At 30.6% G+C, this 57,671-nt stretch carries 52 protein-coding genes and 1 pseudogene (2 of these 53 only partly in view); 23 read left to right on the top strand and 30 right to left on the bottom strand.

Translation table 11 applies throughout. The features are described from left to right. The 10 genes from IM744_RS01300 to IM744_RS01345 all read right to left on the bottom strand — a co-directional run. A protein-coding gene (locus tag IM744_RS01300) for an AAA family ATPase (protein WP_194506274.1) crosses the window boundary here: on the bottom strand, nt 1-3,064 show its 5' portion. 122 nt of this gene lie to the left of the window's left edge; only the first 3,064 of its 3,186 coding nucleotides appear in the window; the start codon lies at nt 3,062-3,064; its stop codon lies beyond the left edge, outside the window. Beyond that, entirely contained in the window at nt 3,054-3,605 is a 552-nt protein-coding gene (locus IM744_RS01305; protein WP_194506275.1) for an ABC-three component system middle component 1, read from the bottom strand. Before IM744_RS01305 ends, IM744_RS01300 begins: the two co-directional genes overlap by 11 nt. Further along, complete coding sequence (locus IM744_RS01310) at nt 3,595-4,929, bottom strand: ABC-three component system protein (RefSeq protein WP_194506276.1); 1,335 nt, start codon at nt 4,927-4,929, stop codon at nt 3,595-3,597. Before IM744_RS01310 ends, IM744_RS01305 begins: the two co-directional genes overlap by 11 nt. 1 nt (nt 4,930) lies before the next feature. After that, entirely contained in the window at nt 4,931-5,992 is a 1,062-nt protein-coding gene (locus tag IM744_RS01315; protein WP_194506277.1) for a ComEC/Rec2 family competence protein, read from the bottom strand. Between the two features lie 259 nt (nt 5,993-6,251). Further along, on the bottom strand, nt 6,252-6,605 hold the full coding sequence (locus tag IM744_RS01320) for a hypothetical protein (protein WP_194506278.1): 354 nt from the start codon (nt 6,603-6,605) through the stop codon (nt 6,252-6,254). A 19-nt stretch (nt 6,606-6,624) separates the two neighbouring features. Next, complete coding sequence (locus tag IM744_RS01325) at nt 6,625-7,224, bottom strand: hypothetical protein (RefSeq protein ID WP_194506279.1); 600 nt, start codon at nt 7,222-7,224, stop codon at nt 6,625-6,627. Further along, nucleotides 7,221-7,436 (bottom strand): hypothetical protein, encoded by a 216-nt coding sequence (locus tag IM744_RS01330; protein ID WP_194506280.1) that lies wholly within the window; start codon nt 7,434-7,436, stop codon nt 7,221-7,223. Before IM744_RS01330 ends, IM744_RS01325 begins: the two co-directional genes overlap by 4 nt. Before the next feature lie 44 nt (nt 7,437-7,480). Further along, complete coding sequence (locus IM744_RS01335; RefSeq protein WP_194506281.1) at nt 7,481-8,284, bottom strand: DNA adenine methylase; 804 nt, start codon at nt 8,282-8,284, stop codon at nt 7,481-7,483. A 43-nt stretch (nt 8,285-8,327) separates the two neighbouring features. After that, the gene (locus IM744_RS01340; RefSeq protein WP_194506282.1) at nt 8,328-8,795 is read right to left on the bottom strand and encodes a JAB domain-containing protein; all 468 of its coding nucleotides are present in this window, start codon (nt 8,793-8,795) and stop codon (nt 8,328-8,330) included. A 51-nt stretch (nt 8,796-8,846) separates the two neighbouring features. Then, a complete protein-coding gene (locus IM744_RS01345) occupies nt 8,847-10,010 on the bottom strand; it encodes a type IV secretory system conjugative DNA transfer family protein (protein WP_317175376.1) in 1,164 nt (387 codons plus the stop codon). Between the two features lie 616 nt (nt 10,011-10,626). Here IM744_RS01345 and IM744_RS01350 point away from each other — a divergent pair. The 4 genes from IM744_RS01350 to IM744_RS01365 all read left to right on the top strand — a co-directional run bounded on the left by IM744_RS01350 (nt 10,627) and on the right by IM744_RS01365 (nt 12,707). Continuing rightward, complete coding sequence (locus IM744_RS01350) at nt 10,627-11,340, top strand: tyrosine-type recombinase/integrase (protein ID WP_394354971.1); 714 nt, start codon at nt 10,627-10,629, stop codon at nt 11,338-11,340. Between the two features lie 319 nt (nt 11,341-11,659). Next, a complete protein-coding gene (locus IM744_RS01355) occupies nt 11,660-11,869 on the top strand; it encodes a hypothetical protein (protein ID WP_194506285.1) in 210 nt (69 codons plus the stop codon). Continuing rightward, nucleotides 11,859-12,371 (top strand): hypothetical protein, encoded by a 513-nt coding sequence (locus tag IM744_RS01360; RefSeq protein WP_194506286.1) that lies wholly within the window; start codon nt 11,859-11,861, stop codon nt 12,369-12,371. The genes IM744_RS01355 and IM744_RS01360 overlap by 11 nt, the downstream gene beginning before the upstream one ends. Before the next feature lie 60 nt (nt 12,372-12,431). Further along, nucleotides 12,432-12,707, top strand: coding sequence for a hypothetical protein (locus tag IM744_RS01365; protein ID WP_194506287.1), 276 nt, complete (start codon nt 12,432-12,434; stop codon nt 12,705-12,707). A 91-nt stretch (nt 12,708-12,798) separates the two neighbouring features. Here IM744_RS01365 and IM744_RS01370 read toward each other — a convergent pair whose 3' ends face one another. The 5 genes from IM744_RS01370 to IM744_RS01390 all read right to left on the bottom strand — a co-directional run bounded on the left by IM744_RS01370 (nt 12,799) and on the right by IM744_RS01390 (nt 19,050). Beyond that, nucleotides 12,799-13,311 (bottom strand): hypothetical protein, encoded by a 513-nt coding sequence (locus IM744_RS01370; RefSeq protein ID WP_241738269.1) that lies wholly within the window; start codon nt 13,309-13,311, stop codon nt 12,799-12,801. Further along, nucleotides 13,304-14,503 carry a hypothetical protein gene (locus tag IM744_RS01375; protein WP_194506288.1) on the bottom strand — a complete coding sequence of 400 codons (1,200 nt, stop codon included), beginning with the start codon at nt 14,501-14,503 and terminating at the stop codon, nt 13,304-13,306. Before IM744_RS01375 ends, IM744_RS01370 begins: the two co-directional genes overlap by 8 nt. Then, nucleotides 14,503-16,752 (bottom strand): type II secretion system protein GspD, encoded by a 2,250-nt coding sequence (locus IM744_RS01380; RefSeq protein WP_241738270.1) that lies wholly within the window; start codon nt 16,750-16,752, stop codon nt 14,503-14,505. Before IM744_RS01380 ends, IM744_RS01375 begins: the two co-directional genes overlap by 1 nt. 18 nt (nt 16,753-16,770) lie before the next feature. Beyond that, on the bottom strand, nt 16,771-18,177 hold the full coding sequence (locus IM744_RS01385; RefSeq protein WP_206694453.1) for a GspE/PulE family protein: 1,407 nt from the start codon (nt 18,175-18,177) through the stop codon (nt 16,771-16,773). Between the two features lie 477 nt (nt 18,178-18,654). Beyond that, nucleotides 18,655-19,050 (bottom strand): prepilin-type N-terminal cleavage/methylation domain-containing protein, encoded by a 396-nt coding sequence (locus IM744_RS01390; RefSeq protein WP_194506289.1) that lies wholly within the window; start codon nt 19,048-19,050, stop codon nt 18,655-18,657. Nucleotides 19,051-19,305: 255 nt separating this feature from the next. Between IM744_RS01390 and IM744_RS01395 the strand changes: the two genes are divergently transcribed. From IM744_RS01395 to IM744_RS01445, 11 genes are all read left to right on the top strand, one after another. Further along, a complete protein-coding gene (locus IM744_RS01395) occupies nt 19,306-20,034 on the top strand; it encodes a hypothetical protein (protein ID WP_194506290.1) in 729 nt (242 codons plus the stop codon). Nucleotide 20,035: 1 nt separating this feature from the next. After that, entirely contained in the window at nt 20,036-20,395 is a 360-nt protein-coding gene (locus IM744_RS01400) for a hypothetical protein (protein ID WP_194506291.1), read from the top strand. Beyond that, nucleotides 20,385-20,846 carry a protein kinase family protein gene (locus IM744_RS01405; protein WP_194506292.1) on the top strand — a complete coding sequence of 154 codons (462 nt, stop codon included), beginning with the start codon at nt 20,385-20,387 and terminating at the stop codon, nt 20,844-20,846. Before IM744_RS01400 ends, IM744_RS01405 begins: the two co-directional genes overlap by 11 nt. After that, nucleotides 20,846-22,114, top strand: a complete 1,269-nt coding sequence (locus IM744_RS01410; protein WP_194506293.1) for a hypothetical protein — start codon at nt 20,846-20,848, stop codon at nt 22,112-22,114. Before IM744_RS01405 ends, IM744_RS01410 begins: the two co-directional genes overlap by 1 nt. Further along, nucleotides 22,102-22,437 carry a PulJ/GspJ family protein gene (locus tag IM744_RS01415; RefSeq protein WP_194506294.1) on the top strand — a complete coding sequence of 112 codons (336 nt, stop codon included), beginning with the start codon at nt 22,102-22,104 and terminating at the stop codon, nt 22,435-22,437. The genes IM744_RS01410 and IM744_RS01415 overlap by 13 nt, the downstream gene beginning before the upstream one ends. Then, nucleotides 22,415-22,891 (top strand): PulJ/GspJ family protein, encoded by a 477-nt coding sequence (locus IM744_RS01420; protein ID WP_262892942.1) that lies wholly within the window; start codon nt 22,415-22,417, stop codon nt 22,889-22,891. The genes IM744_RS01415 and IM744_RS01420 overlap by 23 nt, the downstream gene beginning before the upstream one ends. Further along, complete coding sequence (locus tag IM744_RS01425) at nt 22,891-24,027, top strand: type II secretion system F family protein (RefSeq protein ID WP_194506296.1); 1,137 nt, start codon at nt 22,891-22,893, stop codon at nt 24,025-24,027. Before IM744_RS01420 ends, IM744_RS01425 begins: the two co-directional genes overlap by 1 nt. A gap of 202 nt (nt 24,028-24,229) precedes the next feature. Then, nucleotides 24,230-27,403 (top strand): hypothetical protein, encoded by a 3,174-nt coding sequence (locus IM744_RS01430; protein ID WP_194506297.1) that lies wholly within the window; start codon nt 24,230-24,232, stop codon nt 27,401-27,403. A 1-nt stretch (nt 27,404) separates the two neighbouring features. Further along, on the top strand, nt 27,405-31,844 hold the full coding sequence (locus IM744_RS01435; protein ID WP_194506298.1) for a DUF6443 domain-containing protein: 4,440 nt from the start codon (nt 27,405-27,407) through the stop codon (nt 31,842-31,844). A 7-nt stretch (nt 31,845-31,851) separates the two neighbouring features. Continuing rightward, entirely contained in the window at nt 31,852-32,274 is a 423-nt protein-coding gene (locus IM744_RS01440; protein WP_194506299.1) for a hypothetical protein, read from the top strand. An 80-nt stretch (nt 32,275-32,354) separates the two neighbouring features. Next, entirely contained in the window at nt 32,355-32,651 is a 297-nt protein-coding gene (locus IM744_RS01445) for a hypothetical protein (RefSeq protein ID WP_194506300.1), read from the top strand. Here the strand turns inward: IM744_RS01445 and IM744_RS01450 are convergent. The 6 genes from IM744_RS01450 to IM744_RS01475 all read right to left on the bottom strand — a co-directional run bounded on the left by IM744_RS01450 (nt 32,641) and on the right by IM744_RS01475 (nt 36,014). Beyond that, on the bottom strand, nt 32,641-32,889 hold the full coding sequence (locus IM744_RS01450; RefSeq protein ID WP_194506301.1) for a hypothetical protein: 249 nt from the start codon (nt 32,887-32,889) through the stop codon (nt 32,641-32,643). The two genes, IM744_RS01445 and IM744_RS01450, sit on opposite strands and share 11 nt — an antisense overlap. Nucleotides 32,890-33,245: 356 nt before the next feature. Further along, nucleotides 33,246-33,524: a winged helix-turn-helix transcriptional regulator gene (locus IM744_RS01455; protein ID WP_194506302.1), complete on the bottom strand. Its 279-nt coding sequence runs from the start codon at nt 33,522-33,524 to the stop codon at nt 33,246-33,248. Continuing rightward, nucleotides 33,511-33,750 carry a hypothetical protein gene (locus IM744_RS01460; protein ID WP_194506303.1) on the bottom strand — a complete coding sequence of 80 codons (240 nt, stop codon included), beginning with the start codon at nt 33,748-33,750 and terminating at the stop codon, nt 33,511-33,513. The genes IM744_RS01455 and IM744_RS01460 overlap by 14 nt, the downstream gene beginning before the upstream one ends. Nucleotides 33,751-33,761: 11 nt before the next feature. Next, a complete protein-coding gene (locus IM744_RS01465; protein WP_194506304.1) occupies nt 33,762-34,529 on the bottom strand; it encodes a hypothetical protein in 768 nt (255 codons plus the stop codon). A gap of 404 nt (nt 34,530-34,933) precedes the next feature. Beyond that, the gene (locus IM744_RS01470; protein ID WP_194506305.1) at nt 34,934-35,098 is read right to left on the bottom strand and encodes a hypothetical protein; all 165 of its coding nucleotides are present in this window, start codon (nt 35,096-35,098) and stop codon (nt 34,934-34,936) included. A gap of 13 nt (nt 35,099-35,111) precedes the next feature. Then, on the bottom strand, nt 35,112-36,014 hold the full coding sequence (locus IM744_RS01475) for a DNA cytosine methyltransferase (RefSeq protein WP_194506306.1): 903 nt from the start codon (nt 36,012-36,014) through the stop codon (nt 35,112-35,114). Between the two features lie 464 nt (nt 36,015-36,478). Here IM744_RS01475 and IM744_RS01480 point away from each other — a divergent pair, with 464 nt between their 5' ends. The 6 genes from IM744_RS01480 (at nt 36,479) to IM744_RS01505 (ending at nt 42,506) form a co-directional block, all read left to right on the top strand. Then, nucleotides 36,479-37,129 carry a recombinase family protein gene (locus tag IM744_RS01480; RefSeq protein ID WP_194506307.1) on the top strand — a complete coding sequence of 217 codons (651 nt, stop codon included), beginning with the start codon at nt 36,479-36,481 and terminating at the stop codon, nt 37,127-37,129. Between the two features lie 77 nt (nt 37,130-37,206). Then, nucleotides 37,207-38,811: a hypothetical protein gene (locus IM744_RS01485; protein ID WP_241738271.1), complete on the top strand. Its 1,605-nt coding sequence runs from the start codon at nt 37,207-37,209 to the stop codon at nt 38,809-38,811. Nucleotides 38,812-38,886: 75 nt separating this feature from the next. Next, on the top strand, nt 38,887-39,825 hold the full coding sequence (locus IM744_RS01490) for a tyrosine-type recombinase/integrase (protein ID WP_194506308.1): 939 nt from the start codon (nt 38,887-38,889) through the stop codon (nt 39,823-39,825). Next, nucleotides 39,815-40,720 (top strand): tyrosine-type recombinase/integrase, encoded by a 906-nt coding sequence (locus IM744_RS01495; protein ID WP_317175377.1) that lies wholly within the window; start codon nt 39,815-39,817, stop codon nt 40,718-40,720. The genes IM744_RS01490 and IM744_RS01495 overlap by 11 nt, the downstream gene beginning before the upstream one ends. Before the next feature lie 80 nt (nt 40,721-40,800). Then, nucleotides 40,801-41,685: a DUF488 family protein gene (locus IM744_RS01500; protein WP_194506310.1), complete on the top strand. Its 885-nt coding sequence runs from the start codon at nt 40,801-40,803 to the stop codon at nt 41,683-41,685. Between the two features lie 5 nt (nt 41,686-41,690). Further along, complete coding sequence (locus IM744_RS01505; protein WP_194506311.1) at nt 41,691-42,506, top strand: hypothetical protein; 816 nt, start codon at nt 41,691-41,693, stop codon at nt 42,504-42,506. A 40-nt stretch (nt 42,507-42,546) separates the two neighbouring features. Here IM744_RS01505 and darG read toward each other — a convergent pair whose 3' ends face one another. Further along, a complete protein-coding gene (gene darG, locus IM744_RS01510) occupies nt 42,547-43,599 on the bottom strand; it encodes a type II toxin-antitoxin system antitoxin DNA ADP-ribosyl glycohydrolase DarG (protein ID WP_194506312.1) in 1,053 nt (350 codons plus the stop codon). Nucleotides 43,600-43,603: 4 nt separating this feature from the next. Beyond that, the gene (gene darT, locus IM744_RS01515) at nt 43,604-44,239 is read right to left on the bottom strand and encodes a type II toxin-antitoxin system toxin DNA ADP-ribosyl transferase DarT (RefSeq protein WP_194506313.1); all 636 of its coding nucleotides are present in this window, start codon (nt 44,237-44,239) and stop codon (nt 43,604-43,606) included. A 255-nt stretch (nt 44,240-44,494) separates the two neighbouring features. On the opposite strand from darT, the pseudogene IM744_RS01520 reads away from it, so the two are divergent. Together IM744_RS01520 and IM744_RS01525 are read left to right on the top strand one after the other, a co-directional pair. Beyond that, nucleotides 44,495-45,421 (top strand): annotated as a pseudogene (locus IM744_RS01520) (RHS repeat-associated core domain-containing protein); the annotation flags it as partial. A 3-nt stretch (nt 45,422-45,424) separates the two neighbouring features. Next, complete coding sequence (locus tag IM744_RS01525; protein WP_194506314.1) at nt 45,425-45,784, top strand: hypothetical protein; 360 nt, start codon at nt 45,425-45,427, stop codon at nt 45,782-45,784. Between the two features lie 481 nt (nt 45,785-46,265). On the opposite strand, the gene IM744_RS01530 is transcribed toward IM744_RS01525, so the two are convergent. From IM744_RS01530 to IM744_RS01560, 7 genes are all read right to left on the bottom strand, one after another. Further along, nucleotides 46,266-50,768: a CARDB domain-containing protein gene (locus IM744_RS01530; RefSeq protein ID WP_194506315.1), complete on the bottom strand. Its 4,503-nt coding sequence runs from the start codon at nt 50,766-50,768 to the stop codon at nt 46,266-46,268. Between the two features lie 7 nt (nt 50,769-50,775). Next, the gene (locus IM744_RS01535) at nt 50,776-51,705 is read right to left on the bottom strand and encodes a hypothetical protein (protein WP_194506316.1); all 930 of its coding nucleotides are present in this window, start codon (nt 51,703-51,705) and stop codon (nt 50,776-50,778) included. A 108-nt stretch (nt 51,706-51,813) separates the two neighbouring features. After that, on the bottom strand, nt 51,814-52,680 hold the full coding sequence (locus IM744_RS01540) for a response regulator transcription factor (protein WP_194506317.1): 867 nt from the start codon (nt 52,678-52,680) through the stop codon (nt 51,814-51,816). Nucleotide 52,681: 1 nt separating this feature from the next. Continuing rightward, nucleotides 52,682-54,601, bottom strand: coding sequence for a tetratricopeptide repeat-containing sensor histidine kinase (locus IM744_RS01545; protein ID WP_194506318.1), 1,920 nt, complete (start codon nt 54,599-54,601; stop codon nt 52,682-52,684). A gap of 17 nt (nt 54,602-54,618) precedes the next feature. After that, on the bottom strand, nt 54,619-54,774 hold the full coding sequence (locus IM744_RS01550) for a hypothetical protein (RefSeq protein ID WP_194506319.1): 156 nt from the start codon (nt 54,772-54,774) through the stop codon (nt 54,619-54,621). 199 nt (nt 54,775-54,973) lie between these two features. After that, entirely contained in the window at nt 54,974-55,642 is a 669-nt protein-coding gene (locus tag IM744_RS01555; protein ID WP_194506320.1) for a response regulator, read from the bottom strand. A 36-nt stretch (nt 55,643-55,678) separates the two neighbouring features. Continuing rightward, nucleotides 55,679-57,671, bottom strand: the 3' portion of a protein-coding gene (locus IM744_RS01560) for a tetratricopeptide repeat-containing sensor histidine kinase (protein ID WP_194506321.1). It continues 5 nt past the right edge of the window; the window shows 1,993 of its 1,998 coding nt (coding positions 6-1,998); its start codon lies off the right edge, out of view; its stop codon occupies nt 55,679-55,681.

A 57,671-nucleotide genomic window follows, 5' to 3' on the forward strand; every position in this document is an offset into this window, starting at 1 on the left:
ACTTGGATTTAAAATAATTTTTAGGAATCTTCTTTTTAAGTAAGTTGAAAAAGTTTTCGTCATGAGTAGAAATAATAATTTGCTTTTTATGATTAGTAATTATATTTCTTAATAAGTCAATAACTGACAACACGTTAATACTGTCCATAGCCTGAACTGGGTCATCTATAAATATAGTGTCTATTGGGTTGTTATCCTGATCAACCGCATGTAAAGCTTTAGCTAAAAAAATACTTAAACTTAATATGTTCATTTGAGCAGAACTGAAATAAAGGTTAGGTACTTTATTACCACTCCCTTTACCATCATCTGTAAAAATATTTAACTTAGGGAATCCATAATCACTAAAATCAACTTTAAAATTAATTTTTCTGTATAGTGGATGTGGATCAATCTTGTTATAAATCTTATTAATTAAATCATCAAAAAAAAACTCTTTAATCATTGATTTAATTCTATTTGAAATATTATTAAGCTCATTTTTAAGATCGCTTTCAATTTTTTTATTTAATTTTATGCTTTTAATTAGACCCTTCTCATTCGACTTTAAATCTTTATAATTAATAAACTCTCCTAAAGGCTCTATCAGTTTTTCTATTTTTGAAAGTTCCCTTATAACTGCTTCGTTTTTAGCTATCATTACTTCATTCGAAATGATTTTTGAATTTAGATCCTTTTCTATATCTTTAGTTGAAATACCAAGATTTTGAATTAATTTATTGAATTCAGATTCAAATGAATTTAATTTTAACAAATCTTTTTGGAAACTAGACTCTTGCAGCTTCAATTCTTCTATCTTGAACTCTTTTAATTTGTCTTTTAATATGTTAATTTCCTTATCTAAATTTAAAATCTCTTTATCTAAATTTTCGAATTCTTTTTTTGAACTTTTCAGCTTAAGTTCAATTCTTTGTTTATTAGAGTCTAAATCATATAAGTTTAAAAGATCTTTATAGTTCTTATATAATGGATCGTTTAAAAGATTCTTTAAATCTCTATCTAAGTCAAATAAACCTAGTTTAGATTTTGACTTTTTTTCTTTGATTCTATTTGACCATAAATTATACTTTTCAATATTATTTTCATAAATATTAATTCTATCTTTAAATGTTTTGATTTCCTGCTGTATAACGACAAATCTCTTTTCTAAATCTATTTTTTGATATTCCCTATTATGATCCTCTATAATAGATTTATGTTTTTCTAAGTCTTTTTCTAATGAAGAAATATCTTTATCTAATGTTTCAATTTTATTAGTGGAGTTATTTATTTTTAACTGAAGCTCTTCTATTTTGGTTCGGATTAAAGAGACTAGAGAATCTGCATTTTTATCAAATTTCTCCTTTAATTCCTTCAATTCTGATTCTAAGTGGGTGATTTTAAAAGTGTTTTCTTTTGAAGATTCTACAAGTAGATTATTTATGTTTATTTTTTCTAGTAAATTCTTATATTTTCCATACTCGTTTTTACATAGTGGACAATTAGACTGTTTTGTATTATCAATAATTTTCGACCCGAGTTCTATTAAATAATTTAGATTTTCTTGTAACGATTTTGAATCATTGAGTTTTTTCTTAGCTATACTAATTTCCTTTTCTTTATTAACTATTAATACCTTTTTGTTTTTTAGTTCATCTATAGAATCTTTACTAATTAGCTTTGATTTATTATTTTCGTAAATTTTAGATTTAGAATTCTTCTCTATTAATAGAAGTTCTTCAATTTCTTTTTTCAATTCATTTAAGAGGTTATTTTCATCTTTAAAATTCTGTTTTTGCGGTTTTAATTTAATTTCTAAATTGGAAATCTCTTTTAATGAATTTTTATAATTTTTTAAGTTAGATTTCTGAACATTAGAATTTTGCTCTATTTTGATTATTTTTTCTTCAAATGAAAGTTGTCTATTCCTAAAAGTTGTCGAATTTAAATTAATTAGTGTTTCTAAATTATTTAATTTAATTAAATAGTGATCCTTTTGTTCTTTATTTTTCTTTATTTGCTCTAGTCGCTCAGAGATTTTTTTAAATTCTGGAAGTTTATCGCTAAGAGTTTTAAAATCATCTTTCTGTGTCTTAACCTGTTTCAAACTCTTAATTAACTTATCTTTTCGATTACTTTTCTTACTAAGATCTCCAAAATCTTTTATCAATTTTGACAGGTTATCTATCAACTTTAATAGCTTTCCTTTTTGCTCAACATCACTTATATATTTAGGTGTATTTTGTTGAACTTGTGTTAAAAGATTTCGTTCTTTTTTTAACTTTTCTATTATACTAGACTCACCTAGCTCAAACTCGTTTCTAACACCAGTAATATCAGATTTAAAGATTGCTAAATCCGATAAATCAAATTCTTGAGATATTTTATCAAGTTTAATCTCTAAACCATCTAAATCCGATATAAGTTGGTTTATTTTTTCAGAAACTTCAATGTCAATTTTCTTATTTAACTGCTTATTTATTTTTGCTCTATCACTTTGTAAAACCTTAGATCTCTTCTCATTTTCTTTTCTTAAAACTACCAAGTTTCTATACAATCTATCTAGGTCATGACTATCAAAATGCTGAACGAAATTCTTATATCTATCCTCTGGTTTTTCAGCAACTAAAAAACTATTTATACCTTCTTGAGATAAGATTACATCTCTAAAGTTTGGGTTTTTTAATTTAGTTGTTTGATCATAATCAGCAGTCCCTTTTCTATTTGATGGTTTAATTTTCCTATTGAAAGGTTTAGTTGTAGTTTCAATATTGACAAATTTTTCAGGGTTGTTATACCCAATTTTTGAGATAACCTGTAGAGCATCACTTAGTTTATTTCCTTCTCGATTTGCTTCTTTTTCAGTTTTTATTAAATCATAGTTACTCAGAGCGCTCTCAATGCGCTTAATTTTATGAGTAACACTCCATTCAATAGCATCATAGAAGGAAGTTTTACCAAAACCATTGGGTGCGTATATTGAAATAAAATCAACCACTTCATTATTTTCTGTAAAATCAAAAGTAGCATCTTCTTTGTCTCCATAAGCTCTAAACCCTTGTATTTCAACTTTTTTAAACTTCATCGCTATATATTTTTAAAAGTTTTTCATAAATAACTGTGATAGATTCATCTTTACTTCTTCCGTCCCTAGACAGCTCAATTTCAGGTTCTTTTATCAAATTAAATATTTTACTCCCTTGCTTAAATTCATCTAATTTAATTTGTTCTTTAATATTTAATTCAATATCTAAATCGAATATATGAGTACTTATAATGTCTTCATGTGAATCCTTTTTGTTATTATTTTCGATTACAATTTTTCTACTGGAAAATGGATTGTTTTCTATTTCGTATTTAATTGGTACTGAACAGTCTTCATTGATTATAAAGAACAAGTATAGATTCCACTTTTCGAAATTGCTCTCAAATTTATCCTGCATATAAAATGCAATTTTACTATTTAATTTTTTCCATATTTTCTCTAAAGTTTCTTCCTTATCTATTTCGATTAAGAAAACATGAAAAGTCATCAAAGAGAATACTCTGTAATAATTGATTTTCGATTGATTAATAAATTCATCATTTAATTGAAAATCACTAATATCTTGTTCTTTAATTTTCATTATATATTTTTTCTATTACACTTTTAATCTCTTGAATAATTTCTTGTTCATTTTTTCCGAATTCTGAAATATCTTCAGCTATTTTTATTGTGAATTGATAAAAATGCATTAATCTATAGTTGACAGAACCTCTTCCATCACTAATGTTATGAACTTCTTGAGGACTATCTAATACTGATGTAATTGAAACTCGATTAATTCGCTCAACAACAGATTGCTTTGAAATAGTAGCTTTTATAGGTGCAACATCAGGATAACTAGAAATAATAAGTGTGGATTGATTCCCCTCTAACTTTTCTCTCCAAAAATCAATTATTTCTTCCACTTTAGATGTCCAGTCATCCGTCTCTATAAATAAAAAGTGTTGATTTTTATTTATTTTTCGCATCCACTCCTCTTTTTCTTCTGGTGGATTATTGCTAATCATGAACCTATTGATAACTAGAAATTCTAACCAAACAGTCCAGAAATGTATGTGATCTAAATAACTTCTACAATCGTTATTAATTAACGCTTTTCCAACATCAATGATATTTAAAATATCTTCTGGGGTTATATAATCTACTATTGAATTATTAGCTAAGTTTTGTAAAATACTCTTTGAAATTTTTAATGCATTGGGGTATTTTCCGAAAGATTTATTAACAACATGTTTAAAATTAGATAAATATAGAGGTTTCAATTTAGCAATGTTATTACTCAAAGTAATTGAATTGAACTCTTTTAAAGGAATAAAAAGCATTCTTCCTTCTCCGTCTTCATAATCATCAGCCATACTAACCTCTATTCCTATTAATCTAGGAGTATTAGATTTCATTTCAAATACACCGCAACCCGAAAAACCAATTATTGAACCATGGTTTTGATAGGTTCTAGGTTCAATTTCTACTTTTTTTATTAAGTTTCTATATTGGATTACAGTATTATCAGGAAGGAACTTGTCTTCAATCCCATTATTTTGATTGTCCCTATATTTGGGGTATCCATACAATGCAACTTTATTTGGATATTCAGGTATTTCAAATGAATAAAGCAAATCATCTAAATCATCTATTGGTTCTACTTTAATAATCGTCAAATCTAATTCGTCATGATGATATAAATCTTGAGGATTTAAAATAGAAGCATCTTTTGATCTGGTAATTTCTATTTGAGCATTCACTTCTTCAGTAATTATTGTTTTTTCTTGGTTCTGAAAGAGATGTTTGGCGGTCAATACATAAGAATAATCTTCTATATTAGGTTGAAATAGGCAACCTGTACCATAACCGTGTTCTGTTATAATTTTTACAGTAAATGCTTTACAGTAATCTACTTTTGCCATATTAATCTAAAGTGATTGATTCTCGATTTAAATAGTTAGCTTCAAATTTACCAGAATTTAAATCCTCTTCTGAAAATACTTTGTTAACTATATCATAGTTAAACAAAAGTGTAGATTCAGGGTTGTTTTTGATTATTCTTGCAAAAGTTCTTTTGTCAGGAAGTCCATGTTTTAAGCTGTTTGTTAAGGTGACATATGTATCACAATCAATTAATTCTAACAACTCTAAATTAGTATTCTTTTTACTTGCATGATGAGAAATTTTAAGTAAATCAAGTTCTATTTTTTTATCAATTGAGTATCCAAGATTTATCAGAGACTCTTTTATTACATTAGGGTAAGCATCCCCTAATAATAATAGTTTCTTGTCTTCAAACTCTAATAAAAAAGCAATAGAACTCCCATTTGGAACTGATCCGTCCTCCTCAAACACATCCTCATTTTCTATTAATTCTTTTATTGATAAATGGTAATCTGTCTTACCTGCTGATGTATCCAAAGACTCAGGTCTTTCCCTTTCCCATTTAGCATGCAATTTTTTTAAGCCATTATCATCAGGCGATAAAACCGTTATTTTACAATTGTCTATTTTTTCAATTATACCTTTTTTAATAATACGATAATCCCAGCACCCTAACTTATTCAAAAACTCATCAAGTCTAACACCTTGCCTAACACTCGTGTTTGAATCTTTATAAATACTTAATTCTATATCTCTATCTTTAAATTCACCTTCAGAATCAAAATTCTCAGCAATTAATTTTCCTGAATTAAACCAAACTTTTTTTATTATCGATCTATCAAATTTCTTATCTTCGAACATTTTTAAAATCCCACCAATATGATCATCGTCTATATGAGTGATAACAAGAAGGTCAATAGTTTGATTTTTATCTGCTAAACTTAAGACTGCTTTTTTCAAGTCTCCAGCTTTACGTCTCTTAGAGTAAGTACTTCCTGTACCTCCATCTATCAAAATATTCTTTATAGAATTCGTACTATCTTTTAATGAAATAAGAACACAATCACCATTGTATCCTTGAAGAAATTTTACTGAAATCATAAGTCTCCCTTTTAAAAAATTAATTTTTGCAAAAAACTTTCAAATAAGCTCATGCATTACTAAGCCAATTTTAAAATTGACATGTTATCAACTATTAATTAATTTCTATAGGGAGAAATTTAGAATTTCTAAAATAGGCATATTATTTATATTATTAAGGTTATGTACTAAAAAACTCACAACAGATGTCATGAGTTTCAAAAAGTATTTAATTATTTAGATCAAATCTCTCCAGTTTTTTCGATACTAAATGGGTGTCCTAATCTTTTTTCTCATCAGATTTTTGTTTCTGAATTTTAGTAGAATTAGGATTAGCCTTTTCAGGTTTAGATTTCTCATCAGAAACCTCACGAGACCACTTTTCGGTCACATAAGAAATGATAAACATCTCATTTCCGATCAACTCTAAAAGTTCTTTATTTTCCAACTCCACAAGATTATGTTCTTTAGGAATGGTTCCGTCAAAACGTTTTTTAATAATCTCGATAAGTTCTTTTCTTGAAAAGTAGAACGCAAGGTTCTTACTCATCAGAGATTCAGTTTCTTTTCCCAATGCAAGGTTTCTTAAGACAGTTGCAAAGTGTTTCATTAATTGTTCTTTGTTTGTTTTCATAATATTTAATTTTAAAATGTTACTGTAATAAATAGAGTTTATGGATCGTCAGTTCATCAGTTTTGAACTGTCCCTCAAGCTCTATATTCTTGATTTTTGCTTCGGCTTCCTCATGGGTGTCAAAGAAGTAAGACGGTTTCGTAGTCACTGCATAGGCATCTTCAGAAAGTACATCAGCGGTAAATATGCCAAAGACTTTTTTGGTAGTTCCTGTTTTTAAAAGCATGGAACGATAGTTTGAAATATCATACTCGTCCCACTGATCTACTGGTTTGTGAGCTAAATAGTGAATTTCGTTCTGTGTTCTAAAGAAAAATTCATCAATATCCTTTTGCTCAAATTCCGGGTATGAAACCATAGAACTTTCTAGCTTTTCGATTATGAAAAGCAGAATCCCGATATCATTTCCAATAAGATTAAACAAGTCTTCATCTGACTTTATAGCCAAAGTTTTCGGTGTCCACGTCTTATGAAACAACCACATCACCATTTCAATAAGTTCTTCTCGAGTAATGTATTGTTTCAGATTCTTGTGAATACCTTTTATATTTTCACTTTGAAGTCGTTCTACAAGCAATTCTAAAAAGAGAAGTATGCGTCGTTTTTCTCTTAATTTCATAAGTTCTCTTCTTTAGCTTCACAGTGATTCATGATCGTTGCAAGCAAGTGGTCATAATCACCACTTTTTGCTTCGGCGAGTACCATTTCAATTTCAGAGGGACTCCAGCCTTCTTGTTTAGCTTTCTTTCGAAACACACCCATCACAGCGAATGCATTTCCGTTAACGCCAACCAAATCTAGGTTAACGATTTTGTCAATTACTTTTTTCATATTTAAAGAGTTTACGCGACGAATTGTCGCTGATTAATATTGAATTATTTGTTTTTTATATCTAGAGGAAAATTGGCAGTAAGGACTTCAATCTTTCGTCCACGAGTTTTTCCAGCAACTGCTTTGCGAGCAGAAAGGGGTTTGTCAAACTCGATAGTATACCAACCGTTTTTCTTTGCGTATTTGTTAAGTAGTTTAGAAGGGTAGGAACTCAATAGAAACTTTCCTTTCGTACCCTCGAGAGTGTCTAAAAGATTCTTATAATCAGTTTTGGTATAACCACCATAATGTCCTTGATTGGAATCGATGTATGGAGGATCGACATAGTGAAATGCGTCCTCCATATCTCGACTCTTAATCACTTTACAAGCATCAATATTTTCTATTTGAACATTTTCTAAACGTTTAAAAACACTTTCATCAAATAGGAGTTTTTTATTCCGAAATGCATTCACACGTTTAGAGTATTTGTCATAACCCCAAGACCCTATTTGACATGAGAATCCCATATTAGTACCTACATAAAATGCCCAAGCTTGTTGTAATTTATTAAACAGATGAGGCATTCGATAGATGGCATGAGCTACGGAGTATGTAGCACGAGAGAATAAGGTGACTTCTATTTTAGTCTTTAGCGAATCAAAATCGGTCTTGACCACTTCATAAAAGTTAACCACCATATTGTTGGTGTCATTAATGACTTCAGCTTCTGAAGGGGATTTTGCAAAGAAAATGGCACCACCACCAAAGAAAGCTTCTGTATAAATACGATGTTTAGGAATGAGTGGAAGTATCGCAGAGATCATATTGATCTTGCCTCCATAGTAGGTAATTGGAGTTTTAGGCATGGAAAAAAAGATTAAGGATGATTAAAGAAAAGGGGAGTGCTAGTTACAGGATATGATTATCAGAAAAAGAAAAGTAGCTTTCAGAAGTAATAATTAAATGATCTAGTAATGTTACATCGAACAACTCAGCGAGTTTCGTGAGTTTTTTAGTAATCTGTTTGTCTGTTTCTGAAGGTTTTAATTGTCCAGATGGGTGATTGTGAGCAATGATTAGACCCGAAGCATTTGTGAGTAACACTAATTGATAGATTTCATGAAGATTTGTTGAAACGCTTTTAATGGTTCCAGAACCAATTTCAGATATCCCAAGAACACAGTTCGCATTTGATAATGGAATTACCCAAAAGAATTCTTTTAAATCTACACGTTTTAAATTTATATAAGAACGTAAGATTCGATCAGCATCTTTAGAGCTTTTGATCAGCATTGTTTTATTGAATAAAGGACGTTTGTAACAAACCTCTATTTCGTGACAACCCATTAATTGGGTAACTGGTAATGTTGTTTTCATTTTTATTAAGTTTTATAGTACCAAATTGGTACGGATTAGAAATAAGCAGACCTACAAGACTGTGTCTGCACTAAAGGGTATTGAAGGTCTACCATTAATCATAAGTCTGAGATAGATGGAATGATTGGGAAGAGATGTGAAATCTGAAGCTTTAAACACGGGATAGAATTCCTTTTCCATGAGTCGTGCGTCTTGAATTCCAAGACGAAAGCAAATGATTGTTCCGACGTTTCCAAGAACACTAGCTCTAACATCAGGATCTAGTTGGTGCAAAAACTGATTACTCAGATTTAAACCAATAGCAAATTTTCGAATTTGAGCCAATAGTTCTGAGATTAATTCAGAACCACTGAGCGTTTGGAATTCATCGATGTAATAGAAATAAGGTGGACGTTCCTCTACAGGAGAATCTATTCTAGAGAAAGCAGCAGAAGAAAGGGAAGTGAGCAATAATCCACCAAGGATATTAGCCACATCAGTACCTACAGCTCCTTTAGCTAAATTGATGACTAAGACTGTTCCTGAGTCAATAATTTGTCTAAGTGACAATTGGTCTTTATTATCGACTAATATTCTTTTAACAATATCATGAGATAACAAAGCCCCAAGTTTGTTTAAAATAGGAAGCAGGTCATTGGATTTATACTTCGAAAATTCTTTTTCAAAGAATATTTTCACTGCTTCATTACGAATGAAAGGAATACAAGACCGTCTAAAGGACTTATCATGCATAAGCTTCAGAATGTCCGATAGATTTGAGTTGGGTCTGTCCAATAGACCAAGAAGACACATTCTAAGAATATGCTCCATCTTCATTCCCCAAGCAGATTTCCAGTTACGCTGGAAAATCTCCAGAATATTGGAAGCCACTAGAGAACGTTTCGAAGGACTTACATGACGAATTGGATTATATCCAAAAGGAATATTTGGATCAGTGACATCAAAGTAAATGTACTTTGTGTTTGGAAACCGCTCCCGAATATAATCGTCCATAAGTTTTGCAGAATCACCATGTGAATCTAAAAACATAAAACCTCTAGAAGCCAATAGATCTTCAGACATTAGAGTTTGCAACAATGTCGTTTTTCCACTGGATGTTTTTCCAAAACAGTAGAGGTGCATCATTCGATCTTTCTGAAGGATTCCGAAGAGTTGACGATCATTTCTGAAATTTGCTCTAGCAAAATAGCTCACCTTATATGGATTGAAGGTCATAGAGGGGAGACATGTGAAATGAGTAAAAGAGTTGGATGTATTAAGTTGTGTAACCAAAAAGGGTATTGACAATTAAAGAAATTGTTTAATCACCCTTAGGATGTGGGGAAAAGAACTTTCTGTATAGAGATGGAGTGATAAACTGAGAAAACTAACTGGTCGATAAAATCTGCTTTGCTTACCTCTATTATATCATGGCAACCTTTTAAGTGCCAGTAGTATTTACGAATTAGGGTTTACCTCAAGTGAATCTTGATTATATTTTTATTATGATATACACTATACGTGGTAACTTAAATATAAAGAAACCCGACATTGCTCGAAAGAGTCGTTCACTTTTTTAAAGTGTACTAAAGCAACAATGTGGAGTTATTCAACACTCTTGAATCTTTAGATTTGAGTTGATGAAAGACCCACTGGATTGCTTTCGGTGGGTCTTTTATGTTATATGACAATTCAAAAATCAATACAGGTTTATCTAGACTGGAAACAAACACATACAAGCGTTGCTTATTCGCGCTACATTACTAGATTAAAACATTTTATAAGCTTTATCTCTCCAAAGTCCTGTCTGCAAGATATTACAGGAGATGACATTGTGGCTTTCCATAAGAGTATGGAGACAACTTATAGTCCAACAACCATAGCTTACTCCGCTAGAATATTGAAAAATTTCTTTTGGTTTTGGCATGGAAGGGGACAGACAGAGATTAACCCAAAGGAAATTATTCCTATACGTTTTATTAATGCAGATAAAGAAATCGTCACAAAATCTGATTTCGAGGATATGAACTTAGCGCTGGATGCTCATACACTCTCAGGTATTCAAAAGAAATTAGTATTAAATTTACTATGGGATACAGGAATGCGAGTTAGTGAACTTCTCGATATTAAATTATCGGATATTAGTAGTCAGCAATTAAATGGTCTTCGTACTGCCAAAGTGAGAAGTAGAAAGACAATGCGATATGATCTTGTGGTCTGGTCAGCAGCAACCAATGAACTATTAAATCAATATCTAGGAGTTAGATTGTGTATGCCTATAACTTCAGACTATGTGCTACTTAATAGAAAAACAGGAAAGCCATTCACAAGTAAAAGTGTTCAAAGATGGATAAAAGATATTGCTGATATGGCAATGATTGATAAGAACATCACACCGCACAGCTTTAGACATGGAAAAGCCAATGAGATATTAGAATGTGGTGGTACCGTTAGAGATGTTGGAGCTTTACTTAGACACGTAAGTCCAAGTTCAAGTTTTAACTATTTACAATTATCAGAGAGTAGATACTTACAAACAGCAGAACGTTTTTTAAGAACAGCTTAAAATAAAACAAAAAGCAATCTAATTCAGATTGCTTTTTATTTATGATTGGAATATAATAGCTGTAGTACTTTCAACTATAAATAGTTATTTGAAGTCAGTGACATATTTATAAACTAACCTTTATATTTAAGTTACCACCGTTCTTCCAAGTAATACTGCTCTTAATAGGGCATTTCTATTGTTGCTATCAACGTCGCACAATATTGCTTGTGAGACATCAAGTCGAAGAACCCTAATGGTTTTAAGACAAATTGTTACAGATTACAAATAACCATGGTGATTAACACCTAAGGTTGAAGTACGTAAAGTAAAATTTAAAATGACAACATTTTATAATGTATGTACGCGAAAGGAAATTAAGAGTCCAGTAGGAGAGAAGATGATCTATCATAAGGTAGGTGTAGTAAAAGTGACTAATAATGGCGGTTGGTTTTTACAAATGTATCATCAGCCAGAAACAAGTTTCTTTATTTTTCCAAATCAAAATGAAGAACTACCAGTAATCAATTACGAAAGCCATGACGCTTAGAAACACAACTCCAGTTCCAAATGTGTTTTTTGATAGTTTGATGATAGAATTATCATCTTCAGCAGTAAGAGTGTATTTAAAAATAGTGCGTAATACTTATGGTTGGCGAGATCCACAAGGAAATGTAAAGCAGAGGGATTGGATTTCACACTCACAGTTTTCTAAAGTTGGACTCTCAAGTAGAAGTGTTACCACTGCCATTGATGAACTATTAGGTCATAATCTAATCACATTAACAGATGACTTTGGCAATCTACTTAATCATCCTAAACAGCGCAAGAATGCCAAACGCATATATTACGGACTACAATCAAATACCCAAGTAAATCTTGCCTTTAACAAAGCAAAAAACGACAAAAACAAAGCGCAATTCTTGCCGACGACAAAAGAAATTTCTTCACAAAAGTACAAAGCAAATGAGCGTTTAAGTGACCAGGAGAGAATGCAACAAATATTACAAAATGAAGAGGATAAGCAAATTAGAAGAAATAATTGGTTATGATAATTTAAGTATCATATTATTTCTTAAAAGAAATTATTTACCAAATCTATAAAACTATTTATGAAATTAAGAGAAAAAAAGCGTGTGATTATTTTATTAAAACAACTTTCAGAGTTCTTGGAAACTACTGATAGACCTAAACTTAGTATTGAACTTTTTATGCACTACACTGATGATGAGTTAAGACAGATTGTTTACTCTCGTTATTATGATGAGTGGAGTTTGAAAGAACTCAAAACTATGAAACGAATAGAGCTTATAAAAATAATTGATTGTGATTTTCTTATTGTTCTATGGACTCTAAATCAATTAGAAGAGGGTATAATTAAAGTATAAGTATAAATAAAAACACTCATTTTTTATGAGTGTTTTTGTTTGATTTAATCAAATGCTGAGGTTAGAAGATTTTCAATGAAAATTTCGTGAATTAACCATAACTCCTCAACAATACTTTAGCCTGCAAATAATATTTGCCAGACCTAAAGTTTTTCTTTTTTTCAAAATGCAGATTTACTATCTCTCCAAACTTTGTTTTCTGTTCTAGCTGGAAGATAAGTTGATTAATTTCATTAAAATAACCTTCAACAACAAACTCATATGTTTTTATAGTTAAATCATTTTTAATGATAATATGTGGTTCTAAAAAATTAATAACTTCGAGATTATTAATCTCAGCGAATATATTAATGGACTTAAGAAGATTGTTCTGTATTGAAGACCCGTCTAATTGATATTTGGTTAAAAGCGAGTCATAATATATTTGTTTCTGTTTTAAAAGTGATAATTTTTTTGGTGCATTTTCAAATAATAGTTCTTGTTTCTTCAAGTCATTATACTGTTCTTTTTGTTGAATGGTTTTTGAAATAGCTAATTGATAGCAAATCATAAGCGCTAAAACAAATCCAGCAATGAGTAATATGTTTTTATTCTTCTTACTCATCGCTCAATATTATTTTGATTTCAAAATCTGAAACAGAACTTGAAGAAGATCCATAATCTATAATATCAACGTGTTTTACCCAATCCATTTGCTCCAATTGACTAATCCATTTTGAAAATAGGCTACTGTCAGTCGAACTACCAGATAGTATAATTTTAAGATCATCAAGCTCTATTGGTTTATCTTCCTTAATACGTTTTTTGAGAGGTTGAAAATTAAATTCTGAAAGTAAAAGTGTTTCAGGTAAACTTTGCATGATACTATTGGCAAAATAGGACGTTTTAGAACCATTACTTTTTAGTAAGTCATCAACCATTTTCTGCTTTTTTGAAACTAAACTATTTAGCGTTACTATTTTCTGTTTTGTAGACTCATTAATTTCGGAGACCTGTTTTAAATTATTAACCTGATTGAAGTAATGATTAAAAACAAAGAAATTTATTAGTAGTATCCCAAGAATTAGTAAACCAGCAGATTTCAAAAATTGATTAAAAAATTGGATGTGTTTGAATTCTGTTAATAAGTGATTCTTTTTATCTTCATAGTTCGTGATTGTAATATTATTCCTTAGCACTGTTTGTAAAGCACCTGATAAGGATAATAGTTCTTGGTTTGATACATTAAGACCATTTATATCATAAATTTCATTTTCAACATTAACTTTATTAATTCCAGTTATCTCTTGATTTTCTATAGTGACAATTGAGTTTGATGTTTGAACCTCTTTCTTATCGATAAATGTTTTAATTCCTGATATTGAACTGTTGCCTAAAGAAAAACTAATAATGTGAATTTTATTTTCAGAATAATTAGAAATTAAAGCATCCACATAATTCTTTCTGCAAATTGAAATAAAGTATGATCTTGATTCAGAAATAATTTCAAAATAAAATTCTTCAATGTTTATATTTGGAAAAGCCTTGTATACTAATTTAAGCGGTTCTTTTTGATTACTTTCAATAGTTTTTGATAAAACATTTCCATTATTGACAACCAGAATAGCATGTTGGTTTTTCGATAACTTTTTTGGGATATTCTCTATAGAATCAATCTGAAAAGTTGATTCTAGATTTAATTCTTTTTTTGATTGTTTTAAAATTGAAACAGAAATAGGTGTATTGCTGTTTATTGTATGCTCAATGCCACAAAAACGATTTCCATATTGAAGATATGTCCAAATTTTATTGAGCATTAATATATTATCGTAGGTTTAATTAAAACAGTTAATTTTGATTTTCTAGCTTCTCGTTTACGTTTGCTAAACAACCATTTTATAATTGGAATTCGTGCTAAAAATGGCACACCAGAACCAGAGTTGTTTTTCATTTGTTCTTCCAGTCCGCCTAAAACAACAATATCTTGATCTTTAACTCTAATGATTGAACTAAATTCACGAGAACTAATATCTGGTGGAGCATCTTCTGCTATTCGAGCGCCAAATGTAGATTGTAATACAAATATATCTAGTGTGACTTGACCATCACCAGAAACCAAGGGCTTGATAGTGATGCCTAATTCAGCATCAATAGGAACATAATTTACTGCTGTTTGGGTTATAGGATTATCAGACCCTATAATGACTTGCTCTGTAACAGCATAATATGATGTTTGTCCATTAGAAAATGTAGCACGATGCCCATTTAATGTTGATAGTTTAGGTGTAGAGCGCACTTTCAAATTTCCATTGCTCTCCATGGCTTTTATAGTTGCAAAAAAATTAGGAACCACCTTTCCAAGATTGAATGATCCAAAACCATCAAATCCACCAATAACCTTATTTATTGTCTTAGCACCTAATGTTAAGTTGGTTTCTGGATATAAACCACCTTGTGTAATTGTAGGCTCTTCCCCAATGCCCCAACTCACTCCAGTTTCAACTACAGATGAATTATTGACTTCGATTAACATGACTTCTATCAGTATAACAGGAACAGGTTTATCAATTTTATAAATAAAGTTCTTGAAACGTTCCACATTTGCACTTGGTCCATTCACGTAAAAACTATTCAATTCATAATCTACTTTTATATCTAAGTCTTGTTTCACTTCATCAGGAAGTATGTTTATTAGTGCTTCGACTTTACTGCTAAAATTATTAAAACTTCCAGTATTATTTGTGTTTAGGGACTGTCTGTTATTGTTGTTAGAGTTATTATTTTGGTTATTGAAATTATTAACTGACGCCCCAAAGACATTAGAGTTAAATCCAGAATTCCTACCTGCACTTCTACTACTTCCTCCACCTCCAGAAGGGTCAGACAGTAATTCTACAGAACGATGCTGTAAGTGGATAATCTCTACTTTTCTTAGGCTAAGTTGATTATCTATTCCGAAGAAATAAATATTACCTTCTTTTTTATAGGTAAATCGTTTACTAGTATTAGAATTATTTTGGCTCTGTCCATTATTTGGATTTGAACTAGTGTTTAGATTTGAACTAGTTAAACCTTTTACAGATTGTATCTCAAATAGTTTTTTTAATAAGTCATCAAAAGGGATATTCTTAGCTTTAAATGTTGCGATTCCAGCTTCATCCAAAGGCGTAGCTGTAAATACATCTATATTAAGTTCAGTACCAATATCATTAATAATATCTGCAATAGGCGTATTAATAAAATCGACCTCTAAAAGCTGATCTTCTTGGTTTTTTACTTTAAAAAAGAAGTTAGAATTACGTTTTCTTTTAGGACGTTGAACCGTTTGGGCAGTACCTGAATTGTTTACGTTTGTACTAACAGTTACAGTGTCATCTTCAAAAACGAAAAAACCATCTTTAGATTTTTCAACATATAGATTATTTGCAAAAGCAAGTTTATCCATAGCTGCTTCAAAAGGTGTTTGCTGAATATATGCTGTTAGTTGCCTGTTTTCAAGACCTGGAGAAAACACTAAATTCTTTCCTGTCTCATCCATTATTCTTTTAAAAACATCATATAAGTTATCATTTTTAGAATCTAATGAGATCATATTTGTTGACGGATCATATGCCACAGGTATGATACGTTGCTCCATTAGTTCTTCTGGTTTTTGATAATGTTTAATAGACAGAATGTTACCCGTAAAATCAATAGTTAAGTTATATTCTTTGCATAAGAAGACAAGTAAATCTGTAACAGTAACATTAGTAAAATTATTTACTAAGGTTATTTGATTGAGTTCTGGAGCAACGTTGATGTTCACTTTGTGTATTTCAGAGATAGCCAATAAAAAATTAGATAGCGTAATATTATTAACGCTGATTTCTGTTTTTACATTTTCAGTTAAACCAACGGTTTCAGTTGATAAAAAGGTGAGTTGATTCTTTATATTTTCAATGCGTTGTTTCTCAGATGTGTTTTGAGATTGAGCAAATGAAACCAAACAGCTCATTAATAATAAACCAAATAATAATTTTCTCATATATACTGCCTGTAATTCAAATATCTTTTCTGTTATTTTCATAAACCTATATGGTTTGTTTTAATCTGATAATAATGCGTAAACCTCTTCGATAGAAGTTAGTCCTTCTTCAACAAGAGTTATAGCATTACTTTTTAATGTTGAAATATTGTGTTCGTTTAAATAGTCATCAATTTCTAAATCATTTTGCTTGATATGGTGAATTAATGTTTTTGTGATAGGTATAATTTCATATATAGCTTTTCTGCCTTGATATCCTGTATGATAACAACTATTGCAACCCATAGCTTTAAAATGTGCTTTTAAATGCTTCGGAATTTGAAAATTGGAAGGAAAAAGATCCTTTGAAATATTACTTTTTTCTTTACAATCGTTACAAAGTTGTCGCACCAAACGTTGAGCAACACTAACGTTTAAAGTGCTCGCAATCAAAAAAGAGGGAATACCCATGTCTATTAACCTAGAAATTGTCGCCCAAGCTGAGTTGGTGTGAATAGTTGATAATACTAAATGGCCAGTTAATGCAGCACGAATTGCCATGTTTGCTGTCTTCGCATCTCTAATTTCACCAACCATAATCACGTCTGGATCTTGACGTAGAAAAGTTCTAAGCGTACTTGCAAAATCAAGCCCAATATTTTCTTTAAGTTGAACTTGATTAACACCTTCTAAGGTATATTCAATTGGATCTTCTATGGTTAAAATATTAGTTTCATCATCATTTAATAACTTTAAAGTTGCATAAAGCGTTGTTGTTTTTCCTGATCCTGTTGGGCCAGATATAAGAATAATTCCATTAGGTTTTTTAATAGTTTCCTTATACGTTTTGAGTTCTTTTGTTGTGAATCCTAATTCGTCTAATTGAATGTGATTAGCATCTTTGCTCAATATACGCAATACCATTTTTTCACCATGTAGTGTTGGTAATGATGATACACGAATATCAAATTCTTCAGTAGTTGTTTTAACAGTTATACGACCATCTTGTGGAAGACGTTTTTCAGAAATATCAAGTCCAGCTTGTATTTTGAGTTTATTGATTATAACTGGGTATTCTTGAGGCGAAATAATGAATTGCTCTTTAAGTTTTCCGTCTAAGCGGAAACGTACACGACATTTATATTCATAAGGTTCAAAATGAATATCACTACTACCAATGTCTTTAGCTGTAAACAATAATTTTTCTAGAAAATCATTACTAAAATGGAGATCTTCAGAATGATTTTTATTACGCTGTCTAAAATTAATACTTAAATATTGCTGAATATTTTCTGTGGTTTCCTCTATAAGTTCCACATCTTTATTCAGGACTATCTGTAACTCTTGCTGTAAGTTCTCAGATATTTGATCAGATTTAAACATAAAAGTACGATTAGAAGACTCCATAGGTATGATTCTATAGTGATGTGCTTGTTCACTAGTGATCAATTGAAGTAAAGGTGTCGCTATGTTGTACTCTTGTTTCAAATTATATATATAGATTTTATAATTCCAGACCAATGTCCTAAATAAGTTATTGCAAAGAATAGACTTAAATATCCTGCCAAAGGTACTGTTGTGAATTTCGAATTCTTTTTAAGAACAATATGTATTAACAATGAAAATATAAGCCCGAAAACAAATAGCACTAAAAATGTTACACTGGAAAATGTGAATGCTAATGCAAAAAATAATAATCCATCACCAAGCCCAAAAGTATTAGATAGTGATCTTTTAAGTTTCAGTTTAGAATAGAAAAATATGACTGACAATAAAATAATTATAAAGACCATATTGATTATTATAGTTGTGTAAAATAATTCTGGAAACATATTGTTGTAAAGTAGTATTCCAGTGCATAAAGCAACAACAGGGAATAAAAACCAATATACTTGACGCTCTTTCATGTCTTGATAAAAAATCATAATTAAACTCACGATTAAGACAATTTTTAAAGCAACCAATTTAATCTTTTACTAGTTGTTTAGGAGCACCATTTTCATCAATCTCCCAAACATTAAAAACACCATCACCATCAAAGTCTGTAACAGCAGTAGCTCTTGCTTTAAAGGAACTGTTGCTTGCACTCAATAGTTCATAACTATAATTACTTCTACCATTTTCATTAACTGTTTTTGGTGCTTCAAAGTCTATTTCATATAAATCCATAGAATATTTAGAATACATATATCGATGAGTCGTTTGTGAATTGTAGATATGACTCAATTGCAATTGCGCTTCTGTGCTTTTAGCTTTACTAATTAAAGGCATTAGATTGGGAAGTGCTAGTAATAACAAAATGCCAATGATTACTAATACGACAAGTATTTCTTGAAGATTATATGCATTAATTTTTTTCATGAGTGATTAAAAAATAATTTTCATGAATATATGATTTTTATTTATTTTTTATGTGAAGAAAGAATGAAATTTCTTTAGAATGCAGTAAATATTAGTCAATACAATAATTCCCACCATTTTAATGATAAGTAGGTAATAAAAATTAAAATAAAGGAATGGTAGTTTCATTAGAAATTTAGTAATTTACAAATCTATATTATATTGTTCCGTTAATTTGGATCTAAAAATAGATTTTACCCTTTAAAATGATTTTTAATGACTAGAAAATTCTGTCTTGTATATTTTTTAATTTTAAGCTTTTTGTCTTGTAAAACTGTTTTAGTTAAAAATGAAGTTCAACAGAGAACTACTCAAAATGTAATTATTGGTACAATAGGTTTGGATAAAAACTTCATCATTGAGAGTGATTACAATAGTCTTGCTATCCCTATGTATCTCAACCCTGTTAAGCTTAGTGCTAGATTAATCGATTTTAATAAAGTATCATTTAAAGCCTTTGAAAAGGCTGTAAAATTGCAATCTGCAAATATAGCTTATGATGATACTACAGAGACTAAATCCAAATACTTGAAATTAGAAATATCTGATCGCATAGAGGTTTTAAAAAGTCTTAATGGTCAAGATAATAAAGATGTTTTTGAATTGTTAAAGAATAAAAAAGAGTCTCATGTTGTTACTAGTATAGCTATAGTTTTTAGTCAAATACAACAGCAAAAAATATCTAATGCTGAAGAGATCTTTTTAGAACCAATTGGAGTTAAAAGTTATAGTTTGAATATTTATAAAGATGGTTTGCTTCAGGAAAAAATTAAATTTAATGAAGGTGTAGTTTTTTCATATCAAACTTCATATTCTTGCTGGAAACAAAATGATAAATACCAGTTAGAAATTATAGATTTAGTTGAGGGTAATGATAAATGTCCAAATGGCTCATTTAGATCTTCAAATCGCGCAAAAAAGAAAATCAATTATTATAAATTTTAAGATGAAAAGAACCTTTTTAATAGTCCTACTCGTATTTTTATTATCCAGCTGTGATGACATTATTGAGGTTGAGAACATTTCTGAAAACGTAATAACTGTTTTAGCTCCAACAAATAACTCTGTTCTAACTCAGGGTGATATTATATTCTCATGGAACGATGTCCAAGATGCCACTCAATATCGCTTACAGTTAGCAACGCCTAGTTTTGAAAATGCCTCTCAAATCCTTTTAGATTCTATAGTAACAATAACCAATTTTTCAAAGTCACTAGAATTAGGGAATTACGAATGGCGTGTGAGAGCAGAAAATTCAGAATACCAAACCATATATACCACTCAAAATTTCGCTGTTGAAGAATAAATCAAAAACATACTTGTTATTAGCAGCTGTTTTAGGTGTTTGGGGAATCATAGGTTATAAGATTATTAGTGGTGTTAGTCCGACGATTTCCGAAGTAAAACAAGAGAACTTTGATAAGTCTTTTAACCCTAAAGTAAATACTGAAGTTGATACGTTTTCTATTCAAAGTTTAGAAAGAGATCCTTTTTTAGGTACGCTAAGTAGAAAACAAAAAACATCATCAAGTTCGATAACTCAGTCTAAAAATAGCTTAATAAATGCTAAGATTACATATAGAGGGTTGGTGAAAAAACAAAGCACATCAGATAAAATATATGTTGTTAATATAAATGATCATCAATATCTCCTAAAAATAGGTCAAATAGCTGATAGCGTTCAGTTGATAAAAGGAAATGAGAAAGAGATAATAATTCGTTATCAGAATAAAAATCAAACCATAAAACGTCAATAATGATATGGTTTAAAGTTAAAGCTGGAGCATTGCAAATGACATTGTTTATTGGAGTTATAATAGCTTTAATCTTAACAGCGTTTATTTTGTTAGTTCATATCCATAATCGTTTTAAAATTCAAGCTAATTTTATTATTGAAACGACTAAGAATGCTGATAATGGGATACATTATGCATTAAATAATAATATCTCGTTAAATGATACAACTTCCGTGTCTTTAATTGATGAGGATTATAAAAGCTTAAAATTGAATCGTGACTTTTGGGGTGTTTTTGAAAGAGTCACTTCTGTTTCAAAAATTAAGAATAACCGCATTGAAAAGTCGGCATTAATTGGAGGTTTGTCAATTTATAATCAAAGATTGGCGCTCTATGTTCAAGATAATAATAAGCCATTAGTCTTGGTTGGGAAAACAAGAATTGAAGGTCTAACGTATTTACCAAAACGAGGTGTGAAGTCTGGAACAATCTCTGGGGAATCTTATTATGGTACCCAGCTTATTTACGGAAGCCAAAGAACAGCTAGAGCATTGCCAAAGATTATTAGTGAAACAGTGACTCAAATACAGTCTATTGAGAAAACTATTTCTAATATAAAAGAAAATCAATATTTAAACATTAGAGAAGGAGGAGTTTATAAGAATTCCTTTTTTAAACCTACTCTAATACTGTTCTCTAATTCAGAGATTAATTTAAACGCAATTACATTGATTGGGAATATAATCATACAATCAAAAAGAAAGATAGTTGTTGAATCTTCTTCAGTTTTAAGAGATGTTATTTTAATTGCTCCTGAAGTTGAAATTCAAAATGATGTTAAAGGGAATCTGCAAGCTTTTGCCTCAGAAGAATTATTATTAGGAGAACGTATTATATTAGATTATCCTTCAGCAATTATACTAAATGAAAAAACTGACGCAACTAATTCTAAAATCAAAAATTCAAAACATTTGGTTATTGGTTCAAATTCTAAAATAAAAGGCTTGGTTCTTTTTCTAGGACAGACAAAACCAAATAATTATGATGTGCAATTAGAACTAAAAGAAAATGCATCAATTACTGGAGAAGTATATTGTAATCAAAATTTTGAATTAAAAGGGACTGTCTTAGGAAGTGTTTATACTAACAATTTTATAGCTAGACAATTTGGTTCGGTTTATCAAAATCACATCTATTACGGTAAGATTATAGCAAATGATTTACCAAAAGAATATGTAGGTCTTTCATTTGGTAATTCTAAAAAAGGAGTCATAAAATGGTTGTACTAAAAAAAGTAAAAGGATCAACACTTATGGAGACTTTAGTGGCGACAGTTTTAATTGTAGTTATATTTATGTTGGCAAGTATGATTTTGAATACTATTTTTTCAAATACCATAAAAAATAATACTCAAGCTGTAGATACTCATTTAACCGAATTGCAGTATTTGCAAAGAAATGAAAAGCTGGAATTACCTTATCACGAAGAGTTTGGAAAGTGGCAAATTAATATTTTAGAACACATAGAAAACGATAAAAGTATAATTGAATTTGAAGCTATTAATTCAGAAACAAATAAAACGATAACTATTGGGCAAAGTAGGACGGAATAGAAAATTAAATGCATTCACGTTAAGTGAAATGATAATAGTGTTAATCCTTACAAGTGTTGTTGTGGGGTTAGCTTTTTCAGTGCTAACTTTAGTGCAAAAGCAGATGCTAGCGATACAAAATAACTATAATAAGAGTTTGGAATTAAATAAACTGGAAACATCACTTTGGCTGGACTTCAATCGCTATTCTAAAATTAGTTACAACGAAATAGAAGATGAGTTGAAATTTTCTACGGAAATAGAATCTGTTGTTTATAAATTTCATCAAGGTAATATTATAAAAGATAGAGATACGTTTGCTATTCAATTGCTAAACAAACAGATTTATTTCGATGGGGAACTATCAGATGACAGTTCAATTGATGCTATTAAACTAGAAACTACGAAGGCATTTCAAAACCAGAAGTTGTTCGTGTATAAATCTAATGACGCAACATTATATATGAATCAATAATGGGATTTCAGTTAGACAACATATCAAAACCTAATAAAGTAAAGGAAGAAACCTCCTTTTTTGATACTTCATTTTTACAAAAGGAAATCACACTTTTTGGTAGCTCATTCTCCAATAAAATAAAGGAAGACTTATATACAGAATTAAGCGTGCTTTTAAAAGCAGGAATTACACTTAAAGATGCTTTAGAATTAATTCAAAGCGCAATTAAAAAGAAATTACACAAAGAAAAATTAACAGCAATTTCTAATGATATTATCTCTGGATCTACGTTGTCTGATGCGCTCAAAAAACAAAAAGAATTTACAGATTATGAATATTTTTCTATTAAAATAGGAGAAGAAACAGGTAGTCTAACAGAGGTTTGTGAACAATTAGGTGCTTTTTTTGAGAGAAAGAACGAGCAACGAAGAAACCTTATTAGCGCACTTACATATCCAATCATTATTTTAACTACTGCATTATTAGTAGTAATTTTCATGTTGCAATATGTGGTACCTATGTTTCAAGACATCTTTGAACAACAAAAAGTCGAACTTCCTGCTATCACAAAGTTTATAATTTATGCTTCTGAATTTATGAAAAGCTATGGATGGATAGCATTGATTTTGTTTTTTGGACTTCTATTTTCAAGAGTTTTTTTAAATAAAAAGAGATGGTTTAAAAAAGCTAAAGACAGCTTCATTTTGAAATTACCATTTATTGGAGATTTTATTAGAACAGTGTACTTATCTCAATTTACGCAAGCAGTGTCGTTATTAACAGCTTCAAAAGTCCCTGTGGTTAATAGTATTCAATTGGTTAAACAGATGATTGATTTCTATCCCTTACAAAGTGCTCTTGAAGATGTGGAGCAACAAATTTTAAGAGGGCAATCTTTAAGCGAAAGCATGAAACCACATAAGCTTTTTGATGATAAAATGATAGCGCTTGTGAAAGTTGCTGAAGAAACTAATCAAAATGAGTTTATATTTGAACGCTTAAATAGTCAGTATAATACCCAAGTACAACAGCGTTCAAAATTATTATCAACAGTAATGGAGCCTTTTATCATACTTATAGTAGGTGTATTAGTTGGCGTGATTTTGATAGCCATGTATTTGCCTATGTTTAAGTTGAGTAGTGTTTTAGGATAATTCATATGTATAAAAAAATAATTATGGTCTTTTAAAAGCAATAATTATATTGATTCAATGATATTTTATAATAGCCTTATTCATATTTATTTTAAACTAGAGGTTAAACTCAAGATAATTTTTAGTTTTGTTATAATTGTATATAACTTGTGTTCCCTTTCTTATAGGTAACTAAATTAATTTTAATCATTAAATTTTAGAAATGAATCGAACAGTATTAATTTTTATGATTCTTGGAATGCTTCAACATTTTCAACTACATTCTCAATCTGAACCAGAACGTTATGTAGATAAATCTCCAGGGGATGAGATATTTATGTCTCCAGATGTTCAAGCTTTTCAAACATATAATTTCCTGCCTATAGACCTATATACAGGTAAAGTTAATACTACAATTCCTCTTTTTGAAATTAAATCTGGTGGAATTACTGTGCCGATTTCAATTAATTATAATTCTGGAGGAATAAGAATTAGTGATGTTGCATCTAATGTAGGAACTAGCTGGAGTTTAAGTGCAGGTGGGAACATTTCAAGAGTTGTTAAAGATTTAAATGACAATGATGTAAAAGTGAATGCTTGGCAAGTAGTTGACGGAGATGGAGGTGGTTATACAGAATATGATCTTTCTACAGCCGGTTATCATAGAAGGCAGGCTCCTATTAAAAAGAGAGCTTTTTCAAGTGGAACAATTGTCTATTATAATCCTCCATTTACTGCTAGTGCAGCTTTAAATGAGCCTGGTAAAGTTGATGCGTATCCTGATATTTACAGAATCAATGCACCAGGTTTGAATGGAAAGTTTTTTCTAGAAGATACTGTAGGTGAAAATGATCAGATTCTTTATGAGAACAGGCAATACTCTCCTGTCTTTTTGGATAATGCTAGTTTGTCCATGTCAAATACATCTAGATCTAATATTACTTTATATCCTATTGGTTTTACTGGAGATGAAGATGGTAATCCATCTCAAAGTTTGACGTCAGTTTGGGGGGTTTCTCCAGCATATTTAGAAAAAGATGTCCTTGATTTTAATTCATTTCAAATTAAGAATGCAAACGGGATAAATTATTCTTTCAATAATAAGGATGTTTTTGAGAATTTCTTCATTCCTGTTTTAGACATTTGGAATCCTTTTGGGTCTCATTATAATATTGATATTTCAAGTTGGCATTTAAATACTATTAATGACCCTTCAACAAATAAAAATGTTGTATTCGACTATGAAGAGTATTCTAGAGACTTCCCTGAAGAAGTGGTTAACTTAATGAATAGTAATAATAATCCATATTATGGTACATCCGACTATATTCACCTTGATTATTCTAATACAAGTTCTTTACATGCTAATAGTGTTTTAACAAAATGGTCAAATTTAAACCGATTATCAAGTATAACTTGGGATCAAGGAGTTGTAGAATTTGAGTATAACCTAAATAGAATTGATTTGTCTGGTGAACAAGCACTTTCTAAAATTGTAATAAAAGATAATAACGGAACGATTATAAAATCAATTGATTTTCTGTTTGGTTATTTTTTGTCTGAACAAAGTTGCGATCATCAAGAATGTAAGAGGCTTAAACTTAAAGGAGTTAATATTAATGACAAATTGGGTAATTCAATTCAAGGCTATAACTTTGAATATTATGAGGAAAATATGCTGCCGAGTAGAAAATCCATACAAAAGGATTTTTTAGGATTCTACAATGGTAATGGAGCTAATTATGAATTAAATATGTCTTTTTCAGCTGGGCCAAGCCCTATCTTATACTATTATCCTAATCAAGGGCGCAATTCAGTTTTACCTTTTTTAAGACAAAATAGTTCTAGTCATAGAATAATTAATGGAGATTATAGTCTTGAACCTAATAGCCTTTCTCTAACAGGTTTATTAAAAAAAATAGATTATCCAACTGGTGGAAGTTCAGAATTTGAATATGAAAACCACACATTTAAATTTCTAGGTTCAGAATATACAGCTGGTGGTGCTAGAATATTAAAACAGAAATTAAGTGATGGAATAAATGAGAGAATTCTCGAATATTCTTATGTTGAAGATGATAATACGTCCTCTGGCTACATTAATAATATTCCAAATTTTGCTTACCCTAATGTATCATCGATTTCAACATCTGTTCCCGAATCAACTTGGGAAAAATACTTTACTATTTATGACAAAAGCAGTAGTGGTTTAGAATTAACTAGTGGAAGTTTTGTGGGCTATTCAAAAGTTGTTCAAAGAGAGATTGGAAATGGTCGAACTGAGTATAAATTTCATAGTCCAGATGATTTTCCAAATATAGAATCAACTATTACTTCCTTAGGCACTGGTACTTCTTTTTTAGCCTATAATAGTAAGTTTACAAGTGATTATTTTACAGATTATGAAATAAAAAGAAGTAAACCCTTGCTTGAGGAAATTTTTTCAGAGTCTGGAATAAAATTAATAAAAAAGGAATTTGATTATAGTTATGACCTCTTTTTAGAATATATTTTAAATCATAATAAAAGTATAAAAACCTCAATTGGCTCTGGACCACCAAGACTAGTTGAGTTTTCTTCTAAGTTAAATATTGAGAGAAATCTGAAATCCCAAATAACTACAACAGAATATTTAGGTAGTGGAACAATTGTTACGGAAGAGTTTTTTGAATATGATAACACATATCCATTTTTAAAAAGACGAAAAACTAATGATGGGGTTAATGAATTTAGTACAGAGATTTCTTATCCATTTGACAGTGATGTATCATCATTACCTTATATGAGTAATCTCATACAAGAAAACCGACTTGCTGAACCAGTAAAAAGGTCTTCAAAGAAAGATGGCTTAATTATAGGTGTCAATATTATAAACTATTCACAATTTAATAATAACTTAATATTACCTCAAAGTACTTCATATACAAAAACAGGATCTAGTACACCTGAAGAAGGGACAATCATAGATTTAGTAGATAATAATGGTAATGTAATTCAATACCATAATAAATCTAATGTATATACTTCTATTATCTGGGGATATAATGATGTGCTACCAATAGCAAAAATTGAAAATGCCTCTTATTCAGAATTGCAAACTTATGAATTCTATCTTAAATCGCTTTCAAATAATGATTATGATAATTGTAATCAAGCAAACTGTAATGAACAGCAGTTGAGACAGGTACTTCAAAATTTAAGAAATTCATTGCCAAATGCTTTGGTTACTACTTACACCTATGACCCACTTATCGGAGCAACTAGCATGACTGACTCTAAAGGATATACAATATATTATGAGTATGATGATTTTAATCGTCTAAAACAAATCAGAGACCAAGAAGGCAATATCTTAAGTAAAAACGACTATAACTACAGGATACAAAACGAAGATTAATATGAAAAATCTAATATATACAATCGCCTTATGTTTTGTGTCTAGCTTAGTCTTTGCACAAACAGGAACTGAGAATTACATTAATACCACAAGCTATCAAATCAAGACTACTGACGGTATTCATAAGGCTGGTACATCAATAGAGTTAACACCAAATGATAAAATAGAGAACGTTTCTTATTTTGATGGATTAGGTAGACTAATTCAGAGTATTGCAAAGCAAGCAGGAGGTAATAATAAAGATATTATTACTCCAACGATATATGACCAGTTTGGTAGACAATTAAGAAATTATTTACCATATTTAAGATCAAACACATCGTTAGATTATGAGACAAGTCTTACACTTGACATTGATGGAAATATGACACCATTAAACAATCAATATCTAATAAAATTTCCAGACGATTTAGGAGCAATTCCAAATCCATACAGTGAGACAGTATTTGAGTCATCACCTCTTAACAGAGTTTTAGAACAAGCTGCGCCAGGAGAAGATTGGGCTGTTGGTAATGATCACACTATTAAGTTCGATTATCAAACCAATAATATAGTTGATGAAGTTAAAGAGTTTAGCGTTTCTCACCCTGATAATAATACGGAGCGCACAGAACTTGTTTACAATGTAAATTACACTATTAATGAGCTTTATAAAACAGTTACTAAAGATGAGAATTGGGTATCAGGAACAAACCATACTGTAGAGGATTTTACTAACAAGAAAGGACAAGTTGTTTTAAAACGAACTTATAATGAAGGAGAACTATATGACACATATTATGTTTATGACGATTATGGAAATTTAACTTATGTACTTCCTCCTGAAGCATCTGATGAAATCTTAGTTATGGATAATCAAGGTTTTCGTATTAGTTCACAAACCAATTATCCTTGGACAGATTTAGTACTTGTTGATGAAGCTTTTGCTGATGATTATAATAGAAAACTAGCAGACTATGAAAACGAGGCTATTTTAAATGCAGATATTCAAAATAAATTTGGTGGACAAGGTGGTTTTACTGTCAATACACATGAAAATGAAGATTTAGTAACATTGAGTATCACTTTTTCTGCTAATACTCCTTTTGCCTTAAAACAAGGCCAATTAGTTTCCTTAAAAGATTATGGAACGTTTAAAGATACGGAACTTGGTAGAATAAGTGGTGCTGATTTTGACTACACTTTTATAATTAAAAAAAACGCTATTTATATAGAAAAATCTGGCAAAGGCGATGGGGAACTTGCTGGTGTAAATGAAATGTTTAATAGTACTATTAAGCTTGCATATACCCAAAATTACCCTTGGACAACATACACAGATGTAGATCCAAAATTTGCTGCAGATTATGAAAAGCAACTTTCAGCCTATCCTAATAGTGATATTTTAAGTGTTAATATTCCAAACCAATATGGAGGTCAAGGAGGATTAAATATTACTATAGATGAAAACGACAATGTGTTTTTCAACTTTAATAGTTCTACTACAACGCCATTAAAATTAAAGCAAGGACTTGTAATACCGTTAAACGCCAAACGCAAAATAGACAATAGAGATAATTTTGAAATTTTTCAAGGATACACTTTATCTATAAAAGATAATAGTCTCCATATTAATGGTAAAGTTGCACTAAACTCTTTTATTCGTACTTGTGGCACTATTATGCCAGTAATTCCTCCTGCTACTGTAGAGGGTTTATGCTATATCTACCATTACGATTATAGAAATAGACTTATAGAAAAGAAAATACCTGGTAAAGATTGGGAATATATTGTATATGATAAATTAGATAGACCTGTACTTTCTCAAGATGCTAATTTAAGATTAGAAAATAAATGGCTATTTACTAAATATGATGCTTTTTCAAGAGTGGTTTATACAGGAAAACACCTTTTTGAATCAACTGGTATAACTGATAATTCTGGTAGGCTAGAATTACAAGAAGTCATTAATCTACAGAGTACTTTTAATGAAACAAAAAGTAATTCTGGACCGTCTATTGATGGAGCCTCTCTTTTTTATACACAAAATATCATTCCAAATACAAATATTGAATTACATACCATAAACTATTATGATGATTATGATGCAATAAATTTGGATTCAGATTTAGAGTATCAAAACAGTTATAATCAAATCCTTTCAGAAAACAACAAAACTCATTCTACTGTAAGTAAAGTACGTGTTTTAGAAACAGTGGATTGGATTACTTCAGCAAATTACTATGATAACAAAGCACGATCAATTTTCTTGGTAAGCAAAAACGAATATCTTAACACTCTAGACTGGAGTAAAATTCAACTAGACTTTGTTGGTAAAGTTTTAGAAACCACATCGCATCATGAAAAAACAGGTCAAGCTACTATAGATGTTATAGATGCTTTCACCTATGACCATGCACAACGACTCCTTACTCAAACTCAAATCATAGGTAGTGAGACAGAACTAATTGTAAACAACCATTATGATGAGTTAGGGCAATTAGAAATAAAAAATGTTGGAGGAGCAGTAGGCAGTTCTGCAGAACAATCTATAGGTTTACAAACAGTAGATTTTAAATACAATATTCGTGGTTGGTTAAAAACCATTAATGAAGATACAAATACAGTAGATTATGATTTGTTTAACTTTCAATTAAAGTATAGCAATCCAATAACAGGTACTCCTTTGTTTAATGGAAACATTAGCGAAACCCATTGGCAAACAGCTAGTGATAATAACCCAAGAAGTTACGATTATTCATACGATGCATTAAACAGAATAACTAACGCTAACTATCATGGAGATTACACTTTAAATAACTCACAAGATATTGAGAATTTTAGCGTTAGTAATATTAGCTATGATAAAAATGGCAATATATTTAGCTTACAACGTTTTGGCACGAAAGGAACAACCATTGTGAGCACAGATATTATAGACCAATTACAATACACTTACGCTCCAAAGAGTAACAAGTTGATGTCAGTCGCAGATTCTGGTAATAAAAAAGCAGGTTATAAAGATCGAAAGATTGTAGGTAACAATTATGAGTATGACAGTAATGGTAATATGACTGTAGATAAAAATAAAGGGATAATAAATATATCTTACAATCATTTAAACCTACCAACACAAATTATTTTTGACTATAATAACGATACCAATATAGATGGTACAATTAATTACACTTATGATGCTACTGGTGTTAAATTAGAAAAAGTATTTAGTAGTAATTCAACATCAACAAATATAAAAATAACCAGATATGCAGGTAATTATATCTATGAAGAAGACGACACAGGAGAAGATTTACAATTCTTTAGCCATCCAGAAGGGTATGTAGAGCCAAAAGTTGAGAATGATCTAACTCAAGGTTTTAATTATGTATATCAATATAAAGATCATTTAGGGAATATTAGATTAAGTTACTCTGACACTGACGGTGATGGTAAAATTGATTTAGAAGGAGATGGTCAGGATTTAGATAGTGATGGTGTTTCTGAAGAATATGAAATCCTTGAAGAGAACAATTATTATCCATTTGGACTCAAACATAAAGGGTATAATAACGTAATAAATGGTACTGACCATAAGTATGGCTTTGGTGGTAAGGAAGAACAAGACGAACTTGGATTAGGTTGGATGGATGTTACGGCTCGTAACTATGACCCAGCTTTAGGGCGTTGGATGAACATTGACCCATTGGCTGAAGACATGAGACGACACTCGCCTTATAATTTTGCATTCAACAATCCTGTATTCTTTCAAGATTATGATGGAATGGCTCCTGGTAGTTGGTATAAAGATAGTGATGCTAATATTGTGCATACTGATGAAGCAACAACACAACAAGAATTTAATGATTTAGGAATTGAAGGTGAATATATAGCAGAATCATTTATTGGGGTTGACCAAAATAATACTGGCTTTACTTTTAATTCTGATGGAAGTGTTGGTAATACAGGTGCTTCAAAAGAAGCATTTATTGCTGGAGGTATTGAGGAAGAAAATTTTGTAGATATTGTATCTACTCAAAAAGAATCGAAATCAGATGGAGCAGTAACTGAGGCATCAACAACATTCGTGGCATCAGCTAAAAACCCATATGCTGCTTTAGTTGGCGCTATAGTTGCAACAGTTATTCTTACAGATGCAGCTGTAAAAGCAAGTGACGCATTAAGCAATATGCAGTTTGATTTTAGTATTCCATCTTCTGAGGGGAGTTTATCAGAAGGGAATTTTGATAATTTTGCACAAGATAGTAGTCCAAATGAGAAGCACGGAGATGATGGTAGAGGATTAACAAAAGCTGGTAAACAAATAAAAGTTTTAGAAGAGCAGTTAGCAAATGCTACTGGAGCCGCTGCAAAGAAAATCAAACAAAAGATTAAGAATATAAAGCAAACTGCACAAAAGAATAAAAAAGGAACAGAAGACACAAGGACAGGAAAACGAAATTAATAAAAAAATGATACTATATTTTATACCATTTATAAGAATTGGAGATTTTACATTTGAATCTAAAATTAATAATTACAAAAGTAATTTTAAATTCGCTTATACGCCAGTAAATGATAGTACTGAATGGGAAACTTACGAGATAGAGGATTTAGGTTTATCATTATATGTTGAAGAGGATAATATAACATCTATTGTTTGTAGAGATGATTGTCTTTATAAAGGTAGGAATTTAATTGGAATGACTATTGAAGAATTTATTTCACATACAGAGGAGAAGTATTATGGAGAGATAGATATATTAGATTATGAAGATGATGGAGTTCCTCAATATGTTTATGAATTTGATGATATTGGTTTACAAGTATGGTGCAAGAATAATATAATAGTAACAATAATTGCATCACCTGAAATATTAGATGAAGAGGAATAATTTTTTTGGTACTATAGTAAATTAGGTCATGGCTTGAAACATGATTTTAAATAATTGAAAACCAATAGTCGAAGTAAAATTTGATTATTGGTTTTTCATATTTTAATGTAATAATGACACCTAGTGAAATCAAACATATAATCAAAATAGGTAAGCTCAGAGGCTACTCTATTGGTGGAGGTTTTCTTCAAGTGCAATGGACAACACCTCAACTAGAACAAGGTGAGTTTTGGTTATTTAAGTTTACAAGTGCAGATAATAAATTATTATCAGTTAAAAATGTATCAACTAGCTATCCATTTACAAGATGGCAAGCTAGAAAATATGTTCCAATGATTGAAGGGATAATGAATGATTTATTGGTCTCTAAGACCTAACCCATTTAATGAATGTTACTAGGCTTAATACTGCTAATGTTATAAGAGAGCCTATCAATCCTAATACCAAACCGATAACACCAAGAGTCTCACCTAGAGAGGCTTTTTTATGCTTGGATTGCGCAGATAGAAAAGATTTTTGCCATAATTCTGCTTCTTGTGAGTACCTAGTAAGGGTTGTAGAACTATTATCGTTGGGTCTCCACTTGAAATCTTGTCTGTCGGCTTGGCTACTCATAATATTAAAGTTTTGATTTGCACAAGGATAATAAATTATATAATCCTGTGCCAGCATTAAAGTACATACCCGTTCTAATACACATCCAGTAATAAAGGTCAAATAAAATGTTCAAAATTTATCAAAAATTTTTTGGGCACTGCGACCCCAATCATGGGAAAAACAACCATACGTGTCTAAGGAAAAATACGCGGAAAGGATTTTAGAGAGGGGGCTACCCGCCTGTAAAATATTTAACACTTCACACAGCACACAGACCCGAATCATCCATCGGGTCAGAAAACTGACCCTTTTGGAGATTAGACCCTTTAGCGCATAGGTGAGGGATAGTATGCATAATGGTACGGTTCGTCAACTTAACTATTTAGCAATTCAATGAATGCTTTAGAGATATTGGTAACTCTGGTCCTATAGCCCACTTTTGAAGATATATAGCCCTGTTCCAGAAGTGTATCAACCTCTTTTCTGACTTTTGTCCGGGTTGAACCTATCTCTTTAGCTATATCGACACATGTACTGTTATAACCACCAGCAAATTGAATCACTATTGGTGGTGTGTCTAGGATTAACCCAAGTATGAGTTTTTGAAGTGGTGTTATGTTTTTAAGTTTAAGTAATTTGTTATCTATTGTCATTTTTCCTTTTTATTTGGTCAGCCAATACATCCAATAGGTGCATATTGACTCTTATCTTATTATATAATGCTTGTCGGCTAATGCCTAAATATGTAGCCATTTGAGCATATGTTTTGAATGTGATACTAGTATCATCATCTTCGGTAAGCTGTAGACCATCGATACTGTATAATTTTTTGTATCGATGGCATACCTCTATTTCTATAGGTTGGGTTAGTCTTATCATGATAATTGATTTTAAATACCGTCCATTTTATCGGCTTGAAGTGATTCAGGGTCTAAAACTCTGCGCTTGTTGATATTCTGACTGGCAATACTTCGCATGCGATTTGTTTCCACCTTCTTTAGCTTTTGAAATATCTCCATCTTCAATAGCTTGATAGCTTCATCTTTTACTTTCTGACTGGCACTACATTCTAATAGTTCTGATTTAATCTCGTTGAAATGTTGCACCTGATTCTTGGTTAAGATTTTATCTAGTGCTGATTTTATCTTAAAATAATCTAGACCATTTTTAGCCAAGGTTTGATATTCCTCTACTACATCCTCATTTATAAAGTCAAAATATGGATTCAGATAATCAAACACTTTCTTTTGTACTTCCAAATCAATTCCCTCTTTGTTTGGTTCAGGTTCATCTATCTTTGAATTAGTTGACTCCTCTGAAGTGCCAGCTTTAGTGTTTAAATTCCCAAACTCTGATATTGTATAGTAATTATAATGTGTGTCTTGGATTTTGGTCTTCTTGAGATAACCGTTTTCAATAAGGCTATCCATTGCGTTATATAATACGCCTTTGGCTATTCCCATACGATTCATATAAAGCTGTTCGCTGAACTTAAACCCATCAGAATCCGATAGGATTTCAAAAAGCAATAGTTTGGCGGTTGAAGTTAATCCCTTATCTCTTAGTGTCGAATGGTTAATTGTTGTGAACGTACCTTTCTTGTTTTCTTTTTTGTGGACTTTTTTGTTTTTAGCATAGCCACCTTTTTTGGTTTTCATTTTAATAAATAATTTATGATTCAATCTTTATTACAGACGAGTTGAATCAGTTCTATTCTGTTAGTATTAATATACGATATGAGCTAAAAAAGTAAAGTTAATTCACTCAAATAAGTTGAGATTTGTCTAATTTTTTTACAAATGGCGATTGAAGATAGCTTTATATTAGACTACCTAGTGGTATCGAATTGATACCAGTTGAAGTATCGATTCAGTACCTATTATAGGTATCGAATTAGTACTACATACTATATAAGTATTATAACACACCTCTAATGTGAGGTGGTGTGTTTTGACAAACACCACCATCACAACAAGGAACCAAAAAGGGAGAGTATTACTCTCAACCAGAAAAACCTTTCCAAAAAATTGCGTTAAAAGGTTTTCCAAAACCAGTACTTCAATTAGCGAGTCATTCGCTTTATCTTATCTCTAATTAATTCAATTTGCTTTTTGAAATTTAATGTTTGAATATCATCTCTCAACTTCTGTTTCTTTTTATAATCTCTCTCAAGTGCTACTTGTAAATTCTTAATTTTTAATTGATTTTCAATATCTTTTATATCCATTTTTATTTCTGTATTAATTGTATTTCTTATTATTAAAATCTGCATACGTTAGTATGTGCTTAATCACTTCAACCGTAAATCCATTTCCAATGGCATGTTTACTAGGAGTCTTTTTAAGCACATCACCAACGTAATCTTTAGGAAGTGTTTGAAGCTGTTCCAATTCTTTTACAGTAAAAAGTCTAAACAAATCTTTTACCTCAGCATCTGTTATAGATTCAATTCGGTCCAGCTTTTCTTTCTTTGGTAGTTCAGTAAAAGGTTTGGAATGAAAAACAACCTGTCCAATGGACTTTGAGAGGTATCTAATCAAACCATTTTTGGTGTGTGGCACATTTTTAGTCAGAACACAATTTGATTTGTCACGGTCCACATAACCACTTTCAATGATATTCTTTAGATTGATATTTCGGTCTTGGGGTATTATTACCCCTGGGATGTTGGTCCAGTAGATACGATGACGGTTCTGAGCAGAAACTAAATTAGAGTTGATAGACAATCCTTCAACTCCTAGAAGCTCATCAAATCGCCTCCTATCATCTTTGGACATACTACCAACATTCTCAAAGAGGAAGTACTTGGGTTTTATCTCATCTAGTAATCGTAATGCATGAAAGAACAATGAAGATTTATCTCCATCAAGTCCTTCACGGTTTTTTCTTAAACTAGATAGGTCCTGACATGGACTACCTCCAATTAATAAATCAATTTGTGGCAAGACATTGCCACAAATTGATCCTATATCTCCTAATTGCTGTGTTTCAGGAAAATGATGCTGTGTTACTTTTATTGCATTTTTATCTATTTCTGAAGAATAGTAATTCTTTATTGTAATGTTTAATTCTTTTAAACTTTGCTGTGTACAGCTAATTCCATCAAATAATGACAGGACGTTAATTCCTTTTTGGTATTCCATCTATCTCGTTTGAGATAAATAGTTTTAGCAAGGACCAAACGACAGACTATTTTTTAAATACCGATTAAAAGGTTCCTATTGCTAAGGAATGCGAACCAAATACTATTTTATATTTCATCTAAAATGTTAATGTTATGTTAAATACAGAAAAACCCTTGTCCACTAAAGGCACTTGGGGGTTGATTTGTCTAGAGTGTACTATGCTTCTATATTATATTAATGAGACTGTAAAATTTATTCAATCCCAATAAGGACGGGTGTTCCGTGAATAAATAAATCAAAAAAGACTGGCACGGGAAATTTATTCCTTCCATATTTGAAAAGTGTTATAAAAAAAGGTAAAGCATTCTCCATAACGGTTAGAAGCCCCTTGAACAGGGCAAAAGCCTAACAAAACGACCTAAAAAGTTGATTGACCTTTTTTTATAACGGCAAATCGAGGTTTAACATTAAAATTTAGAATTATGGTACCAGTAGCAATTTTTGGAAGAACAAGTACTCAGGAACAGGATTATCAACGTCAAGTTGTAGATATGCGAAAAATAGCTGATAAAAATGAATATGAAGTAGTTAGCATTATCACCGAAAAAATAAGTGGTGCTAAATCCAATGAAGAACGTTTAGGTATTCAAAGACTTATAGAAGAAGCTAAGATTGGAATGTTTGAAAAGATATTGGTAACTGAAGTTTCGAGATTAGGTCGCTCAACATTGGAAACTTTGAAATTAGTGGAGGAACTTCACAGTTATGGTGTTAGTATTTATCTCCATGACTTAAAAACCGAAACTCTAAATGATGAAGGAGAAATGAATATGCAAACCGAAATGATGTTGCACATGCTTTCATTATTTAGCAAGAACGAAAGACGGTTAACTATTGAAAGAATTAAATCTGGAATGGCACAGGCAAGAGCTAACGGTACCCATTGTGGAAGATACAAAGGAACAACAGAGGCTAAAGAAAAATTTCTTTCTAAATATAATAAAGTGATAGATGGATTGAAACGAGGATTCTCAGTTAGGGAATGCGTGAAGCTCTATAACGTATCACTTGGAACAGTAGCAAAAGTTAGAAAATATATAAAAGAAGATTTAGATGTATTAGAAGCAGCTTAGAAAAACAAAAGTCTCGATTGGAGTCGAGACTTTAAATGTTTTAAATATTACTCAAACGATTAAAATTAAATAATATTATGAAAGTCAAAAGTATGGAAAATACTTTGAATGGCAAGGGGTCTGCTGTTCAAAAACAAAAAACAAGATTAGACTCACGTCTCAATACAGACAACAAGAACAACTTCATATTTGAATTTGAGGACCTTGTGATAAACATCCCTGGGGGATTGAACGATGAGAGCCTCGAAAGTCTTAAGGTTACTATTAAGGTTAATAAAAAGGATAGTTACAGAAACTATCGTCAAACATGCAACCTTAATGACATGGCTCAGCTAGAGAAACTTATTTCTAGGATTTCTGAGCAATTAGAAATACGCCAAGATTGTTTGCGTCAATCTTTCATTAAGTTGGCTGATGAACTCGAAAAATATCGATTGGATAATTTGGAAGATGATAATGAAATGATTCAGAATTACTCATTATCTGATGAGGATTTAAGTAAGACGCAAACATTTTTAAAATCACCAAATCTTATGGAACAGACTAATAATTTGATTGGTCAAAGTGGTATTGTTGGTGAAGAGATTAATCGTCTTTTGATGTATCTCATCTTTACCTCCAGAAAGACAAGTAATCCATTGCATTGTATTTCATTTGGTTCAAGCGGTGCGGGTAAGACCCATTTACAGAGCAAGGTAGCTGAACTCATACCCAATGAAGATAAGGTCGAAATTACTCAGCTATCGGCAAATGCCTTTTATTACTTTAAACAGTATGAGCTTAAAAATAAACTAGTACTTATTGAAGATATGGACGGTGCTGAAGATGGGCTATTACCACTTAGAGAGCTTCAGACCAAAAAACGCATTTCTAAATCAGTAGTTCAAAAAAGTATCGGTGGACGTGGGCGCACCTATAATCAAGTAGTCGAGGGTCCTGTATGTGTATCTTCATGTACAACAAAGGAATCGATGTACGAGGATAATTCTAATAGGTCATTTTTGATTTGTGTAGATGAAAGTCCTGAACAAGATGAGCGTATCATGGCATATCAACGTATGAGATACGCTGGGAAAATAGATGAAGACCTTCAAGTACAATCATCAAAACAATTGAGAAATGTACAGAAACTCTTAAAGGAAGTCAAGATAGTCAATCCTTATGCCGAACACTTAGCACTACCAGAAACTGTTTTCAAACTTAGACGAACCAATATCCATTATTTACAATTAATAGAAGTCATCACGTTATATCATCAACTCCAACGAGAAAAACAATACAATGGAATCACAGGTGAAGAATATATAGAAACCACTTTGGAAGATATTAGGTGGGCTAATAAGCTAATCAAAGATGTGTTGCTTCGAAAATCGGATAGACTCAATAGAGTTACTAGAAGCTACCATGAAAGCCTTGTCAAATATTTGAGTGATAGAAAGACCAAAGTCTATTCAAATCAAGAAATACGAAAAGAGTTCAGAACCAATGAAACCACGCTCAGACGTTATCATAAGGATTTAATAAACGAAGGTTATATCAAAAAGCGAGATGATATCAGAGGTGATTCTTTCCATTATGAAGTATTGGATATTAATGAATTTGAAGAACTGGAAACTACTATTGAAAAGGCACTTCAATCATGTATAGACGTCGTCACTTCGTCAGAGGTTCGTCAATCATAGAATGACGAATTTAAACACCTGTAAAACAAAATATTAGGCTTAACTCGTCACTAATTTCAATATATAAGCAAGCATATGAAATCATTACCAATTTATAGTTCATCATTCAATGCAGTACTTCAAGACTTTGAAAAAGAACTTGCAGTTTGGAACTATAGTATAACTACTTCATATTATATGACTATTCACCTGAGAGAGTTCTTTCATTATTTGGAGACAAAAGGTTATGAGCATATCAAGTACATAACCACAAAAATAGTCTCACAGTATTATGAGCATTTGTCAAGCAGAAAGAACGTTACACAAAATGGTGCGCTTAGTAATGCTACATTAAACAAACATCAACAAGCTCTAAAGCTTTTTAAGAAGTATCTCAAAAGGCATGAATCATTGAATTTTGGTGTTCATTTAAAGACCGAGAAACAGAATTCACTTACTCTAAAAGATATACTGTCTGTTGATGAAGTAAAACAACTTTTTGAAGCCTGTGAGTGTTCTCATAAATCTAAGCGATATAGACTAAGAGATAAAGCTATGCTTACCCTAATGTACGGTTGTGGACTTAGAACTCATCAAGTAGTTGGCTTGGATTTAAAAGATATAGACTTTCAAACTGGAAGATTGAATATAACTAGTGGTGCTCAGAATAAAAAGCGTAACCATACTAAGCAAGTGTTATTAGCTAATCAATTGAAAGCATTAGAAGATTATATTTATTTTTCAAGACCTCATTTTTACAATGCTAAATATTGTGACGCTCTTTTTGTCAATAAAAATGGTACACGTATGCAAGGTAAAGCACATCGAAATAGACTTGATGTTATACTTAAGACAACTGAGAACAAGGATATTATAGCCAAGAAAATCAGTTGTCATAATTTAAGGCATTCAATTGCAACGCACCTTTTAGTAAATGGTATGACTATTCAACAGGTTAGTCAGTTCCTAGGTCATTCATCTCTTGAATCAACACAAATCTATGTCCACTTAGCCGAGCTTTTAAATGCTGAATAAGTTCGAAACATATATGCACAAATGTGAACATGCTGAAAGTACAGTTTTTAGCTATTGTAGAGTCGTCAGTAAGTTCATGAATTGGTGCAATACCAATGATATCGAATTAGAATCATTAGATTATAAAACTTGGATAGGCTATCAAGAGCTAATTAAAAACAGGAGAACCAGAAAGGGGTTTCATTTAAAGGATAATTCGGTGAAACAGGATATCGGTGCTATCCGTTTATTCTTTGATTTCTTGGTCCATGAAGATGTTATCTGCCTCAACCCAATAAAAGAAATTTATTATAAAGATAATTCAGAGTTCAGTCACGTTCCACTAAGTCAAGATGAACTGGAGGAATTATATTACTGTTTTCCAACTCAAGACCTTAAGCATCCCAAATGTACATCGGTTGCAATAAGAAATAAAGTCATTATTGGTTTGGCAGTGTTTCAGGCTATTGATAGTAAAACTCTAAAAGGTATGACTGTATCAAATATAGATTTAGATAAAGGCAAGGTTTATATTTCTGGGACTAAACGAAGCAACTCTAGAACGCTGAAATTAGAACCTTGTCAAATTAATGTTTTAAGGCAGTATTTAGATTATGATAGAGAAGTACTTCAGAAAAAGATAAGTTGCTTTACTGAGGCTTTATTTCCTCTTAATACGTCTCGTTTTAGTATCATCACCAATGATATATGCGGAAAACTCAAATACTTAAATTTAAAGGTTACTAACCTTATGCAAATTAGAGATTCCGTTATTACTCTATGGGTCAAGAAACACGACCTTAGAAAGGTTCAAATCATGGCTGGTCACCGTTACATATCTTCAACTGAAAAATACATTAAAACTAACCTAGATTCACTTCAGAAAGCTACCGAGATGTATCACCCGATGCAGTAGATAATTAGACTTATACTTATTATTTACCTTCTTATTTTGTAGCTTTGACCCATAAAATGAATTCATACTAGCCTCAATCAATGTACTACAGAAGAAAATACATACTTGCACTTATTCAAGAATTCGGGGGTAGTTTAGAGCATCTCAACTTACAAAAGCTTTTATTTTTAGCCACTAGAAAACAAGATAAAAAGGCTTTTGATTTCGTGCCATATAAATATGGCTGTTTTTCATTCCAAGCTAATCAGGATTTAAATACTATGACTAAGTACGGTATGGTTGAAAACACCAAAAATATTTGGAATTGTATTGATGAAACTGACTACAAATCTCAACTTAAAAGAGAAGATTTATCTACAATAAAATGGGTACATAATACTTACGGTGATTTTGAAGGTGAAGACTTGATTAAGGAGACGTACAGAAATTATCCGTTTTTTGCTACAAAAAGCAAAATAGCTGATAAGGTGTTGACAATAGAAGAGTTGGAAAAGGTGAATTTGCAAAAACGACACTTTGAAGAACCTATGTTTTTTACAATTGGTTATGAAGGTATCAGTTTAGAAACGTATTTAAATAAGCTAATTATTAATGATGTAAAGTTACTTGTAGACGTCCGAAAGAATTCATTTAGCATGAAGTATGGGTTCTCAAAAAGTCAACTACAAAATGCTTGTGAGGGAATTGGTATTAAATATATGCATTTGCCTCAACTTGGAATCGAATCTCAACAACGAAAAGAGTTGAACTCTCTAGCGGATTATAAAGTATTATTTAAAACTTATCAAAAAACAACACTAAAAGAAAACCTAGATTACCTTAATCAGCTTAAAGACTTATGTGATGAGAATGGTCGTGTAGCTATTACATGTTTTGAGAAAGAGGTTTGTATGTGTCATAGAGGTGTTGTCGCTAAAGAGTTGACTAAACTCAAAGGTTGGGATATCCCACAGAAAAATTTATAGACTATTTGAAAACCAAAGTTCTTATAACGGTTAAAACTTACCCTACTCCTTCAACTAAATATGATGAGTTAGTTTGTACAGCTGGTTTTACTGAAGACGGAAAGTGGATAAGAATATTTCCAGTAGAATTTAGAAAGAAATCATATAAATCTCAATATTCAAAGTATGATTGGGTCGAGGTTGATTTGGTCAAGAACACTTCTGATTTTCGACCTGAGAGTTACCGACCAAGAACTGCAGATACACCTTTTAATAAAGTAGGTCATATTGATACCAAAGGTAATTGGATTAAGAGAAAAGAAATTGTTTTAAACAATGTGTATGACGATATGGCTTTGCTAATAGAAGAGGCAAAGGACAAAGACATATGTACTTCACTTGCCGTATTTAAGCCAGCAGAAATAGTAGATTTTGTTTATGTTGAAGATGAAAGGGAATGGAGTGCTAAAAAATTAGCAGCACTTCAACAATTAAACATTTTTGAATCAGCTACAAACAAAGGCTTCGAAGTCGTTAAAAAGTTACCATATAAATTTTCCTATAAATTCAAAGATGTTAATGGTAAAGTAAGAAAACTAATGATTGAAGACTGGGAGACGGGTGAGTTATACTGGAAGATGTTTCAAAAGTTTGGTGATGAGAAAATTGCCTGTGAAAAGGTAAAACAAAAGTATTTAGACGATTTTGCTAAAACCAAAGACCTTTATTTTTATGTAGGCACATTGTATCAACATCACGCAAGGAAGAGTTTAAATCCATTCGTAATTATTGGCACGTTTACTCCAAAAGTTGAAACTCAAACTAAGTTAGATTTATTTTAAAATCTGGCTTCTGAAACGTAACCATAATACATCGTTAGAATTAAGCAAAATTCAATTTACTACCATAATCATTTAAATGGTCATATGCTATTTGAACATATTGTTCTGTAATCAACGCTTTCTTTCTATGGTTCCACCCTCTAATTTTAGAAAGAATCTCTTCCATTTCAATTTTAGGATATTCTTGTTTTATGAAATGAACAGATGAAAGTATTTCTAAAGATAATGTAGATTCAAAACCATTAATAGCGTTAAACAAGCTTTCCAGTCTATCTTTTTGATTTTGACTTAATTTCTCTTTCACATAGACATTAACTTCATCATATCTTTCATAATTCAATTCTAGGGCTTCGAAAGGTTTTGCATCCATTTGTTCAAGACCTTTTAGATATTTGCCATTTAATGCATATAAAACTTTTTCTACAGCTTGAGCATATGGACCGTAGGTATATGGTTCAAACTTTAATTTTAAGTTCTCTCCACTCTCCTGAAGAAAATAAGCTAATTTATTTGCAGTAAAAACAGTAGTATATTCCCCATACTTTTCATATTTGAATAACGCATATAGAAGCATTGCTCTAGCTGGAGTTAATTTAACTTCTTTTTTAGTGTTTTCTTTTTGAAGAATTTCTTTAATTTTTTCATTCGGTTGGTAAACAAAAACTTCAACATCATCCAAATCGCCTAAATATTTAATCATCAAAGATTTTACCTTATCCCAATTTAATCCACCATTACCACAACCTAAAGGCGGAATGCTAATTGATTTTATATTGTTATTTTTTATAACCCTCACCAAGTCTTTTAATCCTTCTTCAATAAAGCTGTATTGAGATTTACGATACCATTGTTCTTTAGTTGGGAAATTAACTATGACTTTTTCATCATTTAACAAATCAGATTCATTAAAAACAAACATTTTGCCAGTGACAACTAATCCTTTTTTGCATGCATCAGCATAAGCCTTATAGTTTTGCGGGAACCTTTCTTTAAATTGCAACGCAATGCCTTTACCCATAACGCCAACAGTATTTACAGTATTAACTATAGCTTTGGTTTTAGCATTTAATAAATTACCAGTAATGAATTTCATCTATTTAAAAATAAAAATTTCTTTTAACAGTTATAGAGGTCTCTAAACCTAAATTATCAACAATTTCTTTAACAATAGCTTTAGTTGTATTATTATAAACTGCTATTCCTTTAATATTATTACTTGGAACAAAATCTTTTATTAGAAATTCAGAATGTTTCTTTCTAATTCTGTCTTCATCACCATCAGCATTATCATGTTTGAAGTCTCCTGACGTAATAGAACGCCAATCTATTTTATCAATATCGTTAAGATTATTAAAATAACTAGTTATCAATTTAGCTGCATTTCCATCTGTAAAACACCATTGAAAATTTGGGTTTGCCAAATCTAATAATGGAATACATAAATATACAATATTACTTTGATTTAATCTTGGAACACCATGACCAGTATAAATGTTATATAACATAGGTGTTTTAATTGAAAAATAAAAAGGAACATAGTTATTAACTACGGTTTCAGGAAAACAACTAACGATTCTATTATCTCGTTCAGTTATTATTTCTTTATTACCAATATCTTTTCTTCCAGCATTATTAGGTGCATTTAATTTAGAAAATAAACCATTAGTTAAATCAGATTCTAGATTGTCTAAAGCAATCATTCTAAACACCCATATTTTATTTAATTTTGGCAACTATAAAGAGTTTTGTGTATGCACAATATAGTTATTTTTAACTTAATCAAATAAGCAATAATGTATTAAAATATTAGAGTTATTATTAATGATGTCTATCGTTTAAATAGATAAATAACTAGGATAAATAAGTGTTATTAATTAGATTTGATTGTAATAATACGTTCTTTTAAATATTTGCTTACTCATAAGGCATATGTGAGAAATAGAAAAGTAAGATTAAGCTCATTTTTCTAAACAGGGTACTACTCATTTGGACTCAAACATAAAGGGTATAATGACTTAATATCGGCCTATGCTAATAGCGCAGCACAAAAGTATAAATACAACGGAAAAGAACTCAATGAAGTATTAGGATTGGATTGGTATGATTTTGAAGCTAGAAATTATGATGCTAGTTTGGGAAGATGGATGAATTTAGATCCACTAGCTGAAAAATATTATGACTGGTCACCTTATAATTATGTAAAAAATTCGTCGACAACAATGGTTGATCCTGATGGGATGGATGTCATATTATTTATTTGGCTGACTTCTGAAGGAAGCTATGGACATGCTGGTATTGCCGTTTCAAATTATAAAAAAGATAAAGATGGAAATTATGAAAAAGATGAAGATGGGAACCAGATTGAGGATGGTACTTATACTTACTATGATTTATATCCTGATGAGCCTGTAGATAGACTAAGTGCATGGGGTAGTCAAGATCCAGATTTCAAAAAGGGTAGCGGTCGACAAGGCCAAATTAGGACTGCTGAAGAACTAGAATTTGGTGTGCAATCAGATCTACAAATCAGGCCAGCAGATGGGATATTATTAACCGAAACAGATTTTGCTTCAGACCAAGCTGTAAAAGAAAGATTAGAAGCAAAAACGAAGGACGGAACTAGATTTGATAGTAGAAAGTATAATTGTTCAAATTTTTGTAGAGAGGCTTATGAGGGGATTTTATATTCCCAATCTAACGCACCTCCTCCCATTTTTGAAGGAGACCAGAATTATTCTCAATTATTACCTACAATGTTTGGTAAAGAAAAAGTAGAAGTCTCCGGAAGAAAATTCACACTAGCTACTCCACATCAGTTATTTAAAGATGTAAAAAAATTTCAAACAACATACATAATAACAGATCTAGGAAAAGCTGTTAATAAAAGTTCCTCAGATTCTTTTAAAGGCAATTAAACTATGACAAAACATATCTCTTTTTTACTGGTTTTATTAACTCTGATGAATTACAGCTGTAATGAAAGTGTTGATAAAATAGGATTAATTACTCCAAATGAAATTGAAATATTTTCTTTTGAGACACATAACACAACAACCTTAAAAGACAACAATCAGATTAAAAGAATAATTGATTATTTGAATAAAGGAAAAATATATAGTTCAAAGTTCTCAGGTGATTATTTGCTGATTCTGCATTATAATGATTCGCTTACTAGAATAATAGTTCAAGATAATTTATTCAAATACTCAAAACATAATTATAAACTTGATGTGAATTTAAAATTGTTTTTAGATGATTTAACAGGTAATGTCCCCTGATGTCGCTAGTATTTATTATTGACGAATACGAGTAAGTCATCAGGTGCTAATCGTTAAAACTGTGATAAAAGGGCTCCAAATATGGAACACTACTTAAATAGAGCGAGTTAGAGTTAAGGCAGTTTTCTAAAAACTGTCTTATTCTTTTTTTAAGCTCATTGATACATTGGAAATAGACTTTTTTAATTCGAGTTGCATAAAAATTACTTTTTAAGAACTTGGGTTTGGATAATTATAATTTATTATATCCAATTGTAGCAATATAGTCGTTAAAGTTTCTACTAGTTTTATTCATATAAAAAATCAAAACGTTGTTTAACTTCTTTTTTATAACGATTGCTTATGTTTAGCGTTATCCCGAGAATAGATATTCGAGAACCATTGATGTTGCCTTTTAAAACTTCAGGATAGATATTTATAATCTAACTTTCCCTAATTTGCTTATTAAGCAATACAGTCATTTTATTTTGAGGTATTAATTCTATCGTTTAATGAGTTTAAACTCTTCTGATATTACATCATTAAGTTTTACTTTTAAAAAGTATAATCCATTAGATAGGTCTTCTGTGTTAATTTCTATATCCTGTTTGTTTTCAAATGTGTATTGTATTATTTTTTGACCAATAACATTAAAAATTTCAATTTCTATATTTGAATAAGTTTTACTCAGACTAATATTTATCTTTTCATCAAAAGGATTAGGGTAAATTTTAATTTCATTACTTAATTCATTATTATTGACTTCTAGTGTGCCATCATTAATTGTAATAGGAATACATTCTAAATTATTACTTTCATTATTTTCAATCACAATCTCTGTTGCATCAGCTACAAAAAGAATATAATAATCACCAGTACTGGCATCACCAGGAATAGTGATTGTTTGGGATTCAAACTCTGAAGGATCATCGCTTCCAATTCCAGAAGGGTCATCTTCAAGATAATAATCATCTGAACTAAGTTCACAATCTGTTGATAGATAGTAATGTAATCTTGGGCTACTCATATCTGCATCAGTTTGATAACCAGTATAATTTTGATATACCGAAACATAAACTTGGTCTCCTATATTAGCTTCAGTTACTTCAACATATGGGTTATTAAGCGTTACATCTTGATAATTTGAATCTGCTGGAAGTAAATTGAATTGAGCACAAGCAATATTGTTGTTTTCATTTATTTCGTTGACTGTATTTTCCATATCAGCTCTAAAGATAATATAGTAGCTACCTGGACTTAAGTTGTCAGGTAATTCTATCGAACTACTAACATCATTAATAGGGAGGTCTGAACCTAATGATATGCCATTGTCATCAATTAACATATCATCATTACTTAAAATGCAGTCATCAGATAAAAAATAAAATATTTCGATGCTTGGCAAATCAGCATTAAGTTGGCTACCTGTATAATTAATATTTGCGAATGGTTCTATTTCGCTTCCAATCACTACATTTGTTGGGTTACATATTTCATCTGTAATAAAAATATCTCCTTCAGGAATGCTAGAACTGATTACATTTATTTCAATACATTCAGAATTATTATTTTCTAGCACACCTTCATCTATATCATTATTACTGTCGGCGACAAATAAAATATAATATGTCCCTGAAGAAGTTGTTTCTGGGATTATCAAAGTTTCATCTTCTTCAATATTTGGATTATTAATTCCTAAATTGGAGGTACCATCATCTAAAAAAATATCCACTTCATAACTAAACTCACAATCTTCAGAGAGATAGTATCCAATACGTAATGTCGGTAAATCACTAGAATTTTGATTTCCTAAATAAATATGATTAGTAAAAGCATCAATTGTCCCTCCAGCATTTACAGAATTTGTACTAATATATGAATTGATAACTGTCACATCTTCAACACCAGTTCCAGTTAAAGCAATTGTGATATTTCTGTCTCTATCATTATTTCCTTCATCAGTTTCGTTAACATCGTTATTACTGTCAGCTAATGCAACAAGTTCATAAGTTCCAGTAGATGGGATGTTTGTTGGTAAGTCAAAATCTAACGTTATCGCGTTTTCTTCACCAGCATCTAGTGAACCAAAGTTAAATTCACCCATAAATTCATTAGAGTCGTAATTGCTGTCATCATCAATGTCAAGATACAATAGAACGTCAAAACTACTGGAATCTTCATTTCCTTCATTTTCAATTTCTAATTCAATTTCAACTTCTTGCCCAGGCACTAGCCCTGAGTTTGGTGTCACTGTCATTCCCGTGATGTCTAAATCAGGGCCATTCTCTATATATTCACCAATGTAGATTGGATAATCGTTGTTATTATTATTTTCTTCGCTTTCATCTATATTGTCTCCAATGTCAGGAACTGAAATGATATAATATTGACCATCATTTACATTAGGAATAGATACGGATTTAGTAATACTTATCGTTTGTCCAGACCCAATATTAGTTAATCCTTGAGTGCTACCAGAAAGTATAGTGTCTGAAGAACCAAATGTTTGATTGGTTGATAAATATAGACCGCCTACAAAGGCTTCATTGCTGATACTTTCATCTCCTATATTTGATATGGTATAATCTACATTAATTGTGTCGCCTTGGTCTGGATTATCATTACTTACTGATGTAACGTCGCTTACTAAATCTATACCATCAGTATTGCTATTTTGGTGCGTAACGCAAATATCAAAAGTATCGATATTTGGAGGAGAACCTTGATAGTCCCATTCAAATACTCGTATATAATAGGTTTGCCCAATATTTAAATTATTCCATGTTTCACTAACAGATGATGGAGCACCGCTTGGGTCATAGCAACTAATATAATTACTAGAACCTGATGAACAAGAAGTACGAAGTTCTATAACGGCATCAAAATTACTCGCATAGTTAGAAATCGTAACCGTATGACTCGTTTCTACTGCGATAAATTTATAATACACATCATAATCGTCTGGTGATTCACAACCACAACCTAAACAGTTATTTGCACCAACTGATAGTGTTGCATCTTCAACTGTTCCACTTGTAAAATTACAGCTTGTATTACTAGTTAATGTTGTAGCGTTATTACAATCATCATTTGCTGGCGGATTTCCACCTACAGAACCATCTACCGTGACGGTTACAGTATCTGTGTCTGTACAACCATTCTCTGTTACGGTTAAGGTATAAGTAGTTGTTTGCGATGGTGATGCTGTTGGTGTACAACTATTAGAATTGCTTAACCCTGTGGTTGGCGACCAAGAACAACTTGTACCTCCAGATCCTTGTAATGTTGTTGATCCTCCACTTTGAATGGTTACGTTTGAACCAGCATTGGCTGTTATATTACATGGGTCAGTAACATTTATTTTATGAGTCCTGTCTTCCCCTGTAAGATTATCATTAGCCATCCTTCCAGAACTACTAGTACTTATTTGATGATTATTTAAATTAGATATATTTTCACCTTTTAGTAAATCATTATTATTAGTGTCTAAGCCAGTTAATATAAGGTCTCTTTGAATTGTTGGTCCAGAATAAATTAAATCAATATCCCATTGTGTCTTACTTGCATTAGGATTTAATGGAAAAACTCCAGCTGTATCTTCAATTTGAAGATTTAATTCTTCTAATGGTTCACTACTAAAAATTCTTACATGAAATTCATCACCATCTTCAAAAGTAGTACCCTCGTCTGGCCCTATTAACTCAAGTACATTTCCATTTCTTTCCCATCTTTTATGGTAAACATCTTGAAGAGAAAAAATAACCAAAACTCTTTCAACATAAGGACGGAAATTATCAATTGTTATGCCAGCAGGCTCAGATTCATAAATATTTCCCTTAATATCTGTTAAGCTTGAACGAATAAAATATTTACCGTCTGGATATTTTGCATCCTCGCTTAATTCTGCATCAGAATTATCAATTGAAAACCTAGGACGGAAGTCAGCAAAAAAATAATTATCAAAATCATTTTGATTAGTGGTTACTAATTCTGAATAAGCAAATGGTTGAATTCCAGTTTTATTTTCACTCCCAATAATGTTTTCATCATCATTAGAGATTCCTATATAAGAAGGCAAAGGAGCACTATTTTGAGCGCCACCGATACTTATGAACGATTCTTCCAAAGTTTCCATGGTTTCATATTGTCCTAGTCCTAATAAAGGTTTAATTTGTAATTTAATATTTTCTAAATCAAAAACACTATTAATAAATCGTGTATCTGTATTTGGGACTTCTTCAAGATTATTAAACGTCACTTTAACTTTAAAAGGATGTTTATCATAACCTCTTAAATAATTATTAGTAAACAAGTTTGTGACATCCAAATTATAGCTTACAGCTTCAGATCTTTCATAGGATAAATCATACAAAGGATTATTTGTACTAACATCATCATTTAAATTATTTATATTAAAAGAATTTTGTAAGTGAAAGTGAGCGCCATATCCACCAGAGTTTCCTATTGGTGCTACTTTATTCCCAATTCCAATTGTGTTAGTGATATTATAAGGATTACCATTATAAGTTATTGTACCATTGTTAGGACCGTAAGCTATGTTATCAATGGTATTTATTATGACATATTCATCAGTATTACAAAACCTTTCTATCAAAAGAAAACCACCGAGTGTACTTTCATTATTACAATCTGGAATAGAAGTTCCTAAAAAAATATGCCTAAAACTAGTGCCATCGGTAAAAACTATACTTTTTAAACCATTTCCATCCACATCGATTCTATCAATGGTGTATTCTTTTTGAGCAATTATTATATTGCCTTGAATACCATTGAAGGCAAAGTCTAAACCCCCATGATAATCGTATAAGTTTGTATTACTTAACCTTCTTAAACCATAATCCGAGCTTACATCTGAAAATTTAAAATAATGATTTTCTCCATCGTAATACTGAATATCAAAATTATAATCAGATTGTGAGAATAATTTAAAACAAAAGATAAAAGCAATAAAAGTTAAATATAATAGTCTATTTAATTGTAACATATTTAATTTATTTTAAAATTTCCAACTTTTTAGAATTCATATTGTCAAAAAGATAAGGTTTGTCATTTTCAGTTCTTAAAGAACAATTCCTATGATTGCATTTAATATTTTCTTGTTTATTATTTTCAAGATTTAGAATAACAGCTCCACTGATATTATTAGTAATATTTCCTCGAAAATTACCTATGAAAGAGTTTTGTGAGAATAAACCAAATACAAGTGTTGTATTATTCGGCATTTTCAAAATATTAAGTAAATCAGTATTATTTTTTGATAGAATAGTGAATTTTTCATTTACATCAATCAATGTCATTTTTCCAGAAAAGTAATTTAAATCTTTAGAAACAGAATTCACTACAAATAGCTTATTCGGAAAGCTTTTTTTAGTTATAAAATCACCATTTCTATTAAACAGATGAACCTCGGTGTAGTACTTTAAATCTATTGCATTTGGGTATAACCCTTTAGTTTTAGATTTCAATAAATATGTGATAGGTATTATAGCATCATTACTATTTCCTGAACTTGTTTCAATCCGCATTAAAAAATGGATTTCCTCAGATTTGTCACTAAATCCAAATTTTTCATAATCACTAGGCAATACACTGTAAAATTCTTTAGTATAACCTTCATATGGTTGAACCTCTCGTTTCTCAGTATCAAAAGGATTGTTTTTTCTAATGTCTAAAACTTTCACCAGCATTGAGCCTTTGTAAAATTTTATAATTCCATCGGAAGAATTATATTCTTGATGGAAGATATCATCTGATTGCTTTTCTTCTTTTTTATTTAAATCAATACTCGGATTTTTTAAATTTATTTCCTTATTGATAACAATATTTTCCTTACTACTTTTCGAATATTCCTGCACCCCAAAATACCCTCCAACAAGAAGCAGTAATAGTATCCCAACAATTAAAAAATATTTTTTCTTCATAATTAAATTATACCCTAAGAAAATTAAAATAGCAACTAAATGTAGTGTTGTATTTTAGGTTATAATAATTAGAATGAAAACCGCTTAGTTTTCGATGAAAACTTGCTCTTAGTAGAAATGAGCTATTCGCTTTTCGACCTCTTCTTTATAGGTGTCTGAGATTGTATAAACTTTATCCGCAATTACCAAATGCCTTCCATTAATTCTCCCGTCAAAGCTGTTAACAGTTACATTAAGGATTTCACTACTATTAATACGAACAAAATTATAAGGTAATGTTTCTATAATTTTTGAGAGATTCCCTCTAAAGTAAAAGGGTTCCTTGTTAATCGTAATGAGTTTTGCGATATTTCTTCCCTCTTTTTTGAGTTCTTCAATCTTTTCTTTAGGGAGAGAGCTTGAGTTTATGTCTATAATTTTTGAAGTAAAAAATTCAATATCCTCGTATTTTACAGGTCGTTGTGAGACTTCTGTAGAACCTGCATCGTTTAAGTTTTTTGGTAAATCAACAAATGCCATGATACCGTCTTTTAGAACATTGATAGGTCTTTTTTCAGTACGCTGTAGAATTAATACCATCTCTCTAATCAGTTGTTTTTCGTCGAGCTCTGGCTTAGTTTTTATTATAATATCTTCATTAAAAAGATTGATGCGTTTTTTTGGAATAAAGGCTTCAGGATTGGTTTGAGAACTTTTATTAAATGTAAAATCGTCATCATAATCGGTTACATAGATGAATGGTATATGGTATTCGGTTTTTAATAAGTTTCCGAGATACACACCATTTTGTTCTCCTTTTAACTGAATATCAAGCAACACTAAATCTGGTCGCTTTTTATTAATTCGTGCAATAGCATCTTTCACACTTGAAGTAAATCTATCAACTGAAAATCCTGCTGCTGAAACAATAGCTTCTACTTCGTGATAGATAAAAGGAACATCTTCTACAATCAAAATATGTTTTTGAGTACTCATATTATGCGATTTTTTTGGGTAAAGTTAATATGAGGCATACGCCATTGGAGCCATCTAATTGGTATGAGCCATTATGAAGGTCTGCAAACATCGGAATGATACTCATACCTAGTGAACGTAAGTTGTCAATGTCAAAGTCTTTTGGTAAACCCTTACCATTGTCTTTTAGGGTTAATTGGTGGTTATCTTTATCACTTTTAAAATCGATGGTAATCTCACCACCATTTTCATCAAAAGCATATTTGTAAGAGTTAGTCACAAACTCATTGAGAACTATACCAAATGGAATAGCTTTATCCGCTAAAATAGTCTCTGTTTTATCGACACTACATAAGAGGGTTATGTTACTGTCTTTATACTTGTCTTCCACATTTTGCGCTAGTTCGAATAAATACGGATGTGATTTTATTTGTGTAATATCATCCTCTTTTAAGAGCATTTCGTGCACCTTAAACATACTCGTCACTCTATTTTTAAGTTCATTAAGTCGTTCTTCAAATTCGGTATTTGGGAATTGCTTTTGGACTAAACTAATAAAGCTGTTAATGGAACGAAAATCATTTTTAAGGCGATGGTGGAATTCTCTTTGTAATTTTTCAATTTGAATTTTGGCTTTTGCTTCAGATTTATAACGTCTCCATATGAAAAAAGCTGAAACACATAGTGCTAATAAACCGAAAGCTAATAACCAATTGCGAGTCTTGGCTTCTTTCGTAAGTAGTTCTTGCTCTGTATTATCAGCTTTGAGTTGTAAGTTTTCTTTTTCTTTGTTTTCAGTTTGAAATTGAATTTTGTCAAATGTTGTTCTTAAGTTAATTCTTGCTTTAGCAATACTGTCTACAAGATGTTTAAATTGCCTTGCTTCTGTATTGTTGATTGATTTTAAGTCAATTAAGTAGCCTAAGCTTTCTATTTTGGCTTCAGCGCTATTTATTCGAATAGCAAGAGTATATGCTTTTTGCGCATACGATATAGCTTCGTTATTTTTATTTTGAAATTGTAAGAGCTTTACTAGTTGTATAGTGCTTGAATATGATCCTAGTAAATCATTATTATTAAACCTCTTTTGTGATAAAGCAACTAAGTCACTAATTGCCATTTCATTATTAAGAATTCCTTCGGAATAAGTTTTGTTACTTCTAATTCTTAATTGATTGCTAGTATTGTTGGTTTCAATTAATAATGCTTTATTAAAATAATGTATCGCTTGGCTATGATTTCCTAAATATTGTTCTTTTACTCCTAAACTATTATACGTATTACTGCTATCGATTGAAGTTTGACTATTTTTTAGTGCCATTAAATACCATGTTGTAGCAGAATCATAGTCTTGTAACTCTCTAGAGCTTATGCCTAATTGCATGTGCAATTGATATTTAAACTTCTTATTGTTTTCAGGGACTATTTTTAAGGCATCTACTGATTGTTTTTCTGTATTATAGTAGTTGCCATTTATATAATTTAAATACCCTAAATTATTCAATGATTTTGACCAATTTAAACTATCCTTTATTTGCGAAAAATTCCTATTTGCCAAGTGAAAATAGTAATATGATGAGTCATAAATATGCTGGTGTTTATAGTTTAATCCTAATTTATAATTTGCTTTTGCCATATAAAAGGTGTCATTTACCTTTTGGGCTTCATTAAATAAATTTTGGGATACAGCTATTGCATTAGCAAATTTGTTGTTATTACCATAAATAGCTGCTTTGTATGATAAATATTTCAATTTTAAAATACTTTTATCAGTTATCTGTATCGCTGTATTTATATGTTCTATGCGTTGGTTAACTGGTAAGTCTTTATCTCTACTTAAGTTATAGAGCGAATCACTGGTATTAGTGATTATATTTTGAGCTTGGGTTAGATACATTCCTAAACCAAATAGAAATAAATAAAAGGGGAATGTATTTTTCATTCCCCTAATTTAAAAAATTAATCGTCATCAACCTCTTTTTCAGGCTGAGAGGTTTCTTCTCCAATAGTTCCTTGTTCCTGTGAATCTTCATGATCTGTAATTGTTTCTGGCGTGCAAGCGCTGAAATTAATACTGATAAGAACAATAGCAAATGCTAACATTATTTTTTTCATCTTTTTAAGTTTTAGATGGTTAAACAAATGTTATCCAGTTGCTGTACAGCTTTTTATGTGAGTAAATTATTTGCTTGGATATTTCAACATCTCACCTTGTTGTAGCAAATAATTTATTGATGCTACAAATCTATGTAGCATATAAAAAAAAGAGGTTCCATTTTTGGAACCTCAGAATAGAAATTTTGGAAATTTTATTTTAGAGAATTGCTAATCTTTGAAGCTTTAATAGTAATTGCTTTTCGTTTTCGACTTCTAATTTCTGACACAATAATTCAATTCTCAATTTTATAGATTTATAAGAAATAGGTACATTTTCTTTTAATATTTTACCTTCCCAATCTGTCATGGTATTTGCGTTAGGTAAAAAATGTATTATCTGCTCGTCTATATTGTCCATTGAAAAAGCATATTGAAAACGTTTAAGCTGAAGTTTATGGACTGTTTGACTAAAATAAGTTTTCCCTAATAATACTTCACTAATAGCAAAAAGCAATTCTTTAGAACTTGAGTTAGATTTTATAACATAAGCATTAGGGTGATAATTTGTAATGACAGGATAAATGTGTTCCATTTCATCATGTGAACTGTATATAATAGTTGGGATTTCTATGTTTTCTTTTTTTAGTATTGCCAATAAACTTTTGCCTTTTGTTAAAATAGCATTCGGTTTTACTAGTTTAAATGTTAAATCTAAAATTAATAAGGATATAGGATTTGTTATCTTATGTTTTTTAATCAAGTCATGACCATCATCACAGTTATCAGCTATTGATATTTTGAAATCATTAAAAGCAGAAAGTATTTTTCGTTCTAGGTTTTCAAATACATCTTCGTGGTCATCTACTATTAAAATATGTTTTTGCATCTGTTTTAAATTCTATTTATCAATAAACGCTCAATTTTAAGCTAGTGCTAATTGTATAAAAATTTGAGTCCCTTTGTTAATTTGACTTTTAATTTTTATTATTCCATTAATGTCATTAACTCTAATTTTCATGTTCCTAAAACCTCTATTATAAGTTACCATATTTTCATCAAAACCTTTACCATTGTCTTGAATACTTATAGACATATTTTTTTTCTCTTGTTTTATCTTTAATAAAATACTCGTAGCATCAGAGTGGTTATAGCTATTAGAAATAGCTTCTCTAATTATTAGGAATAAATTATATTTAATAGGGCTGTCTATTGTACTCCATAAAATAGCATCAAGCCCCTTTATATGGATTTTTAATGATTCATTCTGATAGCCAGAAGATAGAGTTATAATTTGATCTTTAAACGAACTTTCTTCAAACGAAATAGTGCTTAATTCTTTAGATAATTTTCTGATTTTATTTTTAATTGTAATTGTTTGATTTGCTAATTCAGTTTTGCCATCCTTATTGAGAGCTATTGAGATGCTTTCCAATTTTTTAGCAACATTATCGTGAAGTTCAATACCAATCTCTTCTTGCTCATTTTGTTTTGCTTTAATCACGTTTAAACGAGAGTTATATAAAAGCTGTTTCTTTTTAGATTGCATATACTTTATATACAGTATTAATGATAGTATCGATATAATTGAGAATAAAAAAAACACCCATTTTTGAGTATTAGCTTTTTGAGTGAGTAATTCCTGTTCTACATTATCGGCTATGAGTTGAAGGTTTTCTTTTTCTTTTTTTTCTGACTGATATTTTGTTTCAATATCTTCTAGTTTAGAATTTATTTTCTCGCTTTGTAGGGAGTCATTGTTGTTTTTAAATTTTTTGAAATACCTTAAAGACTTTGAATAATCATTTTCCTTTTCGTAAACTATTGATAAGTATTCATTAATATTTGTCTTGGAATTTAAGTTTACTAAAGCATTGTTTATAGTATCAGGTGCTATTTCAAGCAATAATTTTTTAGCTTCAAAAAAGTTCTCTTGCTTAATATAATTATGAATTAATGTTTCTTTAGCTATATTTTCCAAAAACTTATGGTCGAGACTTTCCGCAAGTTTAAGTGTCTTCTTTGCATAATCAATGGCTAAGCTATTATTTCCTGATCTTTGGTAAAGTATCGATAAATTAATTAACACATCTAGCTCATAAAATTTATTTCCAACTTTTTTAAAATAATATAAAGCTCTCTTGTTATGATAAATGGATTTTTCAAACTTTCCTACTCTCGAGTATAATACACCTAAAGCATGTGAAGTTTCATATATATATCTTTGCTTTATTTTGGAAGAATCTTTAAGTGATTTAATGAAAAATTTTTCAGCTGTGTCATACTGAGTTAAATCCATATATGACCAACCTAGAGCACGATTAGCTGTACTTAAACCATTTAAATCATTGATTTTAATAGCAAAATCTTTAGCATATAAGTACATTTTTATTTGGTTACTGAAGTCTTTGACGCTTCCATAAACAATACCAAGATTAGAATAAATATTTCCTTTTACTTTAATAGTATCTTCTTCTTCTTTTAGTTCTAAATCAATCCCCTTTTTATATATTTCAATTGCTTTGTCATATTCTCTGAAGTGATCATAAACTCTACCAAGTTGATTTATTCCTAATAAGTAGGTTCTTTTATCAAGATCAATTATTGTTTTTAACCCATATTTTTTTGCGTTGAGAGAATCTCCTTCTCTGAGATAATGCTCTGATAGGCATCTATAGCCCATAGCTTCAAGTTCAATATTCTGGTTTTTTTTTGCAATTTTCACCATTTCTTTAAAATAATAGGTTGAATTGCTGAGGGTAGTATCAAAAATCATTGGGTTTAATTCTTCTAAAAGATTTAGTTTTTTTGTATCAGAATTTAGACTTTCGAATTTGTTAATTAAACTGTCAATTTTTCTATTTTGTCCATAAGACATTATTGAAACAGAAACTAAAATAAGTTTAGAAAGTAATGAT

Origin of the sequence: Psychroserpens luteus (assembly GCF_015319355.1) — a bacterium.
Classification (GTDB): domain Bacteria; phylum Bacteroidota; class Bacteroidia; order Flavobacteriales; family Flavobacteriaceae; genus Psychroserpens; species Psychroserpens luteus.

What these genes read in the sequence shown, in the direction of transcription:
- IM744_RS01335 (WP_194506281.1), bottom strand. Translation starts at nt 8,284, where the DNA reads ATGCCTAAAACTCCAATTACCTACTATGGAGGCAAGATCAATATGATC.
- IM744_RS01540 (WP_194506317.1), bottom strand. Translation starts at nt 52,680, where the DNA reads ATGAGTACTCAAAAACATATTTTGATTGTAGAAGATGTTCCTTTTATC.
- IM744_RS01465 (WP_194506304.1), bottom strand. Translation starts at nt 34,529, where the DNA reads ATGAAAACCAAAAAAGGTGGCTATGCTAAAAACAAAAAAGTCCACAAA.
- IM744_RS01530 (WP_194506315.1), bottom strand. Translation starts at nt 50,768, where the DNA reads ATGTTACAATTAAATAGACTATTATATTTAACTTTTATTGCTTTTATC.
- IM744_RS01450 (WP_194506301.1), bottom strand. Translation starts at nt 32,889, where the DNA reads ATGAGTAGCCAAGCCGACAGACAAGATTTCAAGTGGAGACCCAACGAT.
- IM744_RS01500 (WP_194506310.1), top strand. Translation starts at nt 40,801, where the DNA reads ATGTACTACAGAAGAAAATACATACTTGCACTTATTCAAGAATTCGGG.
- IM744_RS01350 (WP_394354971.1), top strand. Translation starts at nt 10,627, where the DNA reads ATGGAGACAACTTATAGTCCAACAACCATAGCTTACTCCGCTAGAATA.
- IM744_RS01340 (WP_194506282.1), bottom strand. Translation starts at nt 8,795, where the DNA reads ATGAAAACAACATTACCAGTTACCCAATTAATGGGTTGTCACGAAATA.
- IM744_RS01545 (WP_194506318.1), bottom strand. Translation starts at nt 54,601, where the DNA reads ATGAAAAATACATTCCCCTTTTATTTATTTCTATTTGGTTTAGGAATG.
- IM744_RS01435 (WP_194506298.1), top strand. Translation starts at nt 27,405, where the DNA reads ATGAAAAATCTAATATATACAATCGCCTTATGTTTTGTGTCTAGCTTA.
- IM744_RS01305 (WP_194506275.1), bottom strand. Translation starts at nt 3,605, where the DNA reads ATGAAAATTAAAGAACAAGATATTAGTGATTTTCAATTAAATGATGAA.
- IM744_RS01310 (WP_194506276.1), bottom strand. Translation starts at nt 4,929, where the DNA reads ATGGCAAAAGTAGATTACTGTAAAGCATTTACTGTAAAAATTATAACA.
- IM744_RS01380 (WP_241738270.1), bottom strand. Translation starts at nt 16,752, where the DNA reads ATGAAAATAACAGAAAAGATATTTGAATTACAGGCAGTATATATGAGA.
- IM744_RS01425 (WP_194506296.1), top strand. Translation starts at nt 22,891, where the DNA reads ATGGGATTTCAGTTAGACAACATATCAAAACCTAATAAAGTAAAGGAA.
- IM744_RS01550 (WP_194506319.1), bottom strand. Translation starts at nt 54,774, where the DNA reads ATGAAAAAAATAATGTTAGCATTTGCTATTGTTCTTATCAGTATTAAT.
- IM744_RS01470 (WP_194506305.1), bottom strand. Translation starts at nt 35,098, where the DNA reads ATGGATATAAAAGATATTGAAAATCAATTAAAAATTAAGAATTTACAA.
- IM744_RS01325 (WP_194506279.1), bottom strand. Translation starts at nt 7,224, where the DNA reads ATGAAATTAAGAGAAAAACGACGCATACTTCTCTTTTTAGAATTGCTT.
- IM744_RS01555 (WP_194506320.1), bottom strand. Translation starts at nt 55,642, where the DNA reads ATGCAAAAACATATTTTAATAGTAGATGACCACGAAGATGTATTTGAA.
- IM744_RS01495 (WP_317175377.1), top strand. Translation starts at nt 39,815, where the DNA reads ATGCTGAATAAGTTCGAAACATATATGCACAAATGTGAACATGCTGAA.
- IM744_RS01315 (WP_194506277.1), bottom strand. Translation starts at nt 5,992, where the DNA reads ATGATTTCAGTAAAATTTCTTCAAGGATACAATGGTGATTGTGTTCTT.
- IM744_RS01440 (WP_194506299.1), top strand. Translation starts at nt 31,852, where the DNA reads ATGATACTATATTTTATACCATTTATAAGAATTGGAGATTTTACATTT.
- IM744_RS01525 (WP_194506314.1), top strand. Translation starts at nt 45,425, where the DNA reads ATGACAAAACATATCTCTTTTTTACTGGTTTTATTAACTCTGATGAAT.
- IM744_RS01395 (WP_194506290.1), top strand. Translation starts at nt 19,306, where the DNA reads ATGACTAGAAAATTCTGTCTTGTATATTTTTTAATTTTAAGCTTTTTG.
- IM744_RS01535 (WP_194506316.1), bottom strand. Translation starts at nt 51,705, where the DNA reads ATGAAGAAAAAATATTTTTTAATTGTTGGGATACTATTACTGCTTCTT.
- IM744_RS01415 (WP_194506294.1), top strand. Translation starts at nt 22,102, where the DNA reads ATGGTTGTACTAAAAAAAGTAAAAGGATCAACACTTATGGAGACTTTA.
- IM744_RS01490 (WP_194506308.1), top strand. Translation starts at nt 38,887, where the DNA reads ATGAAATCATTACCAATTTATAGTTCATCATTCAATGCAGTACTTCAA.
- IM744_RS01320 (WP_194506278.1), bottom strand. Translation starts at nt 6,605, where the DNA reads ATGAAAACAAACAAAGAACAATTAATGAAACACTTTGCAACTGTCTTA.
- IM744_RS01390 (WP_194506289.1), bottom strand. Translation starts at nt 19,050, where the DNA reads ATGAAAAAAATTAATGCATATAATCTTCAAGAAATACTTGTCGTATTA.
- IM744_RS01455 (WP_194506302.1), bottom strand. Translation starts at nt 33,524, where the DNA reads ATGACAATAGATAACAAATTACTTAAACTTAAAAACATAACACCACTT.
- IM744_RS01360 (WP_194506286.1), top strand. Translation starts at nt 11,859, where the DNA reads ATGACGCTTAGAAACACAACTCCAGTTCCAAATGTGTTTTTTGATAGT.
- IM744_RS01375 (WP_194506288.1), bottom strand. Translation starts at nt 14,503, where the DNA reads ATGCTCAATAAAATTTGGACATATCTTCAATATGGAAATCGTTTTTGT.
- IM744_RS01355 (WP_194506285.1), top strand. Translation starts at nt 11,660, where the DNA reads ATGACAACATTTTATAATGTATGTACGCGAAAGGAAATTAAGAGTCCA.
- IM744_RS01330 (WP_194506280.1), bottom strand. Translation starts at nt 7,436, where the DNA reads ATGAAAAAAGTAATTGACAAAATCGTTAACCTAGATTTGGTTGGCGTT.
- IM744_RS01345 (WP_317175376.1), bottom strand. Translation starts at nt 10,010, where the DNA reads ATGACCTTCAATCCATATAAGGTGAGCTATTTTGCTAGAGCAAATTTC.
- IM744_RS01460 (WP_194506303.1), bottom strand. Translation starts at nt 33,750, where the DNA reads ATGATAAGACTAACCCAACCTATAGAAATAGAGGTATGCCATCGATAC.
- IM744_RS01430 (WP_194506297.1), top strand. Translation starts at nt 24,230, where the DNA reads ATGAATCGAACAGTATTAATTTTTATGATTCTTGGAATGCTTCAACAT.
- IM744_RS01370 (WP_241738269.1), bottom strand. Translation starts at nt 13,311, where the DNA reads ATGAGTAAGAAGAATAAAAACATATTACTCATTGCTGGATTTGTTTTA.
- IM744_RS01485 (WP_241738271.1), top strand. Translation starts at nt 37,207, where the DNA reads ATGAAAGTCAAAAGTATGGAAAATACTTTGAATGGCAAGGGGTCTGCT.
- IM744_RS01480 (WP_194506307.1), top strand. Translation starts at nt 36,479, where the DNA reads ATGGTACCAGTAGCAATTTTTGGAAGAACAAGTACTCAGGAACAGGAT.
- IM744_RS01400 (WP_194506291.1), top strand. Translation starts at nt 20,036, where the DNA reads ATGAAAAGAACCTTTTTAATAGTCCTACTCGTATTTTTATTATCCAGC.
- IM744_RS01365 (WP_194506287.1), top strand. Translation starts at nt 12,432, where the DNA reads ATGAAATTAAGAGAAAAAAAGCGTGTGATTATTTTATTAAAACAACTT.
- IM744_RS01475 (WP_194506306.1), bottom strand. Translation starts at nt 36,014, where the DNA reads ATGGAATACCAAAAAGGAATTAACGTCCTGTCATTATTTGATGGAATT.
- IM744_RS01410 (WP_194506293.1), top strand. Translation starts at nt 20,846, where the DNA reads ATGATATGGTTTAAAGTTAAAGCTGGAGCATTGCAAATGACATTGTTT.
- darG (WP_194506312.1), bottom strand. Translation starts at nt 43,599, where the DNA reads ATGAAATTCATTACTGGTAATTTATTAAATGCTAAAACCAAAGCTATA.